At 68.3% G+C, this 57671-nt stretch carries 55 protein-coding genes; 43 read left to right on the top strand and 12 right to left on the bottom strand.

What is annotated here, in order from left to right:
• Position 1 precedes the first annotated feature (1 nt).
• Together ACWF0M_RS11735 and ACWF0M_RS11730 are read right to left on the bottom strand one after the other, a co-directional pair.
• Entirely contained in the window at positions 2-1024 is a 1023-nt protein-coding gene (locus ACWF0M_RS11735; protein ID WP_452235589.1) for an NAD-dependent epimerase/dehydratase family protein, read from the bottom strand.
• Complete coding sequence (locus ACWF0M_RS11730; RefSeq protein ID WP_452235588.1) at positions 1021-1785, bottom strand: S-methyl-5'-thioadenosine phosphorylase; 765 nt, start codon at positions 1783-1785, stop codon at positions 1021-1023. The genes ACWF0M_RS11735 and ACWF0M_RS11730 overlap by 4 nt, the downstream gene beginning before the upstream one ends.
• A gap of 210 nt (positions 1786-1995) precedes the next feature.
• On the opposite strand from ACWF0M_RS11730, the gene ACWF0M_RS11725 reads away from it, so the two are divergent.
• Positions 1996-2490: a hypothetical protein gene (locus ACWF0M_RS11725; RefSeq protein ID WP_452235587.1), complete on the top strand. Its 495-nt coding sequence runs from the start codon at positions 1996-1998 to the stop codon at positions 2488-2490.
• Positions 2487-3440: an RNA polymerase subunit sigma-70 gene (locus ACWF0M_RS11720; protein ID WP_452235586.1), complete on the top strand. Its 954-nt coding sequence runs from the start codon at positions 2487-2489 to the stop codon at positions 3438-3440. Before ACWF0M_RS11725 ends, ACWF0M_RS11720 begins: the two co-directional genes overlap by 4 nt.
• Before the next feature lie 94 nt (positions 3441-3534).
• Here ACWF0M_RS11720 and ACWF0M_RS11715 read toward each other — a convergent pair whose 3' ends face one another.
• On the bottom strand, positions 3535-3690 hold the full coding sequence (locus tag ACWF0M_RS11715) for a hypothetical protein (protein ID WP_452235585.1): 156 nt from the start codon (positions 3688-3690) through the stop codon (positions 3535-3537).
• Positions 3691-4096: 406 nt separating this feature from the next.
• Entirely contained in the window at positions 4097-5752 is a 1656-nt protein-coding gene (locus tag ACWF0M_RS11710) for a bifunctional 3'-5' exonuclease/DNA polymerase (protein ID WP_452235584.1), read from the bottom strand.
• A 155-nt stretch (positions 5753-5907) separates the two neighbouring features.
• Between ACWF0M_RS11710 and ACWF0M_RS11705 the strand changes: the two genes are divergently transcribed.
• The 5 genes from ACWF0M_RS11705 (at position 5908) to ACWF0M_RS11685 (ending at position 10171) form a co-directional block, all read left to right on the top strand.
• Positions 5908-7260 (top strand): aminotransferase-like domain-containing protein, encoded by a 1353-nt coding sequence (locus ACWF0M_RS11705; RefSeq protein ID WP_452235583.1) that lies wholly within the window; start codon positions 5908-5910, stop codon positions 7258-7260.
• A 72-nt stretch (positions 7261-7332) separates the two neighbouring features.
• Positions 7333-8223 (top strand): pyridoxal 5'-phosphate synthase lyase subunit PdxS, encoded by an 891-nt coding sequence (gene pdxS, locus ACWF0M_RS11700; RefSeq protein ID WP_131293803.1) that lies wholly within the window; start codon positions 7333-7335, stop codon positions 8221-8223.
• Positions 8224-8240: 17 nt separating this feature from the next.
• On the top strand, positions 8241-8786 hold the full coding sequence (locus ACWF0M_RS11695; protein ID WP_452235582.1) for a DUF6891 domain-containing protein: 546 nt from the start codon (positions 8241-8243) through the stop codon (positions 8784-8786).
• Complete coding sequence (gene pdxT / locus ACWF0M_RS11690) at positions 8783-9376, top strand: pyridoxal 5'-phosphate synthase glutaminase subunit PdxT (protein WP_452235581.1); 594 nt, start codon at positions 8783-8785, stop codon at positions 9374-9376. Before ACWF0M_RS11695 ends, pdxT begins: the two co-directional genes overlap by 4 nt.
• A gap of 33 nt (positions 9377-9409) precedes the next feature.
• The gene (locus ACWF0M_RS11685; protein ID WP_452235580.1) at positions 9410-10171 is read left to right on the top strand and encodes a YebC/PmpR family DNA-binding transcriptional regulator; all 762 of its coding nucleotides are present in this window, start codon (positions 9410-9412) and stop codon (positions 10169-10171) included.
• A gap of 6 nt (positions 10172-10177) precedes the next feature.
• Here ACWF0M_RS11685 and ACWF0M_RS11680 read toward each other — a convergent pair whose 3' ends face one another.
• Positions 10178-10966, bottom strand: coding sequence for a hypothetical protein (locus ACWF0M_RS11680; RefSeq protein WP_452235579.1), 789 nt, complete (start codon positions 10964-10966; stop codon positions 10178-10180).
• Between the two features lie 82 nt (positions 10967-11048).
• Between ACWF0M_RS11680 and ACWF0M_RS11675 the strand changes: the two genes are divergently transcribed.
• The gene (locus ACWF0M_RS11675; RefSeq protein ID WP_452235578.1) at positions 11049-11954 is read left to right on the top strand and encodes a 1-aminocyclopropane-1-carboxylate deaminase/D-cysteine desulfhydrase; all 906 of its coding nucleotides are present in this window, start codon (positions 11049-11051) and stop codon (positions 11952-11954) included.
• Here the strand turns inward: ACWF0M_RS11675 and ACWF0M_RS11670 are convergent, their stop codons facing one another.
• Positions 11955-12710 carry a hypothetical protein gene (locus ACWF0M_RS11670; protein WP_452235577.1) on the bottom strand — a complete coding sequence of 252 codons (756 nt, stop codon included), beginning with the start codon at positions 12708-12710 and terminating at the stop codon, positions 11955-11957.
• Between the two features lie 693 nt (positions 12711-13403).
• Between ACWF0M_RS11670 and ACWF0M_RS11665 the strand changes: the two genes are divergently transcribed.
• The 11 genes from ACWF0M_RS11665 (at position 13404) to ACWF0M_RS11615 (ending at position 25132) form a co-directional block, all read left to right on the top strand.
• Complete coding sequence (locus ACWF0M_RS11665) at positions 13404-13862, top strand: hotdog fold domain-containing protein (protein ID WP_452235576.1); 459 nt, start codon at positions 13404-13406, stop codon at positions 13860-13862.
• Between the two features lie 9 nt (positions 13863-13871).
• Positions 13872-15032, top strand: coding sequence for a GNAT family N-acetyltransferase (locus ACWF0M_RS11660; RefSeq protein WP_452235575.1), 1161 nt, complete (start codon positions 13872-13874; stop codon positions 15030-15032).
• A gap of 70 nt (positions 15033-15102) precedes the next feature.
• Positions 15103-15699, top strand: a complete 597-nt coding sequence (gene ruvC / locus ACWF0M_RS11655; protein WP_452235574.1) for a crossover junction endodeoxyribonuclease RuvC — start codon at positions 15103-15105, stop codon at positions 15697-15699.
• Between the two features lie 22 nt (positions 15700-15721).
• On the top strand, positions 15722-16324 hold the full coding sequence (ruvA, locus tag ACWF0M_RS11650) for a Holliday junction branch migration protein RuvA (RefSeq protein WP_452235573.1): 603 nt from the start codon (positions 15722-15724) through the stop codon (positions 16322-16324).
• Positions 16325-16327: 3 nt separating this feature from the next.
• Complete coding sequence (gene ruvB / locus ACWF0M_RS11645; protein ID WP_452235572.1) at positions 16328-17383, top strand: Holliday junction branch migration DNA helicase RuvB; 1056 nt, start codon at positions 16328-16330, stop codon at positions 17381-17383.
• Positions 17384-17621: 238 nt separating this feature from the next.
• Positions 17622-18116: a preprotein translocase subunit YajC gene (gene yajC, locus ACWF0M_RS11640; protein WP_452235571.1), complete on the top strand. Its 495-nt coding sequence runs from the start codon at positions 17622-17624 to the stop codon at positions 18114-18116.
• 86 nt (positions 18117-18202) lie between these two features.
• On the top strand, positions 18203-19954 hold the full coding sequence (gene secD / locus ACWF0M_RS11635) for a protein translocase subunit SecD (protein ID WP_452235570.1): 1752 nt from the start codon (positions 18203-18205) through the stop codon (positions 19952-19954).
• Positions 19954-21129, top strand: coding sequence for a protein translocase subunit SecF (secF, locus tag ACWF0M_RS11630; RefSeq protein WP_452235569.1), 1176 nt, complete (start codon positions 19954-19956; stop codon positions 21127-21129). The genes secD and secF overlap by 1 nt, the downstream gene beginning before the upstream one ends.
• Positions 21129-21668, top strand: coding sequence for an adenine phosphoribosyltransferase (locus ACWF0M_RS11625; RefSeq protein ID WP_452235568.1), 540 nt, complete (start codon positions 21129-21131; stop codon positions 21666-21668). Before secF ends, ACWF0M_RS11625 begins: the two co-directional genes overlap by 1 nt.
• Before the next feature lie 341 nt (positions 21669-22009).
• Positions 22010-24199 (top strand): RelA/SpoT family protein, encoded by a 2190-nt coding sequence (locus tag ACWF0M_RS11620; RefSeq protein ID WP_452235836.1) that lies wholly within the window; start codon positions 22010-22012, stop codon positions 24197-24199.
• A gap of 216 nt (positions 24200-24415) precedes the next feature.
• Positions 24416-25132: a hypothetical protein gene (locus ACWF0M_RS11615; RefSeq protein ID WP_452235567.1), complete on the top strand. Its 717-nt coding sequence runs from the start codon at positions 24416-24418 to the stop codon at positions 25130-25132.
• Positions 25133-25242: 110 nt separating this feature from the next.
• Here ACWF0M_RS11615 and ACWF0M_RS11610 read toward each other — a convergent pair whose 3' ends face one another.
• On the bottom strand, positions 25243-26145 hold the full coding sequence (locus ACWF0M_RS11610; protein WP_452235566.1) for a hypothetical protein: 903 nt from the start codon (positions 26143-26145) through the stop codon (positions 25243-25245).
• A gap of 179 nt (positions 26146-26324) precedes the next feature.
• Between ACWF0M_RS11610 and ACWF0M_RS11605 the strand changes: the two genes are divergently transcribed.
• Both ACWF0M_RS11605 and ACWF0M_RS11600 read left to right on the top strand, forming a co-directional pair.
• Entirely contained in the window at positions 26325-26912 is a 588-nt protein-coding gene (locus ACWF0M_RS11605) for a papain-like cysteine protease family protein (protein ID WP_452235565.1), read from the top strand.
• Between the two features lies 1 nt (position 26913).
• On the top strand, positions 26914-27687 hold the full coding sequence (locus ACWF0M_RS11600) for a hypothetical protein (RefSeq protein ID WP_452235564.1): 774 nt from the start codon (positions 26914-26916) through the stop codon (positions 27685-27687).
• A 647-nt stretch (positions 27688-28334) separates the two neighbouring features.
• Here the strand turns inward: ACWF0M_RS11600 and ACWF0M_RS11595 are convergent.
• Positions 28335-29261, bottom strand: a complete 927-nt coding sequence (locus tag ACWF0M_RS11595) for a hypothetical protein (protein ID WP_452235563.1) — start codon at positions 29259-29261, stop codon at positions 28335-28337.
• 57 nt (positions 29262-29318) lie between these two features.
• The gene (locus ACWF0M_RS11590) at positions 29319-30545 is read right to left on the bottom strand and encodes a DUF349 domain-containing protein (RefSeq protein ID WP_452235562.1); all 1227 of its coding nucleotides are present in this window, start codon (positions 30543-30545) and stop codon (positions 29319-29321) included.
• 260 nt (positions 30546-30805) lie between these two features.
• Between ACWF0M_RS11590 and ACWF0M_RS11585 the strand changes: the two genes are divergently transcribed.
• The 13 genes from ACWF0M_RS11585 to ACWF0M_RS11525 all read left to right on the top strand — a co-directional run bounded on the left by ACWF0M_RS11585 (position 30806) and on the right by ACWF0M_RS11525 (position 45545).
• Positions 30806-31495 carry an MBL fold metallo-hydrolase gene (locus tag ACWF0M_RS11585; RefSeq protein WP_452235561.1) on the top strand — a complete coding sequence of 230 codons (690 nt, stop codon included), beginning with the start codon at positions 30806-30808 and terminating at the stop codon, positions 31493-31495.
• Positions 31492-32838 carry a histidine--tRNA ligase gene (gene hisS / locus ACWF0M_RS11580; RefSeq protein WP_452235560.1) on the top strand — a complete coding sequence of 449 codons (1347 nt, stop codon included), beginning with the start codon at positions 31492-31494 and terminating at the stop codon, positions 32836-32838. Before ACWF0M_RS11585 ends, hisS begins: the two co-directional genes overlap by 4 nt.
• Positions 32835-34610, top strand: coding sequence for an aspartate--tRNA ligase (gene aspS, locus ACWF0M_RS11575; RefSeq protein WP_452235559.1), 1776 nt, complete (start codon positions 32835-32837; stop codon positions 34608-34610). Before hisS ends, aspS begins: the two co-directional genes overlap by 4 nt.
• 208 nt (positions 34611-34818) lie before the next feature.
• Positions 34819-35511, top strand: a complete 693-nt coding sequence (locus ACWF0M_RS11570) for a GntR family transcriptional regulator (protein WP_452235558.1) — start codon at positions 34819-34821, stop codon at positions 35509-35511.
• 226 nt (positions 35512-35737) lie between these two features.
• On the top strand, positions 35738-37396 hold the full coding sequence (locus ACWF0M_RS11565; RefSeq protein ID WP_452235557.1) for an ABC transporter substrate-binding protein: 1659 nt from the start codon (positions 35738-35740) through the stop codon (positions 37394-37396).
• The gene (locus ACWF0M_RS11560) at positions 37396-38328 is read left to right on the top strand and encodes an ABC transporter permease (RefSeq protein ID WP_452235556.1); all 933 of its coding nucleotides are present in this window, start codon (positions 37396-37398) and stop codon (positions 38326-38328) included. The genes ACWF0M_RS11565 and ACWF0M_RS11560 overlap by 1 nt, the downstream gene beginning before the upstream one ends.
• Positions 38325-39203, top strand: a complete 879-nt coding sequence (locus tag ACWF0M_RS11555; RefSeq protein ID WP_452235555.1) for an ABC transporter permease — start codon at positions 38325-38327, stop codon at positions 39201-39203. Before ACWF0M_RS11560 ends, ACWF0M_RS11555 begins: the two co-directional genes overlap by 4 nt.
• Positions 39190-41211: a dipeptide ABC transporter ATP-binding protein gene (locus ACWF0M_RS11550; protein WP_452235554.1), complete on the top strand. Its 2022-nt coding sequence runs from the start codon at positions 39190-39192 to the stop codon at positions 41209-41211. The genes ACWF0M_RS11555 and ACWF0M_RS11550 overlap by 14 nt, the downstream gene beginning before the upstream one ends.
• Positions 41212-41214: 3 nt before the next feature.
• Positions 41215-42135: an acetamidase/formamidase family protein gene (locus tag ACWF0M_RS11545; RefSeq protein WP_452235553.1), complete on the top strand. Its 921-nt coding sequence runs from the start codon at positions 41215-41217 to the stop codon at positions 42133-42135.
• The gene (locus tag ACWF0M_RS11540) at positions 42132-43127 is read left to right on the top strand and encodes an alpha/beta fold hydrolase (protein WP_452235552.1); all 996 of its coding nucleotides are present in this window, start codon (positions 42132-42134) and stop codon (positions 43125-43127) included. The genes ACWF0M_RS11545 and ACWF0M_RS11540 overlap by 4 nt, the downstream gene beginning before the upstream one ends.
• Before the next feature lie 841 nt (positions 43128-43968).
• Complete coding sequence (locus tag ACWF0M_RS11535) at positions 43969-44721, top strand: helix-turn-helix domain-containing protein (RefSeq protein ID WP_452235551.1); 753 nt, start codon at positions 43969-43971, stop codon at positions 44719-44721.
• A gap of 32 nt (positions 44722-44753) precedes the next feature.
• Positions 44754-45179 (top strand): VOC family protein, encoded by a 426-nt coding sequence (locus tag ACWF0M_RS11530; protein WP_452235550.1) that lies wholly within the window; start codon positions 44754-44756, stop codon positions 45177-45179.
• A 12-nt stretch (positions 45180-45191) separates the two neighbouring features.
• A complete protein-coding gene (locus ACWF0M_RS11525; protein ID WP_452235549.1) occupies positions 45192-45545 on the top strand; it encodes a GntR family transcriptional regulator in 354 nt (117 codons plus the stop codon).
• Here the strand turns inward: ACWF0M_RS11525 and ACWF0M_RS11520 are convergent.
• Positions 45529-46257, bottom strand: a complete 729-nt coding sequence (locus tag ACWF0M_RS11520; RefSeq protein WP_452235548.1) for a class I SAM-dependent methyltransferase — start codon at positions 46255-46257, stop codon at positions 45529-45531. The two genes, ACWF0M_RS11525 and ACWF0M_RS11520, sit on opposite strands and share 17 nt — an antisense overlap.
• A 50-nt stretch (positions 46258-46307) precedes the next feature.
• Here ACWF0M_RS11520 and ACWF0M_RS11515 point away from each other — a divergent pair, with 50 nt between their 5' ends.
• The 3 genes from ACWF0M_RS11515 to ACWF0M_RS11505 all read left to right on the top strand — a co-directional run bounded on the left by ACWF0M_RS11515 (position 46308) and on the right by ACWF0M_RS11505 (position 49511).
• Positions 46308-46826 (top strand): DUF1990 family protein, encoded by a 519-nt coding sequence (locus ACWF0M_RS11515; protein WP_452235835.1) that lies wholly within the window; start codon positions 46308-46310, stop codon positions 46824-46826.
• A 28-nt stretch (positions 46827-46854) separates the two neighbouring features.
• The gene (locus ACWF0M_RS11510; RefSeq protein WP_452235547.1) at positions 46855-47382 is read left to right on the top strand and encodes a hypothetical protein; all 528 of its coding nucleotides are present in this window, start codon (positions 46855-46857) and stop codon (positions 47380-47382) included.
• Between the two features lie 110 nt (positions 47383-47492).
• The gene (locus ACWF0M_RS11505; RefSeq protein ID WP_452235546.1) at positions 47493-49511 is read left to right on the top strand and encodes a GxGYxYP domain-containing protein; all 2019 of its coding nucleotides are present in this window, start codon (positions 47493-47495) and stop codon (positions 49509-49511) included.
• A 48-nt stretch (positions 49512-49559) separates the two neighbouring features.
• Here the strand turns inward: ACWF0M_RS11505 and ACWF0M_RS11500 are convergent, their stop codons facing one another.
• Together ACWF0M_RS11500 and ACWF0M_RS11495 are read right to left on the bottom strand one after the other, a co-directional pair.
• Positions 49560-50783, bottom strand: coding sequence for a vanadium-dependent haloperoxidase (locus ACWF0M_RS11500; protein ID WP_452235545.1), 1224 nt, complete (start codon positions 50781-50783; stop codon positions 49560-49562).
• A 123-nt stretch (positions 50784-50906) separates the two neighbouring features.
• Positions 50907-51542: an AMIN-like domain-containing (lipo)protein gene (locus tag ACWF0M_RS11495; RefSeq protein ID WP_452235544.1), complete on the bottom strand. Its 636-nt coding sequence runs from the start codon at positions 51540-51542 to the stop codon at positions 50907-50909.
• A 106-nt stretch (positions 51543-51648) separates the two neighbouring features.
• Here ACWF0M_RS11495 and ACWF0M_RS11490 point away from each other — a divergent pair, with 106 nt between their 5' ends.
• The 6 genes from ACWF0M_RS11490 to ACWF0M_RS11465 form a co-directional block, all read left to right on the top strand.
• A complete protein-coding gene (locus ACWF0M_RS11490; RefSeq protein ID WP_452235543.1) occupies positions 51649-52473 on the top strand; it encodes a GNAT family N-acetyltransferase in 825 nt (274 codons plus the stop codon).
• 117 nt (positions 52474-52590) lie between these two features.
• A complete protein-coding gene (locus tag ACWF0M_RS11485; RefSeq protein WP_452235542.1) occupies positions 52591-55161 on the top strand; it encodes a preprotein translocase subunit SecA in 2571 nt (856 codons plus the stop codon).
• A gap of 13 nt (positions 55162-55174) precedes the next feature.
• The gene (locus ACWF0M_RS11480) at positions 55175-55864 is read left to right on the top strand and encodes a VC0807 family protein (protein ID WP_452235541.1); all 690 of its coding nucleotides are present in this window, start codon (positions 55175-55177) and stop codon (positions 55862-55864) included.
• Entirely contained in the window at positions 55865-56116 is a 252-nt protein-coding gene (locus ACWF0M_RS11475) for a hypothetical protein (protein ID WP_452235540.1), read from the top strand.
• A complete protein-coding gene (locus ACWF0M_RS11470; protein ID WP_452235539.1) occupies positions 56113-57048 on the top strand; it encodes a hypothetical protein in 936 nt (311 codons plus the stop codon). Before ACWF0M_RS11475 ends, ACWF0M_RS11470 begins: the two co-directional genes overlap by 4 nt.
• Positions 57049-57202: 154 nt before the next feature.
• On the top strand, positions 57203-57671 hold a 469-nt coding region (locus ACWF0M_RS11465), incomplete at its 3' end, for an AAA family ATPase (protein WP_452235538.1).

The following is a 57671-nucleotide window of genomic DNA, read 5'->3' as shown; positions in this document are numbered from 1 at the left end:
GTCAGTCCGAGCTGAGGAGGTCCTCGACGCCGGACCGCAGGTCGTAGGTCGGCTTCCAGCCCAGCTCGTTCTTCAGGCGGTCGGACGAGGCGGTGATGTGCCGGACGTCGCCGAGGCGGTACTCGCCGGTGACGACGGGCGGCTCGCCGCCGTACGCGCGGGCCAGCTCGGCGGCGACCTCGCCGATCGTGGTGACGGTGCCGCTGCCGACGTTGTACGCCGCGAACGGTGGCTGGTCGGGGAGCGCGGACGCCGACAGTGTGACCGCGGCCGCGACGTCGCGGACATGCACGAAATCGCGGCGTTGGCGGCCGTCCTCGAAGACACGCGGTGTCTTCCCACGTTCGAGGGCGGAGCGGAAGATCGCGGCAACTCCGGCGTACGGCGTATTGCGCGGCATACCGGGGCCGTACACGTTGTGGAAGCGCAATGCCGTCACCCGGCCGTCCGTCTCGCGCGCCCACGTGGCGGCGAGATGCTCGCCGTTGAGCTTGCTGGCCGCGTAGGCGTTCCGCGGATCCAGCGCGGCGTCCTCGGTGACGAGACCAGGCCGCAGCGGGGCGCCGCAGCGCGGGCAGGGCGGCTCGAAGCGGCCTTGCTCGAGGTCCTCGGTACGCCGGGGTCCCGGGGCGACCTGTCCGTGGTCGTCGCAGTCGTAGCGGCCCTCGCCGTACACGACCATCGAGCTGGCGTAGACGACGTTCCGGACGTTGCCGAGCGACTTCAGGAGGACCGCCGTACCGAGGCTGTTGGAGGAGACGTAGTCGTCGATGTCGTCGAGATGCACGCCGAGACCGACCTTCGCGGCCAGGTGGATGACGGTGTCGATACCGTCCGACGCCCTGGTCACGGTGTCCGCGTCGCGGACATCGCCGATGATCAGGCCCGGCCGGCTCGCAGGCCGTGCGGCGTGCACGTCCGGGCGGAACGAGTCGAGAACGGTGACTTCGTGGCCCTCGGCAAGTAGTTGGTCGTGGACGTGGGTACCGATGAAGCCGGCCCCGCCCGTCAGCAGGACCTTCATGCGACATCCAGGGAGTGGCGGCAGCTGCAGTCGGTGTCGGGCTTGGGGAGTTGCGCGATCACGTTTCGCAGGAGCTCGCGGAGGCGTTCGATGCTGTCCTTGAAGGCCTCGAACACCTCGGCCTGGGTGACACCGGTGCCGGTCTCCACGCCCGCGTCGTGGTCGGTGACGACGGCGATCGACGTGTAGCAGAGCGCGAGTTCACGTGCGATCGCTGCCTCGGGTGCGCCGGTCATCCCGACAACCGACCAGCCCTGCGCCGCGTGCCATTGCGACTCGGCGCGGGTCGAGAACCTTGGTCCGTTGATCACCACCATCGTGCCCTCGGGTACGACGTTGCCGGTGGCAATCACCGTGGCGCGGCCGACCGGGCAGTACGGGTCGGCGGCGGAGGTGTGGATCACCGGCGCCTCGTCGTACACCGTGTGCTGCCGTCCCCACGTGCGATCGACGTACTGGTCGGGTACCACGAACGTGCCGGGCGTCAGCTCAGGTTTGAGCGATCCGACCGCGCAGGGGCCGAGCACCTGGCGGACGCCGAGCTCGCGCAGCGCCCACAGATTCGCGCGGTAGTTCACGCGATGCGGCGGAAACCGGTGGTCCGCACCGTGCCGCGGGATGAACGCGACCTCGCGCCCGTCCAGGTCACCGACGAGCGGAGGCTCGCTGGGTGCGCCGTACGGGGTGTCGATCTCGATCGTCTCCGCGCCGGACAGAAACGAGTAGAACCCGGACCCGCCGATCACGCCGATATCAGCCATACGCCCGACGCTAGTGCCGCCCCAACCCACCGATCGCCGATCCGCCCCCTCCGTCACCGCTCCGTAAGCGCCCACCCTCCCTCCACACCATCTTTGAGCACCCACCAATCATTCTGCGGGGCTTGAGATGGTTGGTGGGTGCTCAAAGTGGGCCGCAGCGATCGGCTGGTGGGATGCGCCTTGCGGCTCACCGGGTGATCGAATGGGGCTGTGGAGATTTCCGGGGTGCTGCTCGCGGTGGGCACGGTGCTGCTGCTGTTCGGCGCCTACGCGAGCTGGACGGCTGGTCGGCTCGACCGGCTGCATCACCGCGTGGATCTCGCCCGCGCGTCGCTGGAGACCGAGCTGGCGCGACGTTCCGCGCTGGTCGCGGAGCTGGCCGGCAGCGACATCCTCGACCCGGCGTCCGCGCTGCTGCTGCTTGACGCGGCCCATCGTGCGCGGGCCGCCTCGTTGGACGGGATCGAGCTTCGCGAACAGGCCGAGTCGGCCCTCACCCGCGCGATCCATGCCACCGGCACCGACATCGAACCGTGGGCGGGTGAACTGAGCCTCGCGATGCGCCGCGTCCAGCTGGCCCGCCGCTTCCACAACGATGTCGTCGTGTCGACCCGCGACCTGCGGCAGCGGCGGCTGGTGACCTGGTTCCGCCTGGCCGGCCGCGCGCCGATGCCCACCACGATCGAGCTCGAGGACGGACGATGAGCAGCTTCGAGGAGGACGTCGAGCGGTACCGGCACGAGCTGCGGGTGCACTGTTATCGGATGCTCGGGTCGTACGACGAGGCCGAGGACCTGGTCCAGGAAACGTTCCTGCGCGCGTGGCGTGCCTTCGACGAGTTCGAGGGACGATCCTCGGTGCGGGCCTGGCTGTACCGGATCGCGACGAACGCGTGCATCGACGTACGGCGGCCTCGACGCGTGTTGCCGTACCAGTTGGAGCCGGCCTCGTTTCCCGCCACAGCCCTTCCGGCGCGGGAGGACGTGCCGTGGCTGCAGCCGTTTCCCGACGTACTGCTGGACCGGGCCGAGGAGCCGGATGTGGTCGCGATCCGCCGGGAGACGATCGAGTTGGCGTTCCTGATCGCCATCCAGCACCTGCCTCCGCGGCAGCGCGCCGTCCTGATCTTCCGCGACGTCCTGGGCTGGTCCGCCCGTGAGACCGCAGCCGCTGTCGACCTGTCCGTTGCAGCCGTCAACTCCGCCCTGCAACGCGCCCGCCCGGTCCTCCGCGAGCACCTACCACCACACCGCTCCGAATGGTCGGCCCGGGACACGACCGAGGACGAACGTAAACTCCTCGACCGCTACCTCACTGCCTGGGACAACGCCGACCCCGCCGCCCTGGCCACCCTGATGCACGAAGACATCCGCATCACCATGCCGCCGTACCCGTTCTGGTTCTCAGGTGTCGAGGACGCAATTCGCTCCCTCACACCCAATCTCACCTCGGACTACCGCGGCTATTGGCAATTCATCCCCACCACCGTCAACCGCCAACCCACTCTGGCCGCCTACCTCAAGCCGTCGGGCGGGGCAACGTACAACCTCTTCGCCCTCGACATCTTCCGCATGGAGCACGGCCTGATCGCCGAGATCACCGCTTTCGAGACCACGGAATTCACCCGCTTCGGCCTCCCGTCCGAACTGGCCTGACGCGAACCCGTCAGGCCGGACGACCACCCAGGTCCCGAGTGACGCGGACGCCACCCGGAAGACCCTGGGCGGGGCGAGGAAGGTGCCTGACTGGTCAGCCGCGGCCGTTGTTGATCGCGCGAACCGCGCGGGCGGCCTTGCGCCCGGACATCACGCCGCCGTTCGCCATCTTGCCCTTCAGTTCATCGACGGCCTTTGCGTCCTTCTTCTCCTTGCGGGTCTGCTTCGGCTCCTTCTTGCCAAATCCCATAACGCCACCATTTTCTTTCCGTAGTTGAAGACCGATGTCCTCGAACGTACAACCGAAAAGGGGTCAATGATGAACGTTTTGATCGTTGCTCAATTCCCCGTCGGATGACCCCGGACGGTCGTATGGTGGCCGCCGGCAACATGCCGGTCGGTCACCGAAGAAGCCTTCGGGAACTCCTACGAAGTAGACCACTTGGTGACGCTCCGACCGCCTGGAGGGTCAGACTCCGCGCTGGTCAGGGTGCCTTCTGGTGCCGGCCTGACGGGGTGCCGCCGTTGTCCACCGCGCAGCGATGATTCAGCTTTCTCGCGACCTCGGCCCGCAGCATTAGCCTTCTTCCGAGGCTGGATGTTAGAAATTTGCGAACCGCGCTGCTGTCATGTGTAAAAAGGTCGACTGAATTGGTCTATTTGGCGTCCGCGTAGATTTCCACGATCGCGGTACTGAAGGCGAAGTTGGTAGGGGTGGGGCCGAAGGTCAGGGTGCCGGCGAGGTTGCTGGCTTGCTGGATGGCTTCGGTGACTTGGTCGGCTTCTTCCGCGGGGCAGTGGACGATGACCTCGTCGTGTTGGTGGAAGACGAGTTCGGCCTTGAGGGGTGCCAGGGACTGGCGAAGGGCGGCCAGCAGGAGGAGCGCCCAGTCGGCCGCGCTGCCTTGGACGACGAAGTTTCTGGTGAAGCGGCCTCGGGCGCGGGCGTGGCGGGGGTCCGTGGCGGGGATGTCGGCGGGTGGGCCTTCGAGCATTGCCTCGTCCAGCGGGTGCCCGGTGGGCGGGCAGGTGCGGCCGAGGTACGTGCGGACCAGTCGGCCTTCCTCGCCCGCGCGGGCCGCGTCGTCGACGTACGCGACTGCTTGCGGGAATCGTTTGCGCAGCATGGCGAGGTTCTTGAGGCCGTCGCCGGACGTCTGCCCGTAGATCGCACCCAGTACGGCGATCTTCGCCTGCGCGCGGTCGCCCGAGAACGCCTGGTCCGACACGGCTTTGTAGAGATCCCCGGGGTCACTCGCGACCTCCATCAGCGCGCGGTCGCGGGAGATCGCGGCGAGCACCCGAGGCTCGAGCTGCGACGCGTCGGCGACGACGAGCCGCCAGCCGGGGTCCGCGACCACCGCGCGACGGATCACCTTCGGGATCTGCAAACCGCCGCCACCGTTGGTGATCCAGCGCCCGGACACAGTGCCGCCCGGGAGGAACCCAGGCCGGAACCGACCGTCGTGGACCCAGTCGTTCAGCCAGCTCCACCCGTTCGCGGTGTAGATCCGATAGAGCGTCTTGTACTCGAGCAGCGGCGCCACCGCCGGATGATCGATCTGCTCGAGCTCCCACTTCCGCGTCGACTTCACCTGGTGCCCGGCCTGCTTGAACGCCTTCAGTACGTCGGCCGGCAGCTCGGGCCGCACGCGATGCCCGAACGCCGCGGAGATCTCGTCCGCGAGCTCGGTCAGCCGCCGCGGCTCGCCCGAACCGGCGAACCGTTCACCGAGCAGTTCGCGCAGCAGTTGCCGATGCGCATCGGCGCTCCACGGCAACCCGGCCAGATCCATCTCTGCCGCAACGAGCATCGCGGACGATTCCGATGCCGTGAGCAACCGCATCCGGTCCGGGTACTCGGCCAGATCGTGCCGTCGGAGCTGGTCGGCGTACACCCTGAGCAACGCCTCGAACGGGATCGGCTCGACGGCGATCTCGAACAACGACGACTGCTCACCCGGTACGACGGCGCGCAGCGGCGGATCAGCTGGGACCGGCCGGCCGCTCAAACGCGCCCACGCGGCGGCCGCGGACCGTGGCTCGCCGAGCCGGCCCTCGTGACCGAGGAGCAGGCCCTCGGTGTTCTCGATGTCGTAGCACCGCTCGACCCGCACACCGGCGGCCAGCAAACGCGGATAGATCTCGGTCGACGAACGCCACACCCACCGCGTGACCGACGGCCGCGACGCCACGGCAGCAGCCAGGTCCGGCTCGCGCACAATCTCCCCGGCCGGCTGCCCGTCCGGATGCAGGGCAACGAGCATCGCCCCGCCACCCTCCTCCGCACCAACCAGCCACCGCTCATCCACGGCCCCATCCTCACACCCGCCACCGACAGTTCGATCACGCGACTTTGTGCACCGGATCCGTACGTCGGGAGTCGCGCGCCGCGGATTCCGTGCACAAAGTCGGCCGGAGCCGGGGGATGAGGCGCGGATCAGGCCAGTTGTGGGAGACTGGACTTATGTGGCGGGCGGGGGAGTTGGAGGCGGCGGACGGGACCAAGACCGAGCAGGTCGAGGGGCTCGTGCTGCGGCGGATCGAGCGGGGCGACCTGTCGATCGGGTCGCGGTTGCCGTCGGAGCGGGTGCTGGCGGAGCGGCTCGGGGTGAGCCGCGTGACCGTCGTACGCGCGCTGGAGAACCTGCGGCGTGACGGCGTACTGGAGACCAAGCGTGGCTCCGGCACCGTAGTGCGGCCGCTGGACCGGCTCCTGGACCCTGTGGCGCCGGCGTCGACTGTGACGGCGGGGGACCGGCCGGTGCTCGACCTGCGGTTCGCCACGACGGCCGCGCCGCATGACGTGGCTGAAGCAGCCGCACAGATCGTCCAGGACGGGCTGCCACAGGCCATGGGAGGTGACGGACCGCCACCAGGTGGATCACCTGAGCTCAGAGCAGCGCTGGCCGAGCGTCTCACCGCAGAGGGCGTGCCGACCGAGCCGGAGCAGTTGACGCTCACCGTCGGCGCAGCAGCCGGTCTGAACGCCGCACTGGCCGGGCTGGACCTCGGACCGGGCGTCGCGATCACCGAGACCCCGACGTACCCGGCTGCCTTCGACCTGCTCCGCAAACACCGCCTGGACGTAGCTGGCTGGCCCGCAGGCGTCTGGGACACCGACCAGCTCGCTCACCTCTGCCGGCGCCACCGCCCGAAGGTCATCTACCTGCAGGCCGACAACCACAACCCGACCGGCCTCAGCCTGCCCGCCGACCGGCGCCAGGCAGTCGTCGAGATAGCACGCAGGTACGGCGCTGCGCTGATCAGTGACGAGACGATGCGGCCACTGTGGTTGGCCAGTGGCGAGCAGGCGGAACCACTGAGCCGCTACCCGCGCACCGTGAGCGTTGGCTCGCTGTCGAAGACGGTGTGGGGCGGGCTGCGCGTCGGCTGGGTGCGTACCGGCAAGCAGTTGCGTAGGCGGATCAACACCGCAGCACAGCTCAGTGTGGCGTCGCCGAGCGCGCTGGACGACCTCCTAGCCCGGGCGATCGTGCCGAAGCTCGACAAGGTGATCGGCCGCCGCAGGACCCGGCTGCGCGCCAACCTGAACGCTCTGGAGACCGGACTCCGGACGCTCGACGGTGTGGCCTGGCCAACACCGACCGGCGGTATGACGCTGTGGCTCGAGCTGACCGAGACGAGGGCCCGCCGCGTGCTGGAGGCGGCCCGCGAGCAGGGGCTGCTGCTGGGCGCCGGTGACCTGTTCACGCCGGACGCGACCGACCGTCGGCACATCCGGATCCCGTTCACCGCCCCGCCGGCGACGCTGCGGCTCGTGGTTGCCCGGCTGGACGAGGTGCTTCAGTCCACTTGATTCGGAGTGGACTGAAGATAGCTGCCCGCCACCTCCTAATCTTGAGCTGAGGCCCACGACCAGGAGGATGTAGTGACCGAGAACCAGACCGGTACCGCCAAGGTGAAGCGCGGAATGGCGGAGATGCTCAAGGGCGGCGTGATCATGGACGTCGTCACCGCCGAGCAGGCCAAGATCGCCGAGGACGCCGGCGCGGTCGCCGTGATGGCGCTCGAGCGGGTCCCGGCCGATATCCGCGCCCAGGGCGGCGTCTCCCGGATGAGCGACCCGGACATGATCGACTCGATCATCGGCGCGGTGTCGATCCCGGTGATGGCCAAGGCCCGGATCGGTCACTTCGTCGAGGCCCAGGTGCTGCAGAGCCTCGGGGTGGACTACATCGACGAGTCCGAGGTGCTGACCCCGGCCGACTACGCGAACCACATCGACAAGTGGCAGTTCACGGTGCCGTTCGTCTGCGGCGCGACCAACCTGGGCGAGGCGCTGCGCCGGATCACCGAGGGCGCGGCGATGATCCGCTCCAAGGGCGAGGCCGGCACTGGTGACGTGTCCAACGCGACCACCCACATGCGTCAGATCCGCCAGGAGATCCGCAAGCTGCAGAATCTCCCGGAGGACGAGCTGTACGTCGCGGCGAAGGAGCTGCAGGCGCCGTACGAGCTGGTCAAGGAGGTCGCCGCACTGGGCAAGCTTCCCGTCGTACTGTTCACCGCCGGCGGGATCGCCACCCCGGCCGACGCCGCGATGATGATGCAGCTCGGCGCCGAGGGCGTGTTCGTCGGCTCCGGCATCTTCAAGTCGGGCAACCCGGCGCAGCGTGCGGAGGCGATCGTCAAGGCCACCACGTTCCACGACGACCCCGACGTGATCGCGAAGGTCTCCCGCGGTCTGGGCGAGGCGATGGTCGGCATCAACGTCGACGAGATCCCGCAGCCGCACCGGCTCGCCGAGCGCGGCTGGTGAGCAACAGCCTGCAGTCCGTGGACGAGCGGACCGCCCGGGAGCTGCGCGGCCTGGCCCGTGTCCTGGTGCGGTCCGGGTACGCCGACCACGCGGCGATCACGGCTGCGCTGACCGAGGCCGTCTCGGAGGACGCGCCGTCGGTGGACGCGGCCGCCCTGGTACCGCTGCTGATCGGCGAGGCGGTCATGGACCTCAACGAGGACGCCTCCACCTGGCCCGCGACGACCGATCCGGAACGGTTGGACGCCGTACTGGCCGAGCTGGAGTCCCGAGGGCTGGTGGTGATCCGGTACACGTCCGACCACCACGCGGCTCGGCAGGCGCTGGAGGCGGCGGAGGGGCCGCAGGGGCTGGTGTTCTTCACCGACACCGACGTCTGGCACGCGGTCGACTTCGGGATGCTGGAGCTGAAGCTCTGGCACCCCGACACCGCGAACGTCGCACCGGAGGAGCCGCTGCTGGAGGACGTGCTCGGGCTGTTGCGCCAGAACGACCTGCCGGCCGTGTTCGACGAAGGCCGCATCGAGGTCACCCTCAACTGGCAACGGAGGGTGACTCTGTGACCGTCATCGGTGTCTTCGCGTTGCAGGGGAACGTGCGCGAGCACCTGGCGATGCTGAGCGAGGTCGGTGTCGAGGCGCGCGCCGTACGGCGTCCGTCCGAGCTGGAGCAGGTCGACGCGATGGTGCTGCCCGGTGGTGAGTCGACCACGATGGACAAGCTGGCGCGGGCGTTCGACCTGTTCGAGCCGCTGCAGAAGCGGATCGCGGACGGGATGCCGACCTTCGGTACCTGTGCCGGGATGATCATGCTGGCGAACGAGATCACCGGCGGGACCGCGGACCAGGAGACGCTCGGCGGGCTCGACGTGACGGTCCGGCGGAACGCGTTCGGGCGGCAGGTCGACTCCTTCGAGGCGGATCTCGAGTTCGCTGCGTTCGACACGCCGTACCACGCTGTGTTCATCCGGGCACCGTGGGTGGAGCGGGTCGGTCGGGACGTGGAGGTACTCTCGACGGTGAGGTCGGGCCCTGCCGCGGGTAGGATCGTCGCGGTTCGCCACGACCGGCTGCTGGCCACGTCGTTCCATCCGGAGATGACCGGGGACGCCAGGCTGCACGGCTACTTCGCCGAGCTGGTCCGCGGCCTCTGAGACGTTGCAAGCGGTAGAAGGGTTGGGTTCGCCATGTCAGGCCACTCCAAGTGGGCCACCACGAAGCACAAGAAGGCCGTCATCGACGCGAGGCGCGGCAAGCTCTTCGCGAAGCTGATCAAGAACATCGAGGTGGCCGCCCGGATGGGCGGTGGTGACCCCGGCGGGAACCCGACCCTGTACGACGCCATCCAGAAGGCGAAGAAGACCTCGGTCCCGAACGACAACATCGACCGCGCGGTCAAGCGCGGCTCCGGTGCCGAGGCCGGCGGCGCGGAGTACCAGACGATCATGTACGAGGGCTACGGCCCGAACGGCGTGGCGATGCTGGTCGAGTGCCTCACCGACAACCGGAACCGGGCCGCCGCGGACGTCCGGACGGCGATGACGCGCAACGGCGGATCGCTCGCCGACCCGAACTCGGTCGCGTACCTGTTCAACCGCAAGGGCGTGATCGTCGTCGCCAAGGAGCAGGACGGCCGGTCGCTGACCGAGGACGACGTGATGGAGGCCGTGCTCGAGGCCGGCGCCGACGAGGTCAACGATCTCGGCGAGTCCTGGGAGGTCATCACCGAGGCCACCGACATGGTCGCGGCCCGCGCCGCACTGCAGGACGCCGGCATCGACTACGACTCCGCCGACGTGCAGTTCGTCCCGTCGATGACGGTCGAGCTGGACGCCGAGGGCGCCGGCAAGATCTTCCGCCTGATCGACGCCCTCGAAGACAGCGACGACGTCCAGAACGTCTATGCGAACTTCGATGTCTCCGACGAGATCATGGCCGAGGTCGGCTGACCCGCTTCACATTCCGAGGGCCTTTCCGTCGATCACCTGGTCGGACGGAGGGGCCTTCGGCGTTGTGGCCTGGTTGTACTCGGTGAAGGTCAGCACGTCGGTCCCGGACGACTCGAGCCGGACCGGGCGTGCGGTGGCGGTGTCGACCCACAGGGTGCCGTCGGTGTCGCGGAGACCGATCGCGGAGACACCGTCGACGGTGCGCGGCGCGGTCTTGCGGAGCGTGCCGGTCGGCTCGAACAGCGTGTCGAAGAACTTCGGCTTGCTGGCGAACGCGGCGAGCTCACCGAGGTCCTTGTCGGTCAGCGGCGTCTTGATCCAGCGGCCGCCGACCAGTGCGATCACGGCGTCCGCGTCGGCCTTCGGCTTGATCTGGGCGCGCCAGAACTTGTCGCTGATCTTCAGGTACGCCGTCCGGTCCAGGACGATCAGCGAGAAGGCGGCGCCGTTGATGCTCATCGTGCCCTGACCGCCGGCCTTGCTGAGCTTGATGTCCAGCACGATCCGGTCACCGTGGTCGGACATCGACCCCTTCATCCGCACGCTGGTCGCGGCCTTCGCGGCGGCCTGGGTCTTGGCCAGGATCTTCGTCGCGGACAGGCCCGCGATACTGCTCACCGGCGTACTGGCAGATGGCGCGGGCGGCGTCACCACCGGAGACGGCGTGACGGACGCAGCCGTGGGTGTCGGCGTGGTCCCTATGGCGTCGTCGGTTGCCGGATCGGATCCCTTGCAACCAGCGACAAGTACAACCAGCACACCCACCACCGCGCCGGCCGCCGTACGACGTTTCACCATCTCGCTCCCCCTCGCAGATATCTAGAGAGATGCCCCCAAAACCCGAAAAGTTGCGGCCGATCCATGCGATGCTGGCGGCGTGGAGGACGGGCTGCTCGTGGACCTTCGGTTGCCGTCACCGGTGGTTGAGATCGGAGACGACCGGTTGCGGGCCGCGGGCGTGCGGGTTCTCCTGAAGCGGGACGACCTGATTCACCCGGAAGTGCCTGGGAACAAGTGGCGGAAGCTGAAGTACAACATCGCGACTGCCCGGGAGGCGGGGTTCGAGACGCTGCTGACATTCGGTGGGGCGTACTCGAATCACCTACGGGCGACCGCCGCGGTCGGGTACTTGTGTGGCTTCGGCACGATCGGGGTGGTTCGTGGTGAGGAGCATCTGCCGCTCAATCCTTCGCTGCGGTACGCCGTCTCGCGCGGGATGCGGCTCACCTACCTCGATCGCACGACGTACCGAACCAAGACCTCGGCTGCTGTGATCGACGCGCTGCACGAGGAGTTCGGCGACTTCTACCTGATTCCTGAGGGCGGCAGTAACGCCGATGCGGTCCGAGGATGCGCAGAGTTGCCGGCGGAGCTGGAGGCGTCCGTTGACGTCGTGGTCTGTGCCGTTGGCACCGGAGGGACGCTCGCAGGTGTGGCTGCCGGTCTGCGGCCCGATCAGTTGGTGATCGGGGTTCCGGTTCTGAAGGGTGGCGCGTTCCTGGAGGACGACATCGGTCGGCTTCAGGAGCAGGTGTACGGCGCGCGGACCGGATCGTGGCGGCTCGAATGCGACTACCACTTCGGCGGCTACGCGAAGCGGACACCTGAGCTCGACGAGTTCATCGACGACTTCGAGGCGCGGCACGGTCTGCGGCTGGACTGGGTGTACGAGGCGAAGATGATGTACGCGCTGTTCGACCTGGTCTCGCTCGGCGCGTTCCCGCGAGGCACGACGATCGCGGCGTTGATCAGCGGGTCCGGCGACGTGCCGGACGTCGGGTGATCAGGCCTCCAGCCACTCCAGGTGCCAGTCGCCGGAGTTGACGATGAAGTTCTTGCCGAAGCCGAGCCAGCGGCCGTTCATGCCTCGGGCGTGCGGGCTGACGACCAATTGGACGGTGCCGTGGTAAACCGCGCCGCGGTAGTAGCCGGTGGGTGCAGTGCGCTCTTTCCAGGTTCCGGTGGCGATGGCTCCTCTGACAGATAGATCGAGCGTGAGTCGTGACTCGCCGTCGGCGGGATCGTTGGCGCCATGGAGCCTGCTGCCGGTGTGGTGCAGGCGGATCGTGTGTTCGCCGTGCAGATTCGCGTCGCGGCCTGTCGAGAAGTAGCTGTACCGGGAAAGCCAGAGGCCGTTGAGATCGCCGCTCGTGGCTCGAGCAGTGTCGAGGTTCGAGTAGTCGGCTAGGTCGATGACGAGGTCGGCGACGGCGCATTGGTAGAGCTCGGCCAAGCGGGCGAGGACGTCGAGGGACGGAGCGTAGCCGGTTGGTGCAGGCCACTGCTCCCAGTAGGAGAAGTTCTTGAAGGTCTTCGGGTCGTCCGGCCAGTGATGGTTCCATTCGTCGGCTGCGTCGCGCTGACTCCAGTCGTGAGCGAGGCGGAAGGCCACCCGGGTGTTCACGCCGTACCGATCGGCGAAGGCGTCGGCGATCTCGACCCATGTTGATCCCTGGGCACGCAGCTCTTTGGCCCAGTCTCGTCGCTCCTGACGCAGACTGCTCGCCTTCGCAGGACGCGCGCCGGCGTTGATGCTCATGCGTTCCATGGTGTCACAACCTCCCCGTTGTGCGGGGAGATTTGAGGTGAATGGTCACTGGCTGTCTCGGTGGTTCCTACGCGCTGCTGACGGCAGATTTGGAGCACGGTCAGGGCGGTGGGTGAGCCCCGAGCGTGCGCCGGGCGGTGTGCGGTTCTTCTGCCCCGTCGCCCTGGCCGATCCAAGCGATGGATGTGATCGGAGGACGGGGAAATGGACCTGACCAGGCAGCGGACGCGGGAATGGCCGGTGCTCCGTTCGGCGCAGGAGTTGGATTGTGACGGCCGGAACCCTCGCAGCGATGAACCATGCGTCCTTGGGTATCACCGGGGTCCGCATCGGGACGACGCCGGGGCCGAGTGGCTTGATGACGGTGACCTCGCGCGCCCCGACTGGGGGAATGAGTAGGCGGCGAATGTGCGTGGTCAACGGGTGCGCGGATGCTAACGGCGGGGGCGATGCCCCGCGGTGCAACCACGGACGGAAAGTGGTTCCGCGACAGTGTTGGCCGTCGGCAGGCGTTGCAGCACCAGCAGTGACCGTAGGCGCGGGCGGTTGGTTCGCCGAGTACGGGAGCCCGGTAGGACCGCGTGCGTGCCGGCGGAGCCGGCCAATGAGGCTGTCGCCGCGAAGCGGTGTCCTTTCGGCGGTGTCCTCTTCACACCGTATGTGACTCGTGAGTAACATGTCGGGATGAGTCAGTTGTTGGGGTTGTGGGAGCGGTTGCGTGGGGTGCCGGGTGGGGGGCGGGTGTTCTCTTGGGGGTTCACCTGGAAGGCGCCGTACTTCCGGTCGGTGCGGCCGCGGTTCGTGCAGGTGAGTCCGAACTACGCGGCGCTGACGTTGCCCAAGCGGCGGGCGGTGCTGAACCACATCGGGACCGTGCATGCGATTGCCGTGTGCAACGGGTTGGAGGCGGCGATGGGGGCGTTGGCGGAGGCGACGGTTCCGGCCGGCAAGCGGTGGCTGCCGAAGGGGATGGAGGTTTCGTACCTCGCCAAGTCGACATCGGACCTGACGTGTTCGGCAGAGACCGATCCAGGCACCTGGACCGCGGGACCTGACGTCCCGGTGAAGGTGAAGGCGACGCGTGACGACGGCACCGTGGTCGTCGAGGGCACGATCCACCTGTGGGTAACTGACAAGAAGTAAAGTCTCGGCGTGACTGAGCTGCGGGTGGTGGAGGTTACCGAGGAGCACTTGGACTCGGTGTGGCAGGTGCGGACGCGGTCGTTCGGGATGGGGGGTGACCGCGACGAGTGGAAGAAGACCGCGCTGTCGTTCATCGTCGACGGGCGGTACGTCGGCGTGGTCGACGGTGACGAGCTGGTCGCGGCGGCGCGGATCTGGCCGCACGAGCAGTGGTGGGGCGGGCGACGGGTACCGATGGGCGGTGTGGCCGGCGTTGTCGTCGCACCGGAGTACCGCGGTCGTGGGGTCGGCAGCCTGTTGATGCGTGCCGTACTCAAACTGTGCGCGGACAAGGGCTATCCGCTGACAGCGCTGTATCCGGCCACGACCGTGCTGTACAGGCATCTCGGGTACGAGTTCGCCGGCAGCCGGCACCTGTACACCTTCGAGGCCGCCGACCTGCGGACTCTGGGCGGCAGCGGTACGGCGGTGCGCAAGGCGGGACCTGCCGACGCGGACCTGTTCCTGGAGCTCGCCTCGAAGACACATGAGGCGCGGCGCTCCAATGGTCCGTTGATCTGGCCGCGTGCCGAGGTCGTGTCCTGGCTGGAGGACGAGGCCAACTTCGCGTACGTCGCCGAGGACGGCTTCGTCGTCTACAAGTGGAACGACCGCAACCTCGCGGTCGAGGAGCTCGTCGCCGGGTCGGAGGAGACGGCCCGCGCGCTGTGGGCGACCGTCGGCTCGGGTGCGTCGATCGCGAAGACGGTGGAGGCATGCTGCCCGCCGTTCGACCCGATCCACCTGATGGTGGAGCACGAGGCGCGCGGCCAGTCCTGGCAGAACCGGTGGATGCTGCGGCTCGTCGACGCCCCGGCAGCCCTTGCAGGGCGAGGATTCCCGGACGGCGTCGTACTGGAAGCCGACCTGCGGATCGACGACCCCGAACTGCCCGTGAACACCGGCGACTGGCACCTCTCGATCAGCAACGGCTCCGCCACCCTCACCCCGACGCAGCCGTCCAACGACGCACTCCGCCTCGGCCCTCGGGGCTTGGCCGCGCTGTACGCCGGTACGCCGCTGGCCACCCTCCGCGGCGCCGGACTGGTTGCCGGGGGAGCCGCGCCCGCCGACTCGGCGCTCAACGCGGTGTTCGGCGGGCCCGCGGCGTACATGCTCGACGACTTCTGAGTCGGCGCGTCGATTTCTGAACTGCTGACGCGTCCGACTAGGGTTGTCGAACAAACGTTCGGAGGTGGTCATGCGGGTGCTCGGCGTCGACCCGGGACTGACCCGGTGCGGCCTCGGCGTCGTCGAGGGGACACCGGGGAAGCCGCCGGTGCTGGTCGCCGTCGGGGTGATCCGGACGCCGGCCGACCTGGACGTCTCCAAGCGGCTCGTGATGATCGAGGAAGAGCTCGACGCGTGGATCGCCCGGCACCAGCCGGACGCGGTCGCGGTCGAGCGGGTGTTCGCGCAGCACAACGTCCGGACGGTGATGGGGACTGCGCAGGCCTCGGGCGTCGCGATGGTGGTCGCGGCCCGTCGCGGACTGCCGGTCGCCCTGCACACGCCCAGTGAGGTGAAGGCCGCGGTCACCGGATCCGGCCGCGCGGACAAGGAGCAGGTGACCACGATGGTGACCCGGATCCTCAAGCTGAGCGAGCGTCCGACGCCCGCGGACGCCGCCGACGCGCTGGCGCTGGCCATCTGCCAGGTCTGGCGAGGTGGCGTGGCGAGCAAACTGCAGGAAGCCGCCACCAGCCGGGCGAACCTGGAGGCGGCGGCGCAGGCGCAGTCACGGCTGCAGATGGCGAGACTGCGGGCCGCTGTGGCGGCCCAGCAGGGCAAGCGGTGAGCATGGACATTGGAGGCTGGCGATGATCGCCTTTGTACGTGGACCAGTGGCGGCCATTGGATTGGACAGTGCCGTGGTCGAGGTCGGCGGGATCGGTCTGCAGGTGTACTGCGACCCGGGCACGCTGGCCGGTTTGCGCCCGGGGCAGGAGGCGCGGATCGCCACGTCGATGGTGGTCCGTGAGGACTCGCTGACGCTGTACGGATTCGCCGACGACGACGCGAAGAACCTCTTCGAACTGCTGCAGACCGCGTCCGGTGTCGGGCCGAGGCTCGCCCAGGCCGCGCTTGCGGTGCTGAGCCCGGACCAGTTGCGGCAGGCGGTCGCGACCGAGGATCTCGCCGTACTGGTGAAGGTTCCGGGCATCGGGAAGAAGGGTGCGCAGCGGATCGTGCTCGAGCTGAAGGACAAGATCGGGGCGCCGTCCAGGACGGTGACCGGCCGGCCGCTGCAGGCGCACGAGGCATGGCGCGACCAGGTGCACGCCGGTCTGGTCGGTCTCGGCTGGTCTGCCCGCGACGCCGAGGACGCGGTCACGGCCGTGTCGCCGCTCGCCGCCGACAACCCGAACCCGTCCGTTCCCGACCTGCTCCGGGCCGCGCTGCGCGTGCTCTCCAAGGCGTAGGCGATGGAAGACAACAACGTGCGGCCGTTGGTCTCCGCCGACGCGGTGGACCTCGAGGAACGCAAGATCGAGTCCGCGCTGCGGCCGCGCACGCTCGCCGAGTTCGGCGGTCAGCGCCGGGTCAGCGAGCAGCTCGAGCTGGTGCTGCACGCGGCTCGCGGCCGCAACCGTACGCCGGACCACGTGCTGCTGTCCGGACCGCCCGGGCTCGGCAAGACCACGCTCGCGATGATCATCGCCAGCGAGATGTCCGCTCCGCTGCGGGTGACCAGCGGGCCCGCGATCCAGCACGCCGGCGACCTGGCCGCGATCCTGTCCGGGCTGAGCGAGGGCGAAGTCCTGTTCCTGGACGAGATCCATCGGATGTCGCGGCCCGCGGAAGAGCTGCTCTACATGGCGATGGAGGACTTCCGGGTCGACGTGATCGTCGGCAAGGGACCGGGTGCGACCGCGATCCCGCTCGAGATCCCGCCGTTCACCCTGGTCGGCGCGACCACGCGGGCCGGTCTGCTGCCGGGGCCGCTGCGGGACCGGTTCGGGTTCACCGGTCACCTGGAGTTCTACGAGGCGGCCGAGCTGGAGAAGATCGTGAACCGGTCGGCCGCGCTGCTCGAGGTCGACATCACCCCGGAGGCGGCCACCGAGATCGCGTCCCGTTCCCGCGGTACGCCGCGGATCGCGAACCGGCTGCTCCGCCGGGTCCGCGACTTCGCCGAGGTGCGTGCGGACGGCATCGTCACGCTCGCCCTGTCGAAGGCGGCCCTGGATCTGTACGAGGTGGACAAGATGGGCCTCGACCGGCTGGATCGGTCGGTCCTGGACGCGTTGTGCCGCCGATTCGGGGGCGGTCCGGTCGGTCTTTCGACGTTGGCGGTTGCGGTCGGCGAGGAACGTGAGACCGTGGAGGAAGTGGCCGAACCGTTCCTGGTCCGGTCGGGCTACCTGGCCCGTACGCCGCGTGGTCGGGTCGCCACGCCCGCGGCCTGGCGGCACATCGGGCTCAAGGTCCCGAAGGGTGCGACGTTCGCGGACACGCTCTTCGACTCCGACGATGACTGAAGGAGTTCAACCTCAACTGAACACAAGGTTCGCCGGGGAACCTCCGCCGGTGCCGGAACGTAGACACTACATAGCGACCAGTAGTGAGTAATTCAAACGTGACCCGGCGTCATGCGGCAGTTGTTGACGCGCGGCGTTAGACTCCCCGGTGGCCTGACCTCCAGGTCTTCCGCCGTGACCTGCGCACTTGCGCGGTGCACGCCTTACAACCCGACCCGACGAAGGATTCTGAGACCCGATGCAACTCCTCGCCGTACCGATGGCCTCCTCCGGGGGTGGCGGCATCACGCTGCTGCTGCCGCTGATCCTGATCGTCGGAATGATCTGGTTCATGAGCCGCTCCCAGCGCAAGCAGCGTGAGCGCCAGGCACAGACCGTAGCCGCACTCACACCGGGCACCAAGGTGGTCACCACCAGCGGCCTGGTCGGCATCGTCGAGGAGACCGACGACGAGTACGTGACGCTGGAGATCTCCGAGGGCGTACTGGTCCAGGTCGTCAAGGCCGCGGTCGGCCGGGTGATCCCGGACGAGGACGCCTCCGATGCCGCCGCCGACGAGGCCGAGGCCACCGCGTCCGACGAGACCGCCCAGGCCACCGACACCACCGACACCGCCGACGCGGACGACGACGCGGCGAAGGTCGACGTACCGGACGCGGGTAAGGCCGGTGACAAGGCCGACGGCAAGGTCCAGGACACGCCGAAGCTGCCGCCGACGCACACCGAGAACTGATTTTTCCGTCCCAACGGCCTGCGGCGCGGCGTTCGGCGTCCACCTGACGGTGCGGCGCGCCCAGAAGTACAAAGGTTGAAACTGACGTGGCAACGACTTCGACATCCCGCCCCGGGCGGAGCCTGATCGGCTTGCTGGTGATCGTGGTTCTGCTGTTCGGGATCATGGCGCTGACCAAGACCTGGAAGCCCAAGCTCGGGCTGGACCTGCGGGGCGGCACCACCATCACGCTGACCGCCAACACGCTCGACGGCAACGGCAAGGTGACCGCCGACCAGCTGAACGAGGCGAAGAACATCATCGGCCAGCGGGTTAACGGTGCGGGTGTCGGCGAGTCCGACATCACCACCTCCGGGGCGAACCACATCAACGTGGCCGTCCCGGGCGCCACGAAGGAATCCCTGGTGTCGCAGGTCGGTCAGACCGCGCTGCTCTACTTCCGGATCGTGTACAGCGCGGACGCCGCCGTACCGCAGGCCACTCCGACGCCGACCCCGTCGACGACGCCGAAGCCGAGCACCACACCCAAGGCCAGTACGACGCCGAAGCCGAGCGCCACGATCAAGCCGAGCACTCCGGCCAGCACCACGCCGAAGGGCCGGGCCTGGTCGAGCGCACTCGGTGGGGCGACGCCGACGCCGACCCCGAAGGCCAGTACGACGCCGAAGCCGAGTGCGACCCCGAGTGCGACGCCGTCGGCGCCGGCCGCTGGGGGAGACGGGCTGAACTACACGCCGGATGCGGCCACGCAGGCGGCGTTCGCGACGTACAAGTGCGGTGACAAGCAGGTCGACGACCCGACCAAGGCGATCTTCTCCTGCGACCGCCAGGGCACCTACAAGTACCTGCTCGGCCCGGCGATCCTGAACGGCACCGACCTGTCGGACGCCTCCGCGGCCATCCCGCAGAACGGCCTGGCGTGGCAGGTGAACCTGAAGTTCACCGGCGAGGGTGGCGACAAGTTCTTCAAGGCGACCACGGCCATCTCGAAGCGCGGCCAGGGCCAGAACCTGTTCGCGATCGTGCTCGACGGCGAGACCATCTCGACCCCGAGCGTGGACAGCCCGATCCCGGGCGGCCAGGCGCAGATCACCGGTACGTTCACCGAGGCCGAGGCCCGCGACCTGGCGAACGTGCTGAAGTACGGCGCGCTGCCGGTGAAGTTCGACATCTCCTCGGTCGAGACCGTGTCGCCGCAGCTCGGTGGCGACCAGCTCTCCGCCGGTATCTGGGCCGGTCTCGCCGGTCTGGCGCTGGTCGTCGTGTTCTGCTTCCTGTACTACCGCGGCCTCGGCATCGTCGTGGTGTTCTCGCTCGCGGCCGCCGGCGTACTCACCGGAACCCTGGTGATCCTGCTGGGCAAGGCGATCGGGTTCACGCTGACGCTGGCCGGTATCGCCGGTCTGATCGTGGCCGTCGGTATCACCGCGGACTCGTTCATCATCTACTTCGAACGACTCCGCGACGAGGTCCGTGAAGGCCGCAGCCTGCGCTCCTCGGTGGAGACCGGCTGGGCCCGCGCCAAGCACACGATCATCGCCGCCGACTCGATCTCGCTGCTCGCCGCGCTGGTGCTGTACGTGCTGGCGATCGGCAGCGTCCGCGGCTTCGCGTTCACACTCGGCCTGACCACGCTGATCGACCTGGTCGTGGTGTTCCTGTTCACCAAGCCGATGGTCACGCTGCTGGCCCGGACCGACTTCTTCGGCCACGGGCACAAGCTGTCCGGACTGGATCCGGAGCATCTGGGCGTCGAACGACTGCCCGGGCAGGCGAAAGCGTCGGCCCGGCCGCGGAAGACGCCGTCGACGCGCAAGCCGGTCGGAGGGGAGGTCTGATGTCGAAGCTCGGAGAAATCGGTGCCAAGCTGCACCGCGGTGAGGTGTCCTACGACTTCATCGGCCACCGCAAGTTCTGGTTCAGCCTCTCGGCGGTCCTGGTCATCATCTCGCTGGGCGGCCTGTTCGTCCGCGGGCTGGCGCTCGGGATCGAGTTCAAGGGCGGTGTCGAGTACGAGGCCAAGGTCAAGGTCACGAGCAACACCGTGCAGGACTTCGGCGACGCCGTGAAGGCGACCAACGCCAAGAACCTCGGCGACCCGGTCGTCACCACGATCAACAACGACAAGGTCCGGGTCCAGACCAAGCCGCTGGACCAGACCGACATCGGCACGGTGCGCGCCGCGATCGCCAAACAGGCCGGCGTCCCGGCCGCGCAGGTCACCTCGCAGCAGATCGGCGCGTCCTGGGGCAAGCAGATCGCCGACAAGGCCATCCTCGCGCTGGTCGTCTTCCTGTTCGCGGTGTTCGCGGTGATCTGGATGTACTTCCGGGAAGCCAAGGCGTCGATGGCCGCGATCATCGCGCTGATCCACGACGTCACGATCACGGTCGGTGTGTACGCGCTGATCGGCTTCGACGTCACGCCGGCCACGGTCATCGGCGTACTGACGATCCTCGGTTACTCGCTGTACGACACCGTCGTGGTGTTCGACAAGGTCCGGGAGAACACCCGCGGCATCACCGGGTCGAACCGCTACACCTACTCGGACGCGACCAACCTCGCCGTCAACCAGACCGTGGTCCGGTCGATCAACACCACGGTCACCGCGCTGCTGCCGGTGGGCGCGATCCTGGTCGTCGGTACGGCGGTCCTCGGCACCGGCCCGCTCAAGGACCTGTCGCTGGCGCTGTTCGTCGGTATCGCCGTCGGTGCGTACTCCTCGATCTTCATCGCTCCGTCGCTGCTCGCGGTCTTCAAGGAGCGCGAGCCGGGCATGCAGGCGCTGAACAAGCGGGTGAGCGCGAAGAAGGCGCAGGTCGCTGCCGCTGCGGCCGCTCCGGTGGGCGTGGCGACGGCCGGTGCGGCGGCGCGTTCCGACGTACAGGACACACCGCGGAAGGCTGACCGGGCGACCGGGTCGGCTCCGACGCCGTCGTCGCGGCCGATGAAGGCGGCGTCCGCCGGGCGTCCGCAGCCGACGCGCAAGCCGCGCTCGAAGCGCGGTAAGTGATGCGGTCGCTCGAGCAGGTGCTCACGGACGGTATCCGCGACATTCCGGACTACCCGCAGGCGGGGGTGGTGTTCAAGGACATCACCCCGCTGCTGGCCGACCACACGGGCTTCGGCCAGGTCGTGGAGGCGCTGGCGGCAGTCGGGAAGGACGACGACGGTCGGCCGGTCGTCGACAAGGTGGTCGGGATCGAGGCGCGCGGGTTCATCCTGGCGGCACCGGTCGCGCTCGCGCTCGGCGCCGGGTTCGTGCCGGTGCGGAAGAAGGGGAAGCTGCCGGCGGCGACGTACGAGGAGTCGTACGCGCTGGAGTACGGCGAGGCGACGATCGAGGTGCACCAGGACGCGTTCGCGCCCGGTGACCGCGTCCTCGTCATCGACGACGTCCTGGCCACCGGCGGCACGGTCGAGGCCTGCCTGCGACTGATCCGCCGCTGCGGCGCCGAGGTTCTCGGTACGGCGGTGTTGCTGGAGCTGTCGTTCCTCCCGGGCCGCAAACGCCTCGAAGGCGAAGCCGTCACCGCCCTCGTCACTGTCTGAATCGCTGCCTGAACCACGGTCTGAATCACGGTCTGAATTCGGGCAAACTCTCCGTCGCCGGAAGGTGACCCGGCGTGTTGTCCACAGGCGGTTCTGCCTCGTTGCACGCGGACCTCTAGACTGGTGCTCTGTCGGCGGAGGGACACAACGTGGGCGAAGACCCGGCGATGACATCTGCGGTCGAGAACGCCGTACCGCAGGAGCCGCCGCGCGCGCCGTCACCGGTGCGCCCGGCTCCCGTGTCGCCGCCGCCTGCGACCCAGCCGCCGCGGATCGCGCCGGCCCGGGTCCGCGCCCGGCTCGCCCGCCTCGGCGGCACAAGGCACCCGAATCGGGCGCCGATGCTCGAGCCGCTGTTCCGGGTGGTCCGCGCGACCCACCCGAAGGCCGATCTCGGCATGATCGAGCGCGCCTACCGGACCGCGGAGAAGTACCACACCGGCCAGATGCGCAAGAGCGGCGATGCGTACATCACGCATCCGCTCGCCGTCGCCACCATCCTCGCCGAGCTCGGTATGACCGCGACCACGCTGTGCGCCGCGCTGCTCCACGACACCGTCGAGGACACGCCGTACACGGTGGCGGACCTGACTCGCGACTTCGGCGAAGAGATCGCCATGCTGGTCGACGGCGTCACCAAGCTCGACAAGGTGCGGTACGGCGAGTCCGCGCAGGCCGAGACCATCCGCAAGATGGTCGTCGCGATGTCCAAGGACATCCGGGTGCTGGTCATCAAGCTGTCCGACCGGCTGCACAACATGCGCACGCTGGGCTCGCTGCGCCAGGAGAAGCAGGAGCGGATCGCCCGCGAGACGCTGGAGATCTACGCCCCGCTGGCGCACCGGCTCGGTATGAACACGATCAAGTGGGAGCTCGAGGACCTGGCGTTCTCGACCCTGCACCCGAAGGTGTACGACGAGATCGTCCGGCTGGTCGCCGAGCGCGCACCGTCCCGCGATGAGTATCTGGCGACCGTGATCGACCAGGTCCACGAGGACCTGCGTCTCGCCAAGGTGAAGGCCACCGTCACCGGCCGTCCGAAGCACTACTACTCGATCTACCAGAAGATGATCGTCCGCGGCCGCGAGTTCGGTGACATCTATGACCTGGTCGGCATCCGGGTCCTGGTCGAGTCGGTCCGGGACTGCTACGCCGCCCTCGGCATCATGCACGCGCGGTGGAACCCGGTCCCCGGCCGGTTCAAGGACTACATCGCGATGCCGAAGTTCAACATGTACCAGTCGCTGCACACCACGGTGATCGGGCCGCAGGGCAAGCCGGTGGAGCTGCAGATCCGGTCGTTCTCCATGCACCGCCGCGCGGAGTACGGCATCGCCGCGCACTGGAAGTACAAGGAGGACCCGACCTCCGTCGTGGCGGACGCGCCGAGCACCGAAATCGGCGGGCCGAACGACATGCCGTGGGTGCGGCAGCTCGTCGACTGGCAGCGGGAGACCTCCGACCCGTCGGAGTTCCTCGACTCGCTGCGCTTCGAGATCAACAACACCGAGGTCTACGTCTTCACCCCGCGCGGCGACGTGATGTCGCTGCCGACCGGGTCGTCGCCGGTCGACTTCGCGTACGCCGTACACACCGAGGTCGGCCACCGCTGTATTGGTGCCCGCGTCAACGGTCGCCTGGTGCCATTGGAGAGCACCCTCGAGAACGGTGACGTCGTCGAGGTCTTCACCTCGAAGGCGCAGGGTGCGGGTCCGTCGCGGGACTGGCTCACGTTCGTCAAGAGCCCGCGTGCGCGGAACAAGATCAAGCACTGGTTCTCCAAGGAGCGCCGCGACGAGGCGATCGAGCACGGCAAGGACGCGATCGCGAAGCAGCTCCGCAAGGAGGGTCTGCCGCTGCAGCGCCTGCTGTCGCACGAGACCCTGACCGCGGTCGCGAACTCCCTGCGGTATCCGGACGTCACCGGTCTGTACGCCGCGGTCGGCGAGCAGCACGTGAGCGCGCAGGCCGTCGTACGGCGACTCATCGAGACGTATGGTGGCGAGGAGGGCGCGGCCGAGGACCTTGCCGAGGGCATGCGGCTGCCGGCCACCAAGGAGCGGCGGAAGCGGACCGCGCGCGGCGACGCCGGCGTCATCGTCAAGGGCGCGACCGACGTACTGTCGAAGCTCGCCCGGTGCTGTACGCCGGTGCCGGGTGACGAGATCATCGGCTGGATCACCCGCGGCGCGGGCGTCTCGGTGCACCGGGCCGACTGCGCGAACGTGGAGAACCTGAAGACCCAGCCCGAGCGCATCGTCGAGGTCGAGTGGGCGCCGACGGCGCAGTCCGTGTTCTTGGTCGCGATCCAGGTCGAGGCACTGGACCGGGCTCGCCTGCTGTCGGACATCACCCGCGTCCTGTCGGACTACCACGTGAACATCCTGTCCGCAGCCCTCACCACAACCCGCGACCGCATCGCAAAGTCCCGCTTCACCTTCGAAATGGGCGACCCAACCCACCTAGGCCACGTACTGAAGGCAGTCCGCTCAGTAGAAGGCGTCTTCGACGTCTACCGCGTCACCCAGTAGGTCCTGCCGGCTGTTTGTGGGGCCGGGGACACTGCGGGTATGAGCCGTGTTGGGCGTCGCGCGTTTCTGGTCGCAGGTGTTGGGTTGCTGGCCGGGTGCAGCGATTCGTCAGCTCAGAATCAACCGAGCTCGCCCCCGACTACGCCAACTCCTGCTCCATCAGGCCCGTCCAGCCCGCCGCCTGCTACGACTACACCCGCGGTTGTGCTGCCCTCTGTGCGGAGTTGGGTGGCGGGGCCGGGGGAGATCCAGCCGGAGGTGAAGCGGCTGGCGGTGGCGGCGGTGGTGAAGTTGCTGCAGCCGACCGAAACACCGGCTGTGATCGAGGTGATCGACGCGCAGTACGGCGGCATCTTGAGCGACTCGGCCAGCGTGCTGGTGCCGTGCCGCGTGTACTCGATCAGACAGTACCGTGTGATCAGCGGCGGTACGACGGTCGACGTACGGCTGAGCAAGTCGTCGCAAGGGACCTGGCGCGTGACAGCGACTCACCCCGCTCAACCCGGAGCGCCGGTTGCGAGCCTGTCGGCGGCCGCGCAGCAGGTGCTGGCCAGCAAGCAGATCCTGCTGCCGCCCGCGTCCGCTGCAGACATCCGCTCGGGACAGGTACACGACAGCGTGCTCACCACGATGCTCGAGCTCGCGAAGACCTACCGGATCGGGGTCAGCGTGATCCGCTCCGGTCACCCGACCAACGTGTTCGGCACCGACCGCCCGAGCGATCACCCCCGCGGCCGGGCGTTCGACACATGGCAGATCGACGGCCACCCGGTCGTGTCGCCGTCAACGTCCCGCGCACTCATCACGGCGTACATGCGCGCGACCGAGTCCCTGGGCTCCTACAACGTTGGCGGCCCCTACCAACTCTCCGGTACGGCGTACTTCTCCGACCAAACCCACCACGACCACATCCACGCCGGCTTCAGCACCTAACCCATCCCGCCCCCGCCCCTCGCGCGCGTGGATAACCCTTGGTGTTGGGGGTTCTCCGTTGGTGTGAGACGGGAGAACCCCCAACACGGGCGGATATCCCCTCGCGGTTGCTAGTCCCATTCCCAGGTGATTCCTACGGTGCCGGGGTCGGCGGAGGATTCGATGACGTGGACTCGGCCGTCGGACGTGAGCATGAGGTCGCGGTGGAGGAGGTTCGGGCCGGAGGTGTGGCGGCGGCGGATCTCGTGGACGCGGACCGGCAGCGCGGCGCGGTCGAACTGCACCTCCAGCACATAATGCATCCCGCCCCACTCGCTGAATCGCTGGTACTCCGTCGCCGGCAGCCCGGTGCGGTCCTCGATCTCGTAGCGCACGACGGCCGTCTCGCCGACAGCAAGGACCCGGTCGAGCAGCAGCTCCCCGAGCATCGCGCCAGCCTCGGGGGAGCGGGCGATCCGGCCGGTACGGCAACCACTCACCGCCTGCAAGGTGAGCTGCTCCGCGTCGCAGCCCGGCTCGCCCTGGTGCGCGATGATCAGCCGATCCACCGGCTGTACGGCGACCACGCTCTGAATCACCCGCCGGCAGTGCGCGCTCCGATCCGCGCCCAGCCGGACCTCTTCGAGAACAGTCACGTTGCGCAGCCTGCCGTGGGCGTCGCGGCGGAGCCGGTCGAGCAGCCGGGTGAGCGCCTCGGCGTAGTCGACAACGGCGTACGGCTGCGGCGTCGTGTCCGGCTCGGTCCGCGCCGGAGGGATCCGCCCCGTCAGCCAGCCGGGTGGGACCTGCAGGAGTTCTTCGAGCGCCGCCACGATCGCCAGCGAGTCCTCGCGTGGAACGCGGCGGCCGCTCTGCCAGGTGCTGAGTGTCGCGACCCCGACGTGCAGCCCGCGGTCGGCGAGATGGGTCCGGATCCGGTTGAGTGCCAGCCCGCGGCGGGCGATCGCCTGCCGCAGCGCGTCCGCGAACGACGCTTCCGGAGTCACCGCACGGACTTCGATCGGCTTGATCATGGGCGCACACTCCTTCAGGGCAGCAGTGTAAACATTCACAGCACCCGCTGACACTGCCTCGTCACGCATCGTTCACGCGCCGTTGCCGTTCACACCCCGGATCCGAGTTCTTGCCGCGCCGTGGTCGCGTCCCGACGATGGACTCCGCCCACCCCGTAGTACCTCTTGAAGGAGGACTCATGCGCAGGCTCCGCCCTAAGCCTAGTCGCAGCTGGTCGTTGCTCTTGGCCACGATCCTCGGTCTGGTGACGCTGGCACCGCTCGCCCCGCCGGCCTCGGCCGCGCCCAGCAGCTACTACCTCAACGTGTCCGGCCAGTCCCAGCAGAAGTCGAACTGGTGCTGGGCCGCGAGCGGCAACAGCATCGCCGCGTTCTACGGCCGCACGTACTCGCAGAACCAGTTCTGCAACCTTGCCTTCGGCTACTCGATGAACGGCACCTGCCCGAACAACCAGGCCACCCTCGGCAACGACCAGAACGCGTTCCGGGCGCTCGGGATCAGCGCCGGCAGCTACGTCTCGTCCACGCTCACCTTCAACACGCTCGTCACCGAGATCGCCGCCGGGCGCCCGGTGATGACGCGGATCGGCTGGACCTCGGGCGGCGGTCACATGATGGACATCATCGGGTACGACGCCTCCGACTCGACCCTCGAGTACTACAACCCGTGGCCGGACGACCCGCGCTACAACTACTCGACCTACAACTGGTACCGGTCCAACTCGCAGTTCACCTGGACACATTCCCTGTACCGGATCGGAGCCTGACATGCGCCGCCCGAAGAACGTCCTGCTCCGCTGCGCCGCCGTACTCGCTGCCGGTCTCGGATTCACCTTTGCTGCGGCCGGTCTGGCCGGTGCGGCGGGTCCGCAACCGGTCGCACCGACCGAGTTGTCCAAGGCAACTAACGCCGCGCGTTCATCCGAGGCGCTCAGCTTGTTGAGCAAGGCCGGAGGTACAGCGAAGGCCGCGGTGAGCGTCGCGCGGGACACGCAGCCGATCTACGCGCTCAACCCTGCTTTCGTACGTGATGCGTCGGCGCCGGTCGCGACCTTCTGGTACGCCGCAACCACTGCGGCGCAAGGCGGACGGACCTTGACCGTCTTCACCACTCCGGACGCGAACGGCGCCTGGCATGCCGTCAACGTGGCCTCTGGCAACACCGAGTCGCGGATGGTGTCGGCCGCTGCGGGTGCACTCGTGTTCACCGAGCCTCAGGTCGGCGCTTGGTACGCCCTCTCCGGCACGCAGGTGCGACCGCTGAACCAGTCGGCCATCAAGTCGATCGGCACCCGACCGATCACCGTCACCGCCTACCAGGACCTCGTCTCCCGCCGCTACTCCGACAAACTCCCCGGCACCCACTACAACGACATCGGCATGGCCGGCGGCTACGACCCCACCAGCTCGACAACCGCCGCCGCTGCGGTCACGCCCGCCAACACCCACCTCCTACTGATCACCACCTCCGGTGGCGTCCTCGGACTCGCCCTCCTGCTACTCGCCCGCCGCCACGCCCTCAAGACCCGCTACAACGACTGACTCCTGGAATGACCCCGCCGCACCGGACTGGCTGCCACCAGAGCACCATGCCCCCGCCGGCGCTGCCCGGTTCGCCGCACTAATCCACTGGTGCGGCGAGCCGGGTGGTTGCGAGCAGGAGCGAATGCCTTTCCCGGATGAGCTAGGGATCCTGAGTCGGAAGTACGCGGCTACTTGGTAGGCCGTGTCGGTGGCGAGTCCGAACCTTGAGCCGATGTTGTCCGACTTCTGAAGTCCGTGACATAGATTGTTGGTGGGTGGTGTGCCCAGCATTAGCGCCGCCAAGGCCCCGCTATTCGGGTCTGGGGAGCAAGACCCACCCGAACCAGCCTGTAACACTCCCCAGTCGGAGCGGATCGCCCCGCGGATCGTATCTTTGAGAAGCCACCGACCATTCTCGCGGCCCGATGATGGTCGGTGGCTTCTCAAAGATGGAGCCTGCGGCCGATTCCGGTGGTTTGGGGAGTGTTACAGGCTGATTCGGGTGTGTGGTTCGGGTGGGTCTTGCTCCCCAGACCGGTTTGGGGGCGGCCGTCGGATTGGTTTCGTACGTCGACACGCCCCAGCTGATGTCGTGCCGGTGCTCGCGGAGCCCTGTCCGTTCCGGATCAGGCTGCAGACCGATCGCTCGCTCGTACTTGTCGATGTCATCGATCAGGAACAAATCGCTCCGATACAGGCTGGCCTGGCGCATCCAACCATCGTACGAAGTTGGGTCCCCAGCGCCGCGGCAGCCGAGGCTCCTGACAAAGGAATCCGCCGACCGCCAGTTCCAAGGCTGGGTAGGAGCCCCAGAGGTCGGTTCGGCGTACTGAGATGATGTGCCAGCCCAGGGCGTCCAGTTCGGTACGGCGGGTTTCGTCTTTCAGTTGTTGCTTGGTTGAGGAGTGCCACTGGTCGCTGTCGTACTCCAAGCCCAGGCGCCGACCGTCGATCGGCTGGTCCGGGTAGCCCAGGTCCAGGCGGTAGGTTCGGCCGTTGCCTTCGACTCGGACCTGGAGTTCGGGGCGGGGGAATCGGGCGTCGAACAGTCGGAGTCGGAGCCAGGATTCGCCCGGGGACTCGGCGCGCCCGTCGGCGATCCGTAGGAGCTGGGCCGGCTGCGACATGCTGTCCTGCGCGAAATAGGCAGCCGACGCAGTCATGAGGTCGTTCATCGGCATGCCTGCATGAAGCAGCGCATCCACTGCCGACAACGCGAACGGCCGCGGAAGGTGTGTAGCCAACTCGACTGCTGTCGCAGCCGGAGTGGTGACCCTCAGCCCGTGGACCTCCACGTTGGGGCGATCGGTGAAAGTCCATTGGGGACGAAAGGAGTCCGGGGCGAGCGCGGTGGTGTCGATGCCGTGCAACCAGGCGGCCGCCCGACCGCTCACAGTCGCGTCAGGCGGTACGACGAGACGCAGCGCGTCGGCTCTCAGCGCAATGGTGTCCGGCACCCGCACATCGGCGTACACGTCGCCGATCAACTGCCGGATCTCGCCGCGCGCGAGTAACCATTGGAGCTTGCGCCCTACCTGATACGCACGAAACGGGATGCCGCAGAAGTACAGCGGCAGGTCAGCAGGAAACATCCGTCAAGCATCGCTGAAGACGACATTTCCTGCGGAAAGTTGTCCACAGGGTTGGGGTCAGCTGAAGTCGGTGAGGGCGTTTTGGGCTTGGGTCAGCCATTCTCGGCGGGCGGCGATGGCTTCTCGGGCCTCGTTGGCCTTGCGGGCGTTGCCTTGGGACTCGTGTTTGGCGGCCTGCTTCTCCAGGTCTGCGATCAGGGACTGGAGTTGCTTGACGGTTGCCTCGGCGCGGGCGCGGGCCTCGGGGTTGCTGCGGTTCCAGACCTCGTCCTCGGCGGCCTTCACGGCCTGTTCGACGGCGCGGAGGCGGCCGTCGACGGCGCGCATGGAGTCCCGCGGGATCTTGCCGATCTGGTCCCAGCGGTCCAGGTACTCACGCAGTTGCTCGCGCGCCGACTTCGCGTCCGACACCGGCACGATGGTCTCGATCTCGACGAGCAGCGCTTCTTTGGCCTGCAGGTTCTCCACCTGCTCGGCGTTCTCCTCGGCCTGTACGGCGTCCCGCGCGCCGAAGAACAGGTCCTGCGCGGCGCGGAACCGCGCCCACAGTTTGTCGTCGACCTCGCGCGGTGCCGGCCCGGCGGCCTTCCACTGCCGCATCAGGTCCCGGAAGCGCCCGGACGTCGGGCCCCAGTCGTTCGACGACGCGAGCGTCTCGGCCTCGGCCGCGAGCCGCTCCTTCACCACGGCGGCCTCTTCGCGCTTGGAGGACAGCTCGGCGAAGTGCTGCTTGCGGTGTCGCGTGTACGTCGTACGCGCGGAGGAGAACCGGTGCCAGAGCTCGTCGTCGCTGGACTTGTCGAGCCGGGGGAGTGCCTTCCACTCGTCGAGCAGTTCGCGCAGCCGGGTCACGCCGTGCCGCCAGTCGGTGCCGGCCGCGATGGTCTCGGCCTCGGTGGCGATCTTGGTCTTGGCGGAGCGCGCCTCCTCGACCTTGGCGGCCCGTTCGGCCTTGCGCCGTTCACGCTGCTGCGCGACCAGAGGGGTGAGGGCTTCGAGGCGGGTCAGCAGACCGTCGAGGTCGCCGACGGCCTGGGCGTCCTCGATCGAGCCGGTGACCTTCTTGACCGCGGCGCGGGCGTCGTCGGGGGACACCGTGCCGGCCTGGACCCGCTGCTCCAGCAGCTCCACCTCGAAGGCCAGCGCGTCGTACCGGCGGGTGTAGAAGGCGAGGGCTTCCTCGGGTTTCGCGTCCGGCCACTGGCCGACCGCCCGTTCACCGTCCTTCGTCCGTACGAAGACCGTTCCGTCCTCGGCTACCCGGCCCCAGTTCTCTCCGGCCACAACTCGCCCCTTCCGGCGGTATGCACTGCGCTCGTGCCCATTCTGGTCAGTCCCCGGTCCAACCGCGCGGACAGGGCCCGCCTGGGCGCGTCGAGCTGCCTTCTCGACGCTCAAGTCTTCGGCCTGCGAAGGCCTATCCCTGAACAATCACAAACTCCCAGCTCAGGCGCAACGGGGTTGCATCACAATCCGGTTCGAAGTACCCCGAACAACCCGGGTAGCCTTGGTGGGTCCCGAACCCTGTTCCAGGAAGGTCTGTCGTGCTCATCGCCGGGTTCCCCGCGGGGTCGTGGGGTACGAACTGCTACGTCGTCGCCACCGGCCAGGGCGCGGAGTGCATCGTCGTCGACCCCGGTCAGGACGCGACCGACGGCGTCGAGCAGGTGGTCCGGGAGAACAAGCTGAAGCCCGTCGCCGTGCTGCTCACGCACGGTCACATCGACCACATGTTCTCGGTTCTCCCGGTCTGCGGGACGTACGACGCGACCGCCTGGATCCACCCGGACGACCGGCACCTGCTCGCCGACCCGATGGCCGGGATCAGCCCGGAGACGGCGCGGATGCTGCTCGGCGGCGACCACACCTTCGCCGAGCCCGACGAGGTGGCGGAGCTGAAGGACGGGCAGGCGCTCGAGCTGGCGGGGCTGCGGTTCACCGTCGACCACACCCCGGGCCACACCCGCGGGTCGGTCACCTTCACCACGCCGTACGACGGGCCCGAAGAGGTACCTGCCGTTCTTTTCTCCGGTGACGTGTTGTTCGCCGGGTCGATCGGCCGGACGGATCTGCCTGGCGGCGACCATCCGGCGATGCTGCATACGTTGGCCACCAAGATCCTGCCGATGCGCGACGAGATCGTCGTCCTGCCGGGTCATGGTGGCCAGACCACGATCGGCCGGGAGAAGGCGACCAACCCCTACTTGCAGGACCTGGAGATTCCAACACTATGAGCAAGGTGACCCCGCTGAGTGGGTTCCCCGAATTCTTGCCCGCAGACCGGATCGTCGAGCTGGAGTTTCTCGACACCATCCGGGAGACGTTCGAGCTGCACGGTTTCGCGTCGATCGAGACCCGTGCGGTCGAGCCGGTCGAGCGGCTGTCCAACCAGGGCGAGGACGCCGACAAGGAGATCTACGGCGTACGGCGGCTCGCGGCCGGCGCGGACGAGGACGCGGCCCTCGGCCTGCACTTCGACCTGACCGTGCCGTTCGCGCGGTACGTGCTGGAGCACAGCGGCAAGCTGGTGTTCCCGTTCCGGCGCTACCAGATCCAGAAGGTGTGGCGCGGTGAACGCCCGCAGGAGGGCCGGTACCGCGAGTTCACGCAGGCGGACATCGACATCATCGACAGCGGCGAGCTGCCGTTCCACTACGAGGTCGAGCTGCCGCTGGTGATCGCGGACGCGTTCCGCAAGCTGCCGATCCCGCCGTTCCGGATCCAGGTGAACACCCGGCAGATCCCGGAGGGTTTCTACCGCGGCCTCGGCATCGAGGACATCACCGGAACGCTCCGGATCGTCGACAAGCTGGACAAGATCGGCCCGGACAAGGTGACCGACCTGCTGACCGCGGCCGGCCTGTCCGCGGAGACGGCCAAGCAGGTACTTCGGCTGGCGGAGATCTCTTCGACGGACGCTTCGTTCGCGGATCAGGTACGGGCGTTGGGCGTGCAGCACGAGGTTCTCGACGAGGGGCTCGAGCGGCTGTCGCAGATCATGACGGCGGCGAACGAGCACGCACCGGGGCTGCTGGTCGCGGACCTGAAGATCGCGCGCGGCCTCGACTACTACACCGGCACGGTCTACGAGACCCAGCTGATCGGTGACGAGGGCTACGGGTCGATCTGCTCCGGTGGGCGGTACGACTCGCTGGCGTCCGACGGCAAGACGACGTACCCCGGCGTGGGTATCTCGATCGGGGTGTCGCGGCTGGTGCACCGGTTGATCTCGAAGGGTCTGCTGACGGCGAGTCGTCGTACGCCGACGGCTCTGCTGATCGCACTGAACTCTGAAGAGGACAGGGCGGAGGCTATGCGGACCGCGATTCAGCTGCGCGCCAGGGGGATTGCCGTCGAGGTGGCGCCGGCTGCCGCCAAGTTCGGGAAGCAGATCAAGTTCGCGGATCGGCGGGGGATCCCGTTCGTCTGGTTCAGCACCGAGAACGGGCCTGAGGTGAAGGACATCCGGAGCGGCGAGCAGGTGCCGGCGGATGCTGCCACTTGGGCCCCGCCCGCACACGACCTACGACCAAGCATCAACACGCACAGTATTGAATCGCAGAGGGAGAACTCGTGATCCGTACCCATTCCGCAGGCTCGTTGCGCGCGGAGAACGCCGGCCAAACCGTGATCCTGGCGGGCTGGGTGGCGCGGCGACGCGATCACGGCGGCGTGGCGTTCATCGACCTGCGTGACTCGACCGGCACCGTCCAGGTCGTGATCCGCGACGAGGACGCCGCGCACGGCCTGCGTTCGGAGTACTGCCTGAAGATCGTCGGCGAGGTCTCGCCGCGCCCGGAGGGCAACGCGAACCCGAACCTGCCGACCGGCGAGATCGAGGTGATCGCCACCGAGGTCGAGGTGCTGAACGAGGCGGCGCCGCTGCCGTTCCCGGTCGAGGAGCACCACGCGACGCCGGTGAACGAGGAGATCCGGCTCAAGTACCGGTACCTGGATCTGCGCCGCCAGGGCCCGGGTTCGGCGCTGCGTCTGCGCAGCGAGGTGAACAAGGCCGCGCGTGAGGTGCTGGCCAAGCACGATTTCGTCGAGCTCGAGACGCCGACGCTGACGAAGTCGACGCCGGAAGGCGCCCGTGACTTCCTGGTCCCGGCCCGCCTGCAGCCGGGCAGCTGGTACGCGCTGCCGCAGTCGCCGCAGCTGTTCAAGCAGCTGCTGATGGTGGCCGGTATGGAGCGGTACTACCAGATCGCCCGCTGCTACCGCGACGAGGACTTCCGCGCCGACCGCCAGCCGGAGTTCACCCAGCTGGACATCGAGATGAGCTTCGTCGACCAGGACGACATCATCGCGCTGTCCGAGGAGATCCTCACCGCGCTCTGGAAGCTCGTCGGGTACGACGTGCAGACGCCGATCCCGCGGATGACGTACGGCGAGGCGATGGCGCGGTTCGGCTCCGACAAGCCGGATCTGCGGATGGGCCTCGAGCTCGTCGAGTGCACGGAGTACTTCAAGAACACCCCGTTCCGCGTGTTCCAGGCGCCGTACGTCGGTGCGGTCGTGATGCCGGGTGGCGCCGACCAGCCGCGCAAGCAGCTGGACGCGTGGCAGGAGTGGGCCAAGCAGCGGGGCGCGCGCGGATTGGCCTACGTTCTGGTCGGTCAGGACGGCGAGCTCGCTGGTCCGGTCGCGAAGAACCTGTCCGAGGAGGAGCGCGCGGGCATCGCCGACCACGTCGGCGCGAAGCCGGGTGACTGCATCTTCTTCGCCGCGGGTCCGGTGAAGACGTCGCGGGCGCTGCTCGGTGCGGCCCGGCTGGAGATCGGCCGTCGCGGCGGCCTGATCGACGAGTCCGCCTGGTCGTTCGTGTGGGTCGTCGACGCGCCGCTGTTCGAGCCGGCCGATGACGCGACCGCCGCGGGCGACGTCGCGGTCGGGTCCGGCGCGTGGACCGCCGTACACCATGCCTTCACGTCGCCGAAGCCGGACTCGATGGAGACGTTCGACACCGACCCGGGGTCGGCGCTGGCGTACGCGTACGACATCGTCTGCAACGGCAACGAGATCGGCGGCGGCTCGATCCGTATCCACCGCGAAGACGTACAGAAGCGGGTCTTCAAGGTGATGGGGCTGTCCGACGAGGAGGCTTCGGAGAAGTTCGGGTTCCTGCTCGACGCGTTCAAGTTCGGTGCGCCGCCGCACGGCGGGATCGCGTTCGGCTGGGACCGGATCACCGCGCTGCTGGCCGGCACCGAGTCGATCCGCGACGTGATCGCGTTCCCGAAGTCCGGCGGCGGTTTCGACCCGCTGACCGCGGCGCCGGCGCCGATCACGCCCGAGCAGCGCAAGGAAGCCGGCGTCGACGCCAAGCCGGAGAAGAAGGCCGACTAGCGCCGCGTCGAGCAACGGCGGGGTAGCGACGGCTGACTTTGTGCATCAGATCCGTACGGCGTCGCGCGAGCTGTACGGACGCGGTGCACAAGGTCATCCTGAACGGGGTACGCGCAGTCCGTGTCCGTGGCTATGACGACTCCCCCGTTTCTTGACGCAGATTAGCTTGCGCCGCGGTCGAAAGACCCGTTCGTATACGATGAACCGGGTGAGCACGAACTCGGTTCTCGTGGGCGACGGCCACCGGCCGCTCCGCGACGTGGTCGCCGCGGAGTTGCGGCGCCTCATCCTGGCCGGCTCGCTGCCACCGGGCGAGCGCCTGGTCGAGGACCGGCTGGCCCAGCAGCTGGGCGTGTCCCGCAACCCGATCCGGGAGGCGATGCGGGTGCTCGAGGCCGAGGGATTCCTCGACGTCACGGCGCGGCGGGGTGCCTTCGTGGCCAAGCTGTCGGCCCAGCAGGCCGAGGACCTGTTCCAGGTCCGGCTCGCGCTGGAGCCGCTCGGCGCGCGTCTGGCGGCGTCGGTCGAGGACCCCGAAACCGGCTTGATCACCAGGGCTCGGGCCATTCTCGACGTGGTCCGCGAGTCCGGCCCGGATCAGGATCTCGACGTCTTGTCCACCCTGCACACCGAGCTGCACTCGCTCATCTTCGAACTGACCCGTAACGACTACCTGATCGCGCTCGCGATCCCGATGGTCAAGCGCGGTCAGTGGTTGTTGCGGCAGAGCGCTCCGCTGCAGAACCCGGCGGCCTGGGGCGAGCACGACGGCCTGATCGCCGCGATCGCCGCGGGCGATCCCGACCTCGCCGAGGCGGCGGCTCGCCATCACGTACTCAGCGTCCGCAACGCGCTCCGCCCGCATCTCGAGCCGGCCGAGCCGTTGCAGGACCCCGCCTGACTGCACGTCCGTATACAGCAGGCGACGGCAGTCCTTCCGGTGCCAATGCCCCGGTTCCTCTGGATCTCCGGCGGGCTGAACCACAACCTTGTTGTTTTACAGGCGATCTCCGCGATGCAGATATTCCGGACGAAACCACCTCGTGTTCGTCACGAAACATGGGCGTAGCAGGCACCGTATACAACATACGGAACAGCTTGTCGTGCCTGCCCAAGGAGCACGCCCCATGGATCTCACGCCCTCTCACGTCACCACTCCGATCTCCCGCCGGCGGCTGCTCGGCTGGGGCGGCGGCCTAGCCGCCGGGATCGGCCTCGGCCCGATGCTCACGGCCTGCGGTGACAGCACGTCGTCCGCGGCCTCGTCGTCTGCCGGTGGCGGCACGCTGACGATGGGAATCAATGCCACCCCCGACACCCTCGACCCAGGCGCCACCGGTCTCGCGCTGACGCTCCTGATCTCGTTCGCGCTGTTCGACCCGCTGGTCTACTGGCTGCCGGACGGGAAGGGTGGCAGCGCCTTCCACCCGGGCCTGGCGGAGTCGTGGACGATCTCGCCCGACGCCTCGGTGTACACCTTCAAATTGCGCAAGGGCGTGACGTTCCACGACGGGACGACATTCGACGCGAAGGCGGTCAAGGCGACGTACGACCATGTGGTCGACCCGAAGACCAAGTCCAAGAGCGGTCTCGGTGCGCTGGGGCCGTACAAGGAGACCAAGATCCTCGACGACTACACCGTGCAGATCGTCTTCACGGCGCCGAACGCGTCGTTCCTGCATCAGCAGGCGGCCGGCAACTTCGGCATCTCGTCGCCGGCCGCGCTGGCGAAGTACGGGCCGACGGCGTACGGGAACAATCCGGTCGGGACCGGACCGTTCACGTTCCAGAGCTACCAGGCCGGTAGCCAGCTGACGCTGCTGAAGAATCCGAAGTACACCTGGGGTCCGAAGGCGCTGGGTGAGGGCCCGGCCAAGCTGGACAAACTGGTCTTCCGGATCGTCACCGACGACAGCGGCCGCTACAACGCCTTGCAGAGCGGGCAGTTGCAGATCGCCATGAACCTGCCGCCGAACAACATCTCCGCGGCGCAGAAGTCCGGCAAGTTCCAGCAGTTGCTGGTGCCCTCCATCGGTACGCCGCTGGGCATGCCGATCAACGTGACCAAATCGCCGACCGACGACCCGCTGGTGCGGCAGGCGATCATGTACGCCGTCGACCAGGACGCGCTCGTGAAGGACGTCCTGTACGACGTCTACAAGCCCGCGCACAACGTGCTCACCCCGATCACGCCCGGTTTCAGCGAGGCGGCGAGCAAGACCTACTCCTACGACCCGGACAAGGCCGGCAAGCTGCTCGACCAGGCCGGCTGGACGGCCGGCGACGGCGGGACCCGGACCAAGAACGGCAAGAAGCTGAACCTCGAGATCATCCTGTTCAGCGGCGGCGGGCTGGAGTTGCCGACGCAGTTCGTCGTGTCGGAGCTGCAGAAGGTGGGGTTCAGTGCGAACACCGCCGTGCAGCCGTTCGCGACGGCACAGGCCAGCTTCAACTCCGGCGCGCACAACCTGGGCTCGTTCGGGTACTACGGCGCGGACCCCTACCTGCTCAACATCTGGGTCAACTCCAACGCGATCCAGTCCGGCTTCAACTGGTCGCACTACGCCAACCCTGCGGTGGACAAACTGATCGCCAAGGCGAACGCGACCGCTGCAGACGCTGCCCGGAATGGGCTGTACGAACAGGTCGGCGCGAAGCTGATGCAGGACTCGATGTACCTGCCGCTCTGGGACGTGGCCGGGGCGTTCACGCTGTCGCCGAAGGTGCAGAACCTGCATCAGACCCTGAACGGCTACCTGGCGTTCCACAGCGCCACACTCGGCTGATGACGCTGTTCGTCGTCCGACGGCTGGGTGCCGCGATCCCGGTCGTCATCGGCATCACGCTGATCGCGTTCGTCCTGGTGCACGTCGTACCAGGCGATCCGGCCAAGGTGATCCTGTACGGCGCGAACGCGTCACCGGAGCAGATCGCGACGCTTCGGCAGCAACTCGGGCTGGACGATCCGTTGTGGCGGCAGTACGCCGATTTCGCCGTGAACCTCGTGCACGGCAACCTCGGTACGTCGTTCCTGACCCAGACCGCGGTCAGCCACGAGTTGTTGTCCAGGGCACCGAGCACGCTGATCCTGACCGCGGCCTCGATGCTGGTGGCCGTGCTGGTCGGCGTACCGCTGGGACTGGTCGCGGGCATGCGGCCGGGTTCGGTCCTGGACACCGTGGCGCGGTGGATCTCGTTCGCGGGCGTCGCGGTGCCGTACTTCTTCCTGGCCCTGCTGCTCGTGCTGCTGTTCAGTGTCAAGCTGCACCTGCTGTCCGCGATCGACGACGGTACGGCCAAGAGCCTCGTGCTGCCGGCGGTCTCGCTGGGCTGGGGCTACGCGGCGATCCTGACCCGACTCGTCCGCGGCCGGGTGATCGACGAGCTGCGCAGCGACTATGTGAAGTCCGCCCGGGCGCGCGGCAGCGGTGAGCTGCGAGTGCTGATGCGGCAGGTACTGCGGAACTCCTCGGTGCCGGCCGTCACCACGATCGGCCTGCAGTTCGGCAACATCCTGACCGGTGCCGCGATCACCGAGGTGATCTTCGGCCGCGCCGGCCTCGGGAGCTTCCTGGCCACCTCGATCACCAGCAAGAACATCCCGGTCGTGCAGGGCGCCGTGGTCGTGATCGGGATCGCGTACGTCGTAATCAATCTCGGCGTGGACCTGATCGTCGGCGCCATCGATCCACGCACCAGACAGGAGGCCGCCGCATGAGCCGGCTCAAGTGGGCGGCCCTGAGCCTCGCCATCCTGCTGGTGCTGCTCTTGCTGGTCGCGCCCGGCGTGCTGGCTCACGTCGACCCGGTCGCGACGAGTGACGCGCACCTCGAGGGCCCCAGCGGCAGCCATCTGTTCGGTACGGACCTGCTCGGCCGGGATGTCTACAGCCGCACCGTGTATGGCGCGCGTCCGGTACTCGTCGCGAGTTTCCTGGGGGTGCTTCTCGCCAGCGCGGCGGGTGTCGCGATCGGCGTACTGGGCGGCGTGGCGCCGCGCTGGCTCAACGCCGTGGTGATGCGTCTGGTGGACGTGTTCCTGGCCCTGCCGGTGCTGCTGATCGCGTTGATCCTGATCGCCACCGCCGGGTCGGGTGTCCGCAGCATCGTGCTGGCGATCGGGATCGCGTTCACCCCGGGCTTCGCCCGGGTGGTCGAGTCCTCGGTCCGCCGGCTCCGCAGGGTCGAGTACGTCGAGGCGGCGCGGGTGTTCGGTTCCACCACGCTGCGCACCTCGTGGCGGCATCTGCTGCCCAACCTGCTGACCGAGGTGGTCGTGCTCGGCAGCAGCGCGATCGGCTGGGGCATCCTGACCGCGACCACTTTGAGCTTCCTCGGTCTGGGCGTCCGGCTGCCGGCGCCGGACTGGGGGAGTGATCTGGCGGCCGGTGCGACCAATCTGGCCGACGCCTGGTGGCTGTCGACCTTTCCCGGGCTCGCGATCATGGCGACCATCCTGCTCGCGAACTTCTCCGGCGATCACCTGATGCGGGTGCTGGATCCGCGGGCCGGGGCCAGGTTCGGGCGAAGCTTCCGCCGGCTGGCGATCCGGCTGTCCCGTCACGGAGGTGACATCGCGCATGAGTCTGCTTGAGGTGACCGGGCTGCGGACCGAGATCGACACCGCACAAGGCCGGATCTGTCCTGTCGACGGGGTGAGCTTCGCCGTCGAGGCGGGGGAGACTCTCGGTGTCGTGGGGGAGTCCGGGTCCGGCAAGACGATGACCGGGATGTCGATCATGAGGCTGCTGCCGCCCGGTGGGTCGATCACCGGCGGCTCGATCCGGCTGGACGGCCGCGAGCTGACCGAACTGGACGAGCCGGCCATGCGCAAGGTGCGCGGCAGCGAGCTGGCGATGATCTTCCAGGACCCGATGACCTCGCTGAACCCCGTCCGGACGATCGGCAGTCAGTTGCGGGAGGCGTACCGGATCCACGTCGACAGCAGCCGCGCCGCGGCCACGGCCCGGGCGACCGAGGTGCTCGGACTGGTGGGGATGCCGCGACCGCGCGAGCGGCTCGACGACTACCCGCACCAACTGTCCGGCGGGATGCGGCAACGGGTGATGATCGCGCTCGGCCTGCTGTGCGATCCGAAGCTGCTGATCGCCGACGAGCCCACGACCGCCCTCGATGTCTCGATCCAGGCCCAGATCCTGACCTTGATCGACGACCTGAAGTCGCAGCTGTCGATGGGCGTCCTGCTGATCACCCACGACATGGGGGTGATCGCCGAGTACGCCGACCGGGTCGCGGTCATGTACGGCGGACAGGTGGTCGAGCAGAGCGGCGTACGGGAGTTGTTCGAGGCGCCGCGGCATCGGTACACCGAGGCGTTGCTCGCCGCGATGCCAACGCTGGAACTCGATCGGAACGCGGAGCTGGCCACGATTCCCGGCAGCCCGCCGAAGCTGCTCGATCTGGCGCCGGGATGCCGGTTCGCTCCAAGGTGTGCGTTCGCGCAGGACGACTGCCGCAGCGCTGATCCGTCGCTGGTCGGTGGGGATCACCTGCACGCCTGCTTCCATCCGGCCGAAGGACGCACCCAGGCCGCACCCGCGGTTGCCAGAGCCCGGGAGGCGGCCGAGCCGCGCGGATCTGACTCGCTGGTGCAGCTCTTCGACGTACACAAGCGGTTCGGCGTGCGGTCGACGCGGCCTTTCGCCCCGTCGCGGGCGGTGCAGGCGGTGTCGGGAGTGACGCTGACCATCGCGGCCGGGGAGACGCTGGGAATCGTCGGGGAGTCGGGCTGTGGCAAGACCACGCTCGGGCGAATGCTGGTTGGGCTGGAGCGGCCGACCAGCGGATCCGTCAGCTTCGACGGCCGGGACCTGTCGGCGCAGAGCCGGACCGGATTCCGGAAGCGCCGGCGTGATCTGCAGATGATGTTCCAGGATTCGGCTGCCGCGCTCGATCCGCGGATGACCGTCGCCGCGCTGATCGCGGAACCGCTGGTGGCCCAGGGAGTCGGGACCCGGCGCGAACGACGCCGTACCGTGGCCGAACTGCTGGCGGCGGTCGGATTGCCACCCGAGGCGGCGGAGCGGTACCCGCACGAGTTCTCGGGTGGCCAGCGGCAGCGGATCGCGATGGCCCGGGCGCTGGCGCTGCGGCCGAAGGTGATCGTTGCCGACGAGCCGGTGTCCGCGCTGGACGTCTCGGTCCAGGCGCAGATCCTCAACCTGATGCGGTCGCTGCAGGAGCGATACGGCCAGACGTACGTCGTGATCTCGCACGACCTGTCGCTGCTGAAGTACCTGGCCGACCGGATCGGCGTGATGTACCTTGGCCGACTCGTCGAGCTCGGAGCCGGTGAGGACGTCTACAGCGCACCACGCCACCCGTACACGGCCGGGCTGATCAAGGCGATCCCGGTGCCGGAGTCGGCGAAGAACCGGGAGGCCGCGGCCCGGTCGACCGGCCTCGGCGGAGAGCTGCCGTCGGCCATCGATCCGCCGAGCGGCTGCCACTTCCGGACCCGGTGCCCCCTGGCGACCGAGCGCTGTGCCACGGAGGTCCCGGTACTGAAACCCTCTGACGGCCTGCACGCTGTCGCGTGCCACCACCCCCTGACCACCCACGTCCTGACGCCCGTGAGGTAGACGATGATCCACAAGCTGGACGCAACCCCCGAGACAACCGTCGACGTGTTCACCGCCGAGCTGCCCGCGGTGCTGACGATCGATCCCGGCGACACGCTGACCGTCCACTCACTGGATGCTTCGGGCTACCTGTCACCGCAGACCACACCTGGTGAGCAGCAGCCGAAGATGTTCGACGAGGCTCGCGGCCACTGCCTGACCGGGCCGATCGCGGTCCGCGGCGCTCAGCCAGGTGATGTGCTCGCGATCCACTTGGTCTCCCTCACCCCGGACCCCTGGGGCTGGACCGTCGCCGGCGCCCTGAAGTCGCCGATCACCGAGCGGCTAGGGGTCACCGATCAACCCGCCTGGCTGCTCTGGGATCTCGATCCTGACGCCGGAACCGGGCACTGCAACGGCGGCTTCACACGCTCGCTGGCACCGTTTCTCGGCGTCATCGGCGTGGCCCCCGAAGCCACCGGCGAGCATTCCACGATCCCGCCCCGAGCTGTCGGTGGCGGCAACATCGACTGCAGGTCCTTGGTCGCGGGGTCGACGCTCTATCTGCCGGTCGCGGTCGCGGACGCGATGCTCGGCCTCGGCGACGGTCACGCCGCGCAAGGCGACGGTGAGGTGGGAGGTACGGCGATCGAGTGCCCGATGACCACGACGCTGACCGTGGACCTGGTCCGGGAGCCGCGCCCGATCGAGTCGATCCACGCGGAGACTCCGGAGGGCCGGATCACCTTCGGGTTCGACGCCGACCTGAACGCCGCGACCGGCGACGCGCTCGACGCGATGGTGCGCTGGATGCAGGCGATCCTCGACGTCGGCAAGAGCACCGCCCTGGCACTTGCCAGTACCGCCGTCGATCTCCGCGTCACCCAGGTCGCGAACCAGACCTGGGGCGTCCACGCCCTCCTTCCAACGGGTGTCCTCGCGTGACGGCCGGCTGCTTCGAACTCGGCGACCTGAAGCTCGAGAAGGGCGGTGTCATCCGGAACGCCAACCTCTCCTGGAAGTCCTACGGCACGCTGTCGCCGGCGCGCGACAACGCGATCGTCTACCCGTGCAGTTACGGCGCGACCCACGAGACGCAGGAGTGGCTGATCGGGCCCGACGGCGTACTGGACCCCTCACGGTGGTTCGTTGTCATCCCGGACATGTTCGGGAACGGGCTCTCGTCGAGTGCGTCGACGGATCCGGAATACCCGTCGCTCGTCACGATGGCGGACAACGTGCACGCGCAGTACCGGCTGCTGACCGAGCTGTTCGGGATCGACCACCTCGCCGCGGCGTACGGGTTCTCGATGGGCGCCGGCCAGGCGTACCACTGGGCAGCTCTCTATCCCGACTTCGTCGAGCGCGCGATCGTCGTCTGCGGCAGCGCGCGGACCTCGCTGCACAACCGGGTGTTCCTGTCCGGCCTGCTACGGATCCTCGAAGCCGCTCCCGAGTACGCCGGCAACGGGCGGTTCACGGCTGAGCCGGTCGCCGCCAAGCGCGCGTTCGCGCACGTCTACGCCGGGTGGGGGCTGAGCCAGGACTTCTACCGCGCGCGGTTGTTCGAGTCCGTCCTGGGAGCGCCGGATCTTGACGCGTTCCTGCAGACCGACTGGGTGGATCGCTTCGCCGAGGGCGCCGCCGCCGACCAGTACGCGCAGGCGCTCACCTGGTTGGAGGCAGACATCAGTACGTCGTACGACGGCGACCTGAAGGCCGCGCTCGGGGCGATCACCGCCCGCGTCCTGTTGATGCCGTCGGCCACCGACCTCTACTTCCGAACCACGGACAACGAGCTGGAGCTGACCTCGTTGCGGACAGCGGAACTGGCGGAGATCCCCAGTATCTGGGGGCATCGCGCCGGCTCACCGCGCGACATCCCCGCCGACCTGGACTTCCTCCGCCGGCAGGTGCGTGACTGGCTGGACACCTGAAAGGACACTCCTGATGAGCTACGCGATCCTGCCGTCGACGAGTTGACCGCGAGCTCGACAACCTCCTGGACCATTTGGGGGTCACGGACGAATATCAGGCTCTTGTGACTGATGCGTGGGTGGTCGAGGGGTTCCAGGGCGGTGCCGGGCCCGGTGTGATGTGCACGCTCGACAGGATGTGTCGGGTGGCCGGGTAGTGCACCTGAGCGTGAACGTGCCCGTGTGTACACCGTCTCACCGGTGCACTACCTGTCGAGCGTGCACACAACCCCGCCGCGCAGCCGTCCCGCCACCAACCCGATCCCCGCCGGCCTCCCGGTGCTGCTGCCTCATGCCAGCCCGATGCCGGCCCGTTGGCGGGTCGCCACGCTCGACCTTCAAACCCGCCTCGGCGCACTGGCGGGCTATGTCACCGCTGGCCTCCTACTTCCCGCCATCGCCCACATAACCCGCCAGCCGGCACCACAACACCCACCCACCCACCCGTCCGACAGAAGACCGGATATCCCCTGGTGTTGTGGGTTATCCGGTCTAATACCAACGGAGAAACCACAACGCCGACGGATATCCCCTCGTGTGTGAGGCGCTCGCCGCGTTCGCTCGCCGCGTTCGCTCGCCGCGCTCGCTCGCTCGGCCGGCGGTGGGACGGACCGGGCGGTGCGGTGGTGCGGTGCGTGCGGGCGAGCGGTGGGGGTGCGGCGGTGCGGTGCGTGCGGTGCGTGCGGTGCGGGCCAGCGGTGGTGTGGTGCCGTGCGGGCGAGCGGTGGTGGGGTGGGGACTGGAGACAGGAGGTGGTGGGGGGAGGCAGGGAATGTCGGGTTCCAGGTCTCCACGGTCTGGCGTGAGTTTCCGGATGCCGCCACCGACGCCCACACATCTGACCGGAGCGCCGAATATCACCTCCTGGGTCAGTCGTGGGTCGCTGCGTGCGGAGCTGCCGGAGGTGGCGGCGGCCTTCGCGTCGATCGATGCGGACCCGACCGTCTATCACACGATGAACGGGCCGAGCGAGTTCCACGTCGTCGGCAGCCTGAAGGACTGGACGATCGTCGACCGGCTGCCGGAGATCGCCGTACCGACGCTCGTCCTCTCCGGTGCGCACGACGAAGGCCGCCTGGTCTGCGCGGCGGGGTCTGAGCGCCGGTCGACCGGCTACGCTCAGAGCGTGTCGATCGTCGTACCGGTGGAGCTGTTGCCGCATCTGCGGCGGGCGCGGGACGTTGCCGATCGCAACTATGCGGAGCCGCTCGACCTGGCTGCGCTGGCGGCCGCGGCGGGCGTGTCGAAGTACCACTTCCTGCGCTGTTTCGCGGCGGCGTACGGCGAGACGCCGATGCAGTACGTCACGCGCCGGCGGATCGAGCGCGCGACGGACCTGCTGCGGGCGACGAACCTGACCGTCACCGAGGTCTGCGGGATGGTCGGGTACAGCAGCCTCGGGTCGTTCTCGCAGCGGTTCACCGAGCTGGTCGGGATGACGCCGACGCAGTACCAGCGGACGCAGACGGGCGCGCGGATCCCGGGGTGTTTCGTGTTCATGCTGGGACTGAACTCAGCAATTCCGGAGAAGCCGACGGGGGAGTCCGGGGCATAGCGTCGTACCCACGTCGGATTTGAGGAGGAATCGTGATCACCAACATCAGCCTGATCAGCGTCTTCGTCGACGACATCGACGACGCGAAGGCGTTCTACACCGAGAAGCTCGGGTTCGTGCTGAAGAACGACGTGAGCCTGCCCGACTTCCGCTGGTGCACCGTGTACCACGCCGACCACCCGGAGCTGGAGCTGCAGCTCGCGGTGCCGGGTCCGCCGCTGGACGAGGAGGCGACGGCGGCGATCAGGCGGATGATGGCGAAGGGCACGATGCACGGCTTCGGCATCGCCACCGACGACTGCCGCAAGACGTTCGCGGAACTGACCGCCAAGGGCGTCGAGTACATCCAGGAACCGGCGGACCGCCCGTACGGCGTGGAAGCGGTACTGCGGGACAACTCGGGGAACTGGCTCGTCCTGGTGGAGCAGCGACCGTACACCCCGGAGGACTTCACCTGAGATGCTGACCGGATGGACATCACAGTCGATCCGGTCGGCCTGACGCCGCCGTACGAGCAGGTCCGCTCGCAGATCGAGGCGTTGATCCGCGCGGGCGAGCTGGCGCGCGGCACCCGGCTCCCCACGGTGCGCCAGCTGTCGCTCGACCTCGGGCTGGCCGTGAACACCGTCGCCCGCGCCTACAAGGAACTCGAAGCCGACCACCTGGTCGAGACCCGCGGCCGGAACGGCACGTTCGTCCTCGCCTCCCGCAGCCAAATCGACGACGCCGCGACCCATGCCGCGGCCGTGAAGCTCGCGCAGGCTGCTCGTGAGGCCGGCCTGTCGTTCGCCGAAGCCACGGAGATTCTCAACCGCGCCTGGTAGCCGTGCAGATCACGTCGCCTTTGGATTGGCCTTCCTGGGCGATGACGTGGAGGCCGGCGGCTTCCAGTTCGGCCCGGAGCGCGTCGGGGCGCAGGTGGCGGCGGTGGGGGAGGTACCAGGTGCCGTCGAGTTGTACGGCGTCGTCCGCTGGTTCCGTGGATTTCTGGTAGCAGATGCCGGTGGTGGCGTCGTACCGGAAGTCGTCCTCGTAGACGCGGTCCGGGTCGTACATGGCTGTCGAGAGGATGTAGTGGCCGTTGGGTTTCAGACGATCGCGTACGGCGGCGAGGAGGCCGGCGCGGTCAGGATCCGTGACGATCGACTGGAGGCAGTAGCTGTCGAGAATCACGTCGTACCGCTTGCTCCCGCCCGGCAGCGCACACACATCCTGCACGCCGAATTTGACCGCCACCCCACGTTCCCGCGCGAACCGGCGGGCGAGCGCGATCGCTTCCGGAATCAGGTCGATCGCGTCGACACGAAACCCGCGCGCGGCCAGGAAGCACGCCGCGGCGCCGGTGCCGCAGCCGTACTCCAGTACGTCGGCCCTCGTGAGCTCTAGCCGGTTGAGCGCGCTGTCAAGGAACACCCGGTTCGGGAACGCCTCGAAGTCCTCAGTCCGATCACCCTCGAACAGATCGTTCCACTGTGTCAGCCCTTCCCGCGCGAGCCGCTGATAGGCCGCCTGGTGCTCGGCGAAGTAGTACCGCATCCGCTTAGGATGTCTCGCCGTGGTCCGGTGGGCCACACAATTAGGTTGTGATGACGGGCTTGACGTACTCGGACGTTGGGGCGACGTGCGTTTCCGACCTCGACTGGACGACCACGCCGCCTGGGTATCGATGCTTCGAGCGGACGACCCATATCGGACAGGGGCCGGAGTGCTGGGAGGTCGCGTCGGCTGCCCTCGGGCAGTGGACCATCAAGACCCGTAGTGGGTTCTCCGTGCAGCCATCTACCGACGGCGAACCGGCCGTTCGGGAAGGCCGGGACTACACGCTGCTCGCAGCGCTCGGACCGTACACGCTGAGAGAACCGGTTCGGGTTGTCGCTGTCGTCGCACGTCCTGATCGCTGTGGCTTTGCTTACGGCACGCGACCAGGTCACCCCGTCTCGGGTGAGGAAGCGTTCATCGTGCACCGCTCACCCGACGGGGCGGTCTGGCTGACGATACGGTCCATGACACGGCCGGGCCGAGGTCTGTGGTGGTTGGCGTTTCCGGGAGTTCTGGTTGCCCAACGGTGGTATCGCCGGCGCTATCAGAGGGCCTTGGTGCCGTGACGGCCCGTGGCTCCGGGAAGATGTGCGCATGAACGACGATGAGGACCTCCGGCTCGAGCAGGCGGCCCGCGAGACAGCCGAGGCGGAAGGTGAGCGCCTTCGGTCGGAGGCGGAGGACGCGACGAACGATCCTGCGGTTCAGGAGGAGTGGATTCGGCAGTCGAATCTGATCTACGGGGGACTGGGCGCCGCGGGACTGGTGATGATCCAGCCGTTCCTGACCACGTCGCCGCTGGATCTGACGGCGACGATCTGTGTCGTCGCGTTCGCGGTCTCGATCCCGTTGCTCGCGGCGCTCCTGGTGCTGAACCGGCAGGAGGCCTTTCGCCGCCAGGTGACCAGATCCCTGCTCGTCAGCGTGGCCAAGGCGATCGCGGAAGGCTCCGCGTTCGTCGGTCTCACCGCCGCGTTCTGGCACATCTCGATGATCGCCGGCATCGCGTTCCTCGCGGTCGGGTTCTTCGCCGTCGGCGTCCACTCGGCCGGCTATACGAAACTCGAGTACGACGGCGACTTCCGCTCGAGGTTCCGCCGCCGTACGCCACCCACCGCCTGACCTCGCGGAAACGATTCCAAAAGTAGGGCGTGAGGTATGTACACGCTCTCTTGGCGTTGCTAGATTCCGGGCTGATTTGACATCGATGTCAACCTCAGGGAGTGGTCGCGATGGTTTCGAGACGTGCGTTCCTGGCGGGCAGCGGTGCAGTGACGGCGGGTGGGCTCGGGGTAGTTCCGGGCTTCCTGTCAACGGCACAAGCTGGAGTTTCATCGACGTCCGGCAGCCCCGCTCGGCTGCTGCCGGTGTTCAACCGCCCGAGACACCTGGATTACGGCGACGTCAGCAAGCTCAGCGGGGGAGACCAGACCCTGCTGACAACGTTGCAAGGCATCGTCAACCGTGCTGAGCCGGAGTTGTACTTCCTCTACGACACCGGCACGGTGAGCGTGCCGGACGCCAAATGGCTGGCCGACATGCATCTGCCGACCAAGCTGTACGAGAACCCGCTGGACCTGGTCGCGAAGTACCGGAGCCGGATCCGCGGCGCGATCGTGCACGACCCCGACGTACCCGACTCGCTGAACGTGGCGACGACGCTCGCCGGACTCGAGAACGCGGTCGTCGCCGACGCGGATCAGGCGAAGGCGCACGGTCTGCGGATCGTGAAGGACCTGCGCGGGATGTTCGACGACGACCGCGTGAAGACGTACCGCTGGCAGCTGGACAACCTGTTCCCGAAGGTCACGCACAAGCTGCTCGCCGGCCTCCCGCCGACCCGTGTGGTCGACGTCGAGGGCGTCCAGTGGCAGGAGATCGCCCGCGAGACCCAGCAGATCCGCGACTCGTCGAACCGCGGCACCTACAACCTGGACGTCTCCGCGAAGCTCGGGAAGGGGGCCGTGTTCGTCCGGTTCGCGGACTCGTTCACCGACGACGGCTGGGGCGCGTCGGTCCGGCACGTGGTGGTGACGGCGAACGGGGCCGAGTTCGCCCGGTTCGAACCGAACACCGCGGAAGAGGCGCCGTACCTGTTCGACGGCTCGCATTCGTCGATCGGTGGTGAGGCCAACCGCTTCGCCGACGGCGGCAACTACTGGATCTACCGCTTCGAACCACCAGCGGGTACGACGTCCCTCGTCGTGACCGTGGAGATGTGGAACCAGTACCTGGTGTCCGCGACCGACACGTCGCCGACCCGCATCGAACCGTTCGCGTACTTCCGCGACTACGTGGTGGCCACCAAGGCCCTGGTGAGCTGGCTACCACCGGGTGGTGCGACGGGCGACCTGCTCATCGAGCACTACGCGAAGTACCCGACGCTGGCGCCGTACATGGGCTGGTTCGCGAACGACGTCTCCGGTGAGTGGGACGGCGTCGATCTCGCCAGTAAGGGTGGTTCGCCCGTGGTCGCGGCCGACTTCTACATGAACGGCACCGTGCACGCCGGCTTCACGGCGCCGATCTCCGACAAGCCCCGGCCGATACGCCGGATCGACAAGCCGAAGAACAAGGTCTACCTGACCCTGACCTTCGGTGAAGGCGACAACATCCAGTACTGCCAGCGCCGGCTGCGCGAGATCTGGGACGACCCGAAACGCGGGCAGGTGCCGACGAACTGGACCATCAGCCCGTTGCTCGCCGAAACCGGACCCGGCCTCTACAGCTACTTCCAGCGCACCGCGACCGCCAACGACCTCCTGGTCTGCGGCCCGTCCGGCGGCGGGTACACGTACCCGGGTTCGTGGCAGCCCGCCGAGCTGACGGAGTACCTGAAGATGACGGGCGGCTTCATGCGCCGTACCGGACTGGACGTGGTCTACGCGTACAGCAGCAGGCAGGACAACAGGTGGGTCTTGTTGTCGCCGGAGATCGCCGGCGGGTACGCCGCTTACACGCCGACGAAGGGGATCATGCAGACCTGGGACGGCGACCCGCTCACCGTCCGCCAAGGTGGTCTGCCGATCACCGGCCAGTGGGGCGCACCCGGTAAGGCCGCCGAGTTCAAGGCCGCTCTCGACCAGCGGATCGCGAACTGGGACGGTGCGAGCCCGCTGTTCATCTCCGGCGGGATCGGCGCGTGGTCGTGGAGCCCGTCCGACATGGCCGAGCTCGGAGCGCTACTCACCGACCCGTACGAAGTGGTGCTGGCGAACAGCTTCTACGACCTGCTCAACCGAGTGCTGTAGAAAGCACGCTCCGGCGGGCGGTTCGCCTGCCGCCCGCCGGAGCGTGGGTCACTGGAACAGCCGGTAGGCGTTGCGAAGTGCGTTGGCCGCCACCTGTCGGCCCAAAGTCACTCCGACCGTGTCCGCCGTACGGGTGTGGATGCCGGACCAGACGCGGGCGTCGACGTTCTCGAGCGTCAACTGGTGCCAGTTGCTGTAGGTGCGGGTCACGCCAGGCGCGGTCGGGCTGTCGATCGTGTACGGCTTCGCAGTGCGCGCGCCGACCAGTGTGGTCAGTACCTGCTCGGCCGAGCCGGAGTACGTGTTGTGGCCGCTCGGGTAGTCCGGGTGCGCCGGAGTGTCGTGCAGTGGCGTCCACTCAGCGTCGACGGTTGCGCGGAGTGCGGTGACTGGACGCCAGCGCAGATAGGTGTACTTCGTATCGGAGGTGGCGATCTGCGTGTCGACAGCGGCCACGTGGAAGAGCGCGACCAGCTTCGTCCGCTCCGCCAACGGACGGTGGACTGCTTCGGACACGGCCGCTCGCAGCGGCGCGGTGTAGAGCACGTACGACGAGCCGAGCCAGAACGTGGCTGTGTCCGTCTGGGCCTGCGTGCGCGTCGTACTGTTGCGCGCCCCATCGGCACGTACCTCTGCCAGATCGCGGTTGTAGCGGGGCGAGCCCAGAGCAGGCGGCGGACCCGGACGGAACTGGTCGGCACTCGTGAGCAGGAACGGCTTCGCCAACCTGTTCCCGTACTGAGTCCCCGGGCTGTACGTCGGTGGCGTCGGCCGCCAGATCCCAGCGTCGGTGGACGGTGGCGTGAACGGTGCATTGACCGAAGCAGGGTCCAGTCCGTCGTTGGCACGCGACGCCAAGACCACCTGTGCCTGTTGGCGTCCTGCTGCAACGCCTGCGGTTTCGGCAGTGCCGTCGGGGATCCTCGCGAGAGTGGTGGTCAGAGCCTGGTCCAGCGCGGTCTTACGAGCCGGTGCGAGAGTCACCAGGGTCTCGTGGACCGCACTGGCCAGGGCGGCTTCTTTGTACGGCGTTGGTGCGGCAGGTGATCGGAGGAGCGCACGGGTCGCTGCGGTCCAGCCGATCGCCCAGGTGCGGTTGTTTGTCACCTGGGTCGGGGCGCCGGCCGCCGCGATCGTGTCAGCTGTAACGTCGTACCACTCGAGTGCAACGTCGGTGTGGGGCGTCGTACCGGCAGCCGGCACGGAGATCAACGTGGACAGGGCGAGGACGGGAACTGCCGCCAGGGCAAGGGGTTTGCGTAGGTTCGTCACGCTTGGATGGTGACAGGCGACAGCGTGTCGCAAAGTGCTGTATCACTACTTGAAAACTAGACATTCGACTTGACATCCCGGGCGCGGCCGCCCGCGGGGAACGGGCGGCCGCTGGGTGGGGGTTTACCACCGGTGAGCGACGTCGATCACCAGGCGGGAGTTCGAGCCCGGTCCTGCGAGCGTGAAGACGCGGAACGGGAGCCGGGCGCGGACGCCCAGGCCGATCGTCGTCTGACCCTCGAAGCTCCCTGCGAACGCGACCTGCCGGAACGTGCGGTACCCGGCCACGCTGGTCAGTTCCTTGGGGTTCTTCGGGGTGTACGTCGACTTGCCGGTGTCGATGTTGTACGACGGCGCACGCACGATGATCTGCAGTTTCGCGCCGCCGCGCAGCGGGACGAGGAAGCCGGAGCCGTCCTGGTAGACGTTGCGGACGTAGCGGACGTCGTACCCGGTCGGCCCGCCCGTCAGGTCGACGACCAGCCGGTCGTAGCAGGCGTGCCGTCCGGTGCGGACGTTGGTGACCGCCGTCGTCGCTGGGGTCCGGGCACGCACGCTGTTGTTTGCCTCGGGCAATGATCCCCAGCCGCGCGGGCAGGACGCGGTGCTGACGGACGCGGTGCTGACGGAAGGTGTCGAGGCGGTGCGGGGGGCGGTGGACGATCCGGACAGCGCCGGTGCGGCGAAGGCGGCCGCCGGGACTGCTAGCACTGCTAGTGCGGCGATGATCGTCTTGCGGGTGATGCGGTGGATGTTCATGGTGTGTTCCCCCCTTCTGAGGACACCTATTTGGACGACACCAGTTGCCAACTGGTTTGCCTTTCGTGCCGGTGATTTCAGGTAGCCGATCGGGCACGATGTGCAGATGACTCCTGACGAACTGCTGGACGTGTTCCACCGCCGGATCCGGTTGCCGGACGCCGACGCGATCCCCGGCTGGAAGCAGGAACACGACGGCCCTGTGCACCGCTCGTACGTCGAGGGAGCCGAGGGAGCCGGGTTCGTCGAGACCCCGCGCGGGCTGGGCGACGACCCGGACGCGGTGATCGCGCAAGAGGTGGCGTTCTTCCGGGAGCGTGGCCTGCCGTTCGAGTGGAAGACGTACGCGTACGACGAACCGGCCGACCTTGGTGAGCGGCTGGTCCGGGCGGGATTCACGAAGGAGGATCCGGAGACGCTGATCCTCGGCGAGGTGGACCGGATCCTGGAGCGGCCGTCCGCGCTGCCGTCGAAGGTCCGGCTGCGGGAGGCCGCTGGGCCGGACGACTACCACCGCATCGGCGCACTCACCGACGCCCTATGGCACAACGGTCTGGAACGCATCGTCGACCGGCTCGCGGGTGAGGCGCGGATGTTCCCGGATCGGCTGTCGGTGTTCCTGGTCGAGGACGCACTGAAGGGACCGGACGGTCCCGCCGTGTCGGCCGGCTGGATCCGGTTCCATCCGGGCACCGGGTTCGCGAGCCTGTGGGGCGGCGGGACGTTGCCGGAATGGCGCCGGCAGGGCATCTACAGCGCACTGCTCGTCCACCGCGCCCGCCTCGCGAAAGAGCGCGGCTACGAGTACCTCCGCGTCGACGCCTCCGAGGACTCCCGCCCCATCCTGCAGAAACTCGGCCTGCACGCGGTCACCACCACCACGCCGTACGAGTGGAACCCGGACCTGCACCACTCACCAACCGCCCCATAGCACGGGGTTGGATGCGGCGACGAGCGTGGGCTGACGGGTGGGGCGCTCGTTGGTGAGTGGTGGGGGTCCGGGGGTGACGCGCGGAACGACCGGTTGAGGCTGTACGTTGCCTGCATCATGGCCCTGAAAATCGCTTCTCGCTTCCGCCGGCTGCTGCAGCGCCCCGGCTCGATCGATCTCGGCCCGTACGAACGGCTCACCCAGCTGGTCGGCGAGGCGGAGGAATCGGTCCTCTCCCTGACCGACGAAGAGCTCACCGAGGCGGTCGCGGAACTGCGCACCACCGGCGGGCTGCACGAGGACGAGCAGATCGAGTTCCTCGCGCTGGCCCGGGACGCGGGGAACCGCGCGATCGGCGAGCGCGCGTTCGACGGCCAGGTCGTCGGTGCGCTGGCGATGCTGCAGGGCCGGGTCGTCGAGATGGCGACCGGTGAGGGCAAGACGCTGGCGGGCGCGATCGCCGCGGCCGGGTACGCCGTGGGCGGCCGCAGGGTGCACGTGCTGGCGGTCAATGACTACCTGGCCAAGCGCGACGCCGAGTGGATGGGCCCGGTGTACGAGCTGCTCGGCGTCACCGTGTCGCACGTCGGCCAGGCGTCCACGCCGGAGGAGCGCCGCGAGGCGTACCAGGCGGAGGTCTGCTACGTCCCGGTCAGCGAGATCGGCTTCGACGTACTGCGGGACCGCCTCGTCACCGACGTCGCGGACCGGGTCACCGTCGAGGCCGACGTGGCGCTCGTGGACGAGGCCGACTCGGTGCTGATCGACGAGGCCCGGGTCCCGATGGTGCTGGCCGGCGCGACCCGGAACGAGGCGCTCGACGACGACGTCGTCCAGCTGGTCCGGACGCTGCGCGCGGGGGTCGACTACGAGATCGACGGCGACGGCCGGACGGTCGCGCTGACGGACCGCGGCACCGACAAGGTCGAGCAGGCCCTCGGCGAAGGCGCGGCCGCAGCAGCTGAGGCCGACGAGGCAGCCGACGTCGACTCCGACGCAGACGCCGACGGCGTCGACACCGACGCTGAGGACGAGGTCGCCGAGAAGCCCGAGCCTGCTCGGTTCAATCTGTACGACGACGAGAACCTGGACCGGCTGACTCAGATCAACGTCGCGCTGCATGCCGAGGTGCTGCTGCGCAAGGACGTCGACTACCTGGTCCGGGACGGCAAGGTCAGCCTGATCAACAACAACCGCGGCCGGATCGCCAAGCTGCAGCGCTGGCCGGACGGTCTGCAGGCCGCGGTCGAGGCGAAGGAGGCCGTGCCGGTCAGCGACTCCGGTGAGGTGCTCGACAGCATCACCGTGCAGGCGCTGGTCAAGCAGTACAAGTCGCTGTGCGGCATGACCGGTACGGCGGTCGTCGTGGGGGAGTCGCTCCAGGAGTTCTACGACGTCGAGGTCGCCGTCGTACCGCCGAACAAGCCGAACGTCCGCAAGGACGACCCGGACCGGCTGTACCTGACCGTCGACCAGAAGAACGAGGCGCTGGTCAAGCACATCGGCGAGGTGCACGAGACCGGGCGGCCGATCCTGATCGGGACGCACAGCGTCGAGGAGTCCGAGCAGCTCAGCGACATGCTCGAGGCGGCCGAGATCGAGCACGTCGTACTGAACGCGAAGAACGACGCCGAGGAGGCGGCGATCATCGCGGAGGCCGGTGTGCCGGGAACGGTGACCGTGTCGACGCAGATGGCCGGCCGTGGTACCGACATCCGGCTGGGCGGCAAGGACGAGTCGCACGGCAAGGACGCGGCCATCGAGCTCGGCGGCCTGTACGTCGTCGGCACCGGTCTGCACGCGTCGCGGCGGCTCGACGACCAGTTGCGCGGTCGCGCCGGTCGGCAGGGTGACCCGGGCGGCTCGTTGTTCTTCGCCAGCCTCGCCGACGAGCTCGTCACGCGGTACTCCGTTTCGTCCGGTCTCCGCCCGCATCCGGACGACACCGGCCGGCTCACGGACCGCAAGTCGGTCGGCATGCTCGAGCACGCGCAGCGGGTCGCGGACGGCGCGAACGCGGAGCTGCACCGTACGACGTGGCAGTACAACCGGCTGACGGGACAGCAGCGGGCGATCCTGCTCGAGACCCGCGAGAAGGTGCTGACCGAGGATCTGGCCGCGGACGAGCTCGCCGAGCGCGCCAAGGAGCGGTACGACGAACTGGTCGACGAGGTCGGCGAGGACGTGGTGAAGGCCGCGGCGCGGCGGATCGCGCTGCGGCATCTGGACCGGCGCTGGACCGACCACCTGGCGTACCTGGCGGACCTGCGGGAAGGCATCCACCTGCGGTCGTTGGCCGGCGGCATCGTGCACCTGAAGCCGATCGACGAGTTCAACAAGTCGGCGATCGCGTCGTTCGACTCGCTGATCGAGGACTCCTGGAAGGACGCGGCCGAGACGTTCGCGGACGCGGAGATCACCGCTGAGGGTCTGGACGAGGAGACGAGCGGGATCCCGCGGCCGACCGCGACCTGGACGTACCTGGTCAACGACAACCCGTTCGGCACCGAGGCGGACCGGATCCTCGGCCGCCTCCGGAACGCGATCAAGCCCGAGTCGGCCGCCGAGCCCGAGGAGATCCTCGCGGAGGAGTTCGACGAGGACGACCTCCCCGAGGAACTCCGCGACGCGGACGATGACGAAGCTGAAGCTGAAGCTGATGACGAGGTCGGGAAGAAGAAGGACTGAGACTTTGGTCTAGGTGCGGACAGCCGTCGGCTCGATGCCGGCCGGCGGCTCGGTGGGCGACGCTCTCGTCATGCCCAGCGCGCACAGCGGTCCCCGGCTCCTCGTCGTAGACATCGCCCTCCCGCTCGGACTCTTCTACGGTCTGCGCGCGCTCGGTGCGAGCGACCTGACTGCATTGCTCGTCGGCGTGGTCCCGGGCCTGATCAGCTCGGCGGTGTCGCTCGTGCGCACCCGCCGTACGGACCTGGTCGGGATGGCGGTCGTGCTGAGCATGGTGGCGAGCTCGGCGGTCGCCGTACTGGGTGGGGACGTGCGGCTGCTGCTCGTCCGCAACGCGTGGATCAGCCTCCCGTTCGCCGGCATCACGTTGTGGTCGCTGCGGCATCCGCAGCCGCTCACGTACATCGTGACGCTGGCGATGATGCCGCGGCGGGCGCGCGTGATGGAGCAGTTGTGGGAGACCAGCCCGCGGTTCCGGGACGCGTGGAAGTGGATCACGGTGTGGTGGGGGATCGCGACGATCATCGACGGGATCGTACGGATCGTGTTGGCGTACACGGTGCCGATCTCTGTCGTACCGGCCACCGACCCGGTGATCACCGCCTTCACGATCGTCGTACTCCAGGTCCCGACGATCGTGCTGCTCCGGCGCAGCGGCACCTGGAACCTCGTGTTCGCCCCTCGGCGACCTACAGTCGGGTGAATGACTGACGACAAGCTGTCACAAGAGCGAGTGCGTGAGTTCGTCGAGAGCGGCGCGGCGACGCCGTTGCTCGCCGGGACCGAGGTAGGCCCGACCTGGTACCGCGACCGATGGTGGTACGTCCCGGCCGATGCGGCGGAGGACGCGGACTACCAGCCGGCCGATCCGGAGCTGTCGCAGGAGTTCGACCGGCTGCGAGTTCGGGTACTGGCGATCGAGGACGTGCAGGCCGAGCTGGACAGTCGCCGGTGAACGCCTGGGACGGTCGAGGTCGGGGTGCGCCTGGTGAGCTCACCGCGACACGGCGGGTGGTGGAGCTGTTCGCCACCGAGGCGCTGCTCGCGCTCGACCGCTACGAGCAGTCGTTGCCGGCCGATGCGACGGACCGGGGGCGGCAGACGGCCGACCGGTTCGCGCACTGGTGGAAGCGGCTGGAGATGGACGATGCGTGGCGCGGCACCGGCGGTACGGACGCGGAGCAGATCCTGGCGAAGGCGGCCGACCTGGCGCTCGATCCCGACAATCACGAGGGATTGCGCGTCGAAGAGGCGGCTGCGGAGGCGAAGATGATCGCTGAGTTCCGCGGGCGCCCCACGACGATGAAGGGGATCGACGACTTCCGCCGCGAGTTCGATACGGCGTACGGCGGCACAGCGGACGTACCGTCCAGCGGCGACGAGTGGCTCGCGCAGTCCCTGACCCGCCTTGCCCGGGCCTCCGTACTGCGGGACGTCGTGACGCGAGGCGCAAAGGTGCAGTTCAGTCAGCCGCTGCGCGACACGGCCGACGAACTGGTCCGGCAGGGGCAGAGACTCGTGGAGAGTCGGGATGAGCTCGCTGTACAACAGCAGGCGGCGGCCGACGTTGAGGCGTCGGACCGGGGCCGGCCCTGGCTCATCGCGGCGTGTGCGGCGTACGGCGTCGGCGTCTCGACGTCAGGTGCGCCGCCCGCGGCCCAGTTCGCCATGATCGTTCCCGCCCTCGCCGTGACCCTGTCGCAAACCATCAAGGCCTGGGACGCCAAGCAGAATCCCGTGGGCTCGGGACTCGACCCCGCCCAGGCTCAACTCCGCTCAGTCCGCACCGACCTCACCAACACCCTCGACACTCCACCCCCAGCGACGCGCCATGACACCCGAGCCCTCCGCAGTACCCAGAACCGCCCAGGCACCCCCAGCCGCTGACCGGCGCCACCGCGCGCACGGGCGGGCCGCGTTACCCAGCCTTTCCGGAAAGAATGTTGCGCTGGGTGGCTTTTTGTTTCCGGAAAGGGCGGTGGGTACGTCGTGGGCGGGGCGAGGTGGGTGGGCTGTCGGTGGGGCTGGTTAGGCTGCTGGGGTGAGTGATGGGTTGTTCGATCTTCCGGGGGCGCCCGCGCCTGCCCGTGGTGGTGGGAGTCTGGCGGATGCGGACCACACCGCGGCTCCGCTGGCGGTGCGGATGCGGCCGCGCAGTCTGGACGAACTGGTAGGCCAGCAGCATCTGCTGGCGCCCGGTTCGCCGTTGCGCCGGCTGGTGGAGGGCGACCAGCCGATGTCGCTGCTGCTCTGGGGTCCTCCGGGGACGGGCAAGACGACGATCGCGGCGGTCGTCTCGCACCAGACGAACCGGAAGTTCGTGGAGCTGTCTGCGGTCACCGCGGGTGTGAAGGACGTGCGGCAGGTGATCGACGGTGCGCGCCGCGACCTGTCCCGCGCGTCCGGTGCGGTCGAGACCGTGCTGTTCATCGACGAGGTCCACCGCTTCACGAAGGCTCAGCAGGACGCGCTACTGCCGGGCGTCGAGAACCGGTGGGTCACCTTGGTCG

This window comes from Kribbella sp. NPDC055110, assembly GCF_053607525.1.
The sequence above is the reverse complement of the archived record's forward strand: the minus strand, read 5'-3'. Positions and strand labels throughout refer to the sequence as shown.

Coding starts and splice junctions, on each gene's coding strand:
- ACWF0M_RS11735 (WP_452235589.1), bottom strand. CDS start 1,024: ATGAAGGTCCTGCTGACGGGCGGGGCCGGCTTCATCGGTACCCACGTC.
- ACWF0M_RS11730 (WP_452235588.1), bottom strand. CDS start 1,785: ATGGCTGATATCGGCGTGATCGGCGGGTCCGGGTTCTACTCGTTTCTG.
- ACWF0M_RS11720 (WP_452235586.1), top strand. CDS start 2,487: ATGAGCAGCTTCGAGGAGGACGTCGAGCGGTACCGGCACGAGCTGCGG.
- ACWF0M_RS11715 (WP_452235585.1), bottom strand. CDS start 3,690: ATGGGATTTGGCAAGAAGGAGCCGAAGCAGACCCGCAAGGAGAAGAAG.
- ACWF0M_RS11705 (WP_452235583.1), top strand. CDS start 5,908: ATGTGGCGGGCGGGGGAGTTGGAGGCGGCGGACGGGACCAAGACCGAG.
- ACWF0M_RS11685 (WP_452235580.1), top strand. CDS start 9,410: ATGTCAGGCCACTCCAAGTGGGCCACCACGAAGCACAAGAAGGCCGTC.
- ACWF0M_RS11670 (WP_452235577.1), bottom strand. CDS start 12,710: ATGAGCATCAACGCCGGCGCGCGTCCTGCGAAGGCGAGCAGTCTGCGT.
- ACWF0M_RS11665 (WP_452235576.1), top strand. CDS start 13,404: ATGAGTCAGTTGTTGGGGTTGTGGGAGCGGTTGCGTGGGGTGCCGGGT.
- ruvC (WP_452235574.1), top strand. CDS start 15,103: ATGCGGGTGCTCGGCGTCGACCCGGGACTGACCCGGTGCGGCCTCGGC.
- ruvA (WP_452235573.1), top strand. CDS start 15,722: ATGATCGCCTTTGTACGTGGACCAGTGGCGGCCATTGGATTGGACAGT.
- ruvB (WP_452235572.1), top strand. CDS start 16,328: ATGGAAGACAACAACGTGCGGCCGTTGGTCTCCGCCGACGCGGTGGAC.
- yajC (WP_452235571.1), top strand. CDS start 17,622: ATGCAACTCCTCGCCGTACCGATGGCCTCCTCCGGGGGTGGCGGCATC.
- secF (WP_452235569.1), top strand. CDS start 19,954: ATGTCGAAGCTCGGAGAAATCGGTGCCAAGCTGCACCGCGGTGAGGTG.
- ACWF0M_RS11625 (WP_452235568.1), top strand. CDS start 21,129: ATGCGGTCGCTCGAGCAGGTGCTCACGGACGGTATCCGCGACATTCCG.
- ACWF0M_RS11620 (WP_452235836.1), top strand. CDS start 22,010: ATGCTCGAGCCGCTGTTCCGGGTGGTCCGCGCGACCCACCCGAAGGCC.
- ACWF0M_RS11610 (WP_452235566.1), bottom strand. CDS start 26,145: ATGATCAAGCCGATCGAAGTCCGTGCGGTGACTCCGGAAGCGTCGTTC.
- ACWF0M_RS11605 (WP_452235565.1), top strand. CDS start 26,325: ATGCGCAGGCTCCGCCCTAAGCCTAGTCGCAGCTGGTCGTTGCTCTTG.
- ACWF0M_RS11600 (WP_452235564.1), top strand. CDS start 26,914: ATGCGCCGCCCGAAGAACGTCCTGCTCCGCTGCGCCGCCGTACTCGCT.
- ACWF0M_RS11595 (WP_452235563.1), bottom strand. CDS start 29,261: ATGTTTCCTGCTGACCTGCCGCTGTACTTCTGCGGCATCCCGTTTCGT.
- hisS (WP_452235560.1), top strand. CDS start 31,492: ATGAGCAAGGTGACCCCGCTGAGTGGGTTCCCCGAATTCTTGCCCGCA.
- ACWF0M_RS11565 (WP_452235557.1), top strand. CDS start 35,738: ATGGATCTCACGCCCTCTCACGTCACCACTCCGATCTCCCGCCGGCGG.
- ACWF0M_RS11560 (WP_452235556.1), top strand. CDS start 37,396: ATGACGCTGTTCGTCGTCCGACGGCTGGGTGCCGCGATCCCGGTCGTC.
- ACWF0M_RS11555 (WP_452235555.1), top strand. CDS start 38,325: ATGAGCCGGCTCAAGTGGGCGGCCCTGAGCCTCGCCATCCTGCTGGTG.
- ACWF0M_RS11550 (WP_452235554.1), top strand. CDS start 39,190: ATGAGTCTGCTTGAGGTGACCGGGCTGCGGACCGAGATCGACACCGCA.
- ACWF0M_RS11545 (WP_452235553.1), top strand. CDS start 41,215: ATGATCCACAAGCTGGACGCAACCCCCGAGACAACCGTCGACGTGTTC.
- ACWF0M_RS11525 (WP_452235549.1), top strand. CDS start 45,192: ATGGACATCACAGTCGATCCGGTCGGCCTGACGCCGCCGTACGAGCAG.
- ACWF0M_RS11520 (WP_452235548.1), bottom strand. CDS start 46,257: ATGCGGTACTACTTCGCCGAGCACCAGGCGGCCTATCAGCGGCTCGCG.
- ACWF0M_RS11515 (WP_452235835.1), top strand. CDS start 46,308: ATGACGGGCTTGACGTACTCGGACGTTGGGGCGACGTGCGTTTCCGAC.
- ACWF0M_RS11510 (WP_452235547.1), top strand. CDS start 46,855: ATGAACGACGATGAGGACCTCCGGCTCGAGCAGGCGGCCCGCGAGACA.
- ACWF0M_RS11505 (WP_452235546.1), top strand. CDS start 47,493: ATGGTTTCGAGACGTGCGTTCCTGGCGGGCAGCGGTGCAGTGACGGCG.
- ACWF0M_RS11495 (WP_452235544.1), bottom strand. CDS start 51,542: ATGAACATCCACCGCATCACCCGCAAGACGATCATCGCCGCACTAGCA.
- ACWF0M_RS11490 (WP_452235543.1), top strand. CDS start 51,649: ATGACTCCTGACGAACTGCTGGACGTGTTCCACCGCCGGATCCGGTTG.
- ACWF0M_RS11485 (WP_452235542.1), top strand. CDS start 52,591: ATGGCCCTGAAAATCGCTTCTCGCTTCCGCCGGCTGCTGCAGCGCCCC.
- ACWF0M_RS11475 (WP_452235540.1), top strand. CDS start 55,865: ATGACTGACGACAAGCTGTCACAAGAGCGAGTGCGTGAGTTCGTCGAG.